The 50,322-nt window shown below is 70.4% G+C and carries 44 protein-coding genes; 25 read left to right on the forward strand and 19 right to left on the reverse strand.

What is annotated here, in order from left to right; translation table 11 throughout:
* The first annotated feature begins 257 nt into the window (after positions 1-257).
* The 3 genes from eccB (at position 258) to AB0I53_RS12760 (ending at position 2,526) form a co-directional block, all read left to right on the forward strand.
* Positions 258-1,688 carry a type VII secretion protein EccB gene (gene eccB / locus AB0I53_RS12750; protein WP_358600850.1) on the forward strand — a complete coding sequence of 477 codons (1,431 nt, stop codon included), beginning with the start codon at positions 258-260 and terminating at the stop codon, positions 1,686-1,688.
* A gap of 141 nt (positions 1,689-1,829) precedes the next feature.
* The gene (locus AB0I53_RS12755; protein ID WP_358600853.1) at positions 1,830-2,168 is read left to right on the forward strand and encodes a WXG100 family type VII secretion target; all 339 of its coding nucleotides are present in this window, start codon (positions 1,830-1,832) and stop codon (positions 2,166-2,168) included.
* Positions 2,169-2,235: 67 nt separating this feature from the next.
* Positions 2,236-2,526, forward strand: coding sequence for a WXG100 family type VII secretion target (locus tag AB0I53_RS12760; RefSeq protein ID WP_358600855.1), 291 nt, complete (start codon positions 2,236-2,238; stop codon positions 2,524-2,526).
* 231 nt (positions 2,527-2,757) lie between these two features.
* On the opposite strand, the gene AB0I53_RS12765 is transcribed toward AB0I53_RS12760, so the two are convergent.
* Positions 2,758-4,035 carry a S8 family serine peptidase gene (locus AB0I53_RS12765; RefSeq protein ID WP_358600857.1) on the reverse strand — a complete coding sequence of 426 codons (1,278 nt, stop codon included), beginning with the start codon at positions 4,033-4,035 and terminating at the stop codon, positions 2,758-2,760.
* Between the two features lie 70 nt (positions 4,036-4,105).
* Here AB0I53_RS12765 and AB0I53_RS12770 point away from each other — a divergent pair, with 70 nt between their 5' ends.
* Genes AB0I53_RS12770 through AB0I53_RS12785 form a run of 4 tightly spaced genes read left to right on the forward strand, consistent with a single transcriptional unit; the run spans position 4,106 to position 15,928 of the window.
* A complete protein-coding gene (locus AB0I53_RS12770; protein ID WP_358600860.1) occupies positions 4,106-4,534 on the forward strand; it encodes a YbaB/EbfC family nucleoid-associated protein in 429 nt (142 codons plus the stop codon).
* Positions 4,531-4,863 carry a hypothetical protein gene (locus AB0I53_RS12775; protein WP_358600863.1) on the forward strand — a complete coding sequence of 111 codons (333 nt, stop codon included), beginning with the start codon at positions 4,531-4,533 and terminating at the stop codon, positions 4,861-4,863. Before AB0I53_RS12770 ends, AB0I53_RS12775 begins: the two co-directional genes overlap by 4 nt.
* 36 nt (positions 4,864-4,899) lie before the next feature.
* Entirely contained in the window at positions 4,900-15,228 is a 10,329-nt protein-coding gene (locus tag AB0I53_RS12780; RefSeq protein WP_358600866.1) for a hypothetical protein, read from the forward strand.
* Complete coding sequence (locus AB0I53_RS12785; protein ID WP_358600869.1) at positions 15,218-15,928, forward strand: hypothetical protein; 711 nt, start codon at positions 15,218-15,220, stop codon at positions 15,926-15,928. Before AB0I53_RS12780 ends, AB0I53_RS12785 begins: the two co-directional genes overlap by 11 nt.
* A gap of 17 nt (positions 15,929-15,945) precedes the next feature.
* On the opposite strand, the gene AB0I53_RS12790 is transcribed toward AB0I53_RS12785, so the two are convergent.
* Entirely contained in the window at positions 15,946-17,622 is a 1,677-nt protein-coding gene (locus AB0I53_RS12790) for a right-handed parallel beta-helix repeat-containing protein (protein WP_358600872.1), read from the reverse strand.
* Positions 17,623-17,735: 113 nt separating this feature from the next.
* Between AB0I53_RS12790 and AB0I53_RS12795 the strand changes: the two genes are divergently transcribed.
* Entirely contained in the window at positions 17,736-18,608 is an 873-nt protein-coding gene (locus AB0I53_RS12795) for an SseB family protein (protein WP_358600874.1), read from the forward strand.
* Between the two features lie 206 nt (positions 18,609-18,814).
* Positions 18,815-22,039, forward strand: a complete 3,225-nt coding sequence (locus AB0I53_RS12800; RefSeq protein WP_358600877.1) for a BTAD domain-containing putative transcriptional regulator — start codon at positions 18,815-18,817, stop codon at positions 22,037-22,039.
* A gap of 25 nt (positions 22,040-22,064) precedes the next feature.
* Here AB0I53_RS12800 and AB0I53_RS12805 read toward each other — a convergent pair whose 3' ends face one another.
* Positions 22,065-22,712, reverse strand: a complete 648-nt coding sequence (locus AB0I53_RS12805; RefSeq protein WP_358600880.1) for a TetR/AcrR family transcriptional regulator — start codon at positions 22,710-22,712, stop codon at positions 22,065-22,067.
* Between the two features lie 99 nt (positions 22,713-22,811).
* Here AB0I53_RS12805 and AB0I53_RS12810 point away from each other — a divergent pair, with 99 nt between their 5' ends.
* The 3 genes from AB0I53_RS12810 (at position 22,812) to AB0I53_RS12820 (ending at position 25,201) form a co-directional block, all read left to right on the forward strand.
* On the forward strand, positions 22,812-22,964 hold the full coding sequence (locus tag AB0I53_RS12810) for a hypothetical protein (RefSeq protein ID WP_358600883.1): 153 nt from the start codon (positions 22,812-22,814) through the stop codon (positions 22,962-22,964).
* Between the two features lie 61 nt (positions 22,965-23,025).
* Positions 23,026-23,799 (forward strand): DUF5701 family protein, encoded by a 774-nt coding sequence (locus AB0I53_RS12815; RefSeq protein ID WP_358600886.1) that lies wholly within the window; start codon positions 23,026-23,028, stop codon positions 23,797-23,799.
* 130 nt (positions 23,800-23,929) lie between these two features.
* Complete coding sequence (locus AB0I53_RS12820; RefSeq protein ID WP_358600889.1) at positions 23,930-25,201, forward strand: erythromycin esterase family protein; 1,272 nt, start codon at positions 23,930-23,932, stop codon at positions 25,199-25,201.
* Between the two features lie 404 nt (positions 25,202-25,605).
* On the opposite strand, the gene AB0I53_RS12825 is transcribed toward AB0I53_RS12820, so the two are convergent.
* The gene (locus AB0I53_RS12825; protein ID WP_358600892.1) at positions 25,606-26,520 is read right to left on the reverse strand and encodes an LLM class flavin-dependent oxidoreductase; all 915 of its coding nucleotides are present in this window, start codon (positions 26,518-26,520) and stop codon (positions 25,606-25,608) included.
* Positions 26,521-26,667: 147 nt separating this feature from the next.
* On the opposite strand from AB0I53_RS12825, the gene AB0I53_RS12830 reads away from it, so the two are divergent.
* Positions 26,668-27,498, forward strand: coding sequence for an NAD(P)H-binding protein (locus AB0I53_RS12830; protein WP_358600895.1), 831 nt, complete (start codon positions 26,668-26,670; stop codon positions 27,496-27,498).
* A 159-nt stretch (positions 27,499-27,657) separates the two neighbouring features.
* On the opposite strand, the gene AB0I53_RS12835 is transcribed toward AB0I53_RS12830, so the two are convergent.
* Positions 27,658-28,209: a chorismate mutase gene (locus AB0I53_RS12835; protein WP_358600898.1), complete on the reverse strand. Its 552-nt coding sequence runs from the start codon at positions 28,207-28,209 to the stop codon at positions 27,658-27,660.
* A gap of 249 nt (positions 28,210-28,458) precedes the next feature.
* On the opposite strand from AB0I53_RS12835, the gene AB0I53_RS12840 reads away from it, so the two are divergent.
* The 4 genes from AB0I53_RS12840 (at position 28,459) to AB0I53_RS12855 (ending at position 32,471) form a co-directional block, all read left to right on the forward strand.
* Positions 28,459-29,064 carry a phosphatase PAP2 family protein gene (locus AB0I53_RS12840; RefSeq protein WP_358600901.1) on the forward strand — a complete coding sequence of 202 codons (606 nt, stop codon included), beginning with the start codon at positions 28,459-28,461 and terminating at the stop codon, positions 29,062-29,064.
* A 210-nt stretch (positions 29,065-29,274) separates the two neighbouring features.
* Positions 29,275-30,588, forward strand: coding sequence for a glycosyltransferase 87 family protein (locus AB0I53_RS12845; protein WP_358600904.1), 1,314 nt, complete (start codon positions 29,275-29,277; stop codon positions 30,586-30,588).
* A 42-nt stretch (positions 30,589-30,630) separates the two neighbouring features.
* The gene (locus tag AB0I53_RS12850) at positions 30,631-31,824 is read left to right on the forward strand and encodes a histidine kinase (RefSeq protein WP_358600907.1); all 1,194 of its coding nucleotides are present in this window, start codon (positions 30,631-30,633) and stop codon (positions 31,822-31,824) included.
* Between the two features lie 2 nt (positions 31,825-31,826).
* Complete coding sequence (locus AB0I53_RS12855; RefSeq protein WP_358601168.1) at positions 31,827-32,471, forward strand: response regulator transcription factor; 645 nt, start codon at positions 31,827-31,829, stop codon at positions 32,469-32,471.
* 7 nt (positions 32,472-32,478) lie between these two features.
* Here the strand turns inward: AB0I53_RS12855 and AB0I53_RS12860 are convergent, their stop codons facing one another.
* The 4 genes from AB0I53_RS12860 to AB0I53_RS12875 form a co-directional block, all read right to left on the reverse strand.
* A complete protein-coding gene (locus tag AB0I53_RS12860; RefSeq protein ID WP_358600910.1) occupies positions 32,479-33,300 on the reverse strand; it encodes a glycosyltransferase in 822 nt (273 codons plus the stop codon).
* Positions 33,297-33,455: a hypothetical protein gene (locus tag AB0I53_RS12865; protein ID WP_165968279.1), complete on the reverse strand. Its 159-nt coding sequence runs from the start codon at positions 33,453-33,455 to the stop codon at positions 33,297-33,299. Before AB0I53_RS12865 ends, AB0I53_RS12860 begins: the two co-directional genes overlap by 4 nt.
* Before the next feature lie 236 nt (positions 33,456-33,691).
* Entirely contained in the window at positions 33,692-34,345 is a 654-nt protein-coding gene (locus tag AB0I53_RS12870) for a response regulator transcription factor (protein WP_358600913.1), read from the reverse strand.
* A gap of 8 nt (positions 34,346-34,353) precedes the next feature.
* A complete protein-coding gene (locus tag AB0I53_RS12875; protein WP_358600916.1) occupies positions 34,354-35,865 on the reverse strand; it encodes a histidine kinase in 1,512 nt (503 codons plus the stop codon).
* Positions 35,866-35,903: 38 nt separating this feature from the next.
* Between AB0I53_RS12875 and AB0I53_RS12880 the strand changes: the two genes are divergently transcribed.
* A complete protein-coding gene (locus AB0I53_RS12880) occupies positions 35,904-36,503 on the forward strand; it encodes a phosphatase PAP2 family protein (RefSeq protein WP_358600919.1) in 600 nt (199 codons plus the stop codon).
* On the opposite strand, the gene AB0I53_RS12885 is transcribed toward AB0I53_RS12880, so the two are convergent.
* Together AB0I53_RS12885 and AB0I53_RS12890 are read right to left on the reverse strand one after the other, a co-directional pair.
* Complete coding sequence (locus AB0I53_RS12885; protein ID WP_358600922.1) at positions 36,448-37,254, reverse strand: NAD-dependent epimerase/dehydratase family protein; 807 nt, start codon at positions 37,252-37,254, stop codon at positions 36,448-36,450. The genes AB0I53_RS12880 and AB0I53_RS12885 overlap by 56 nt on opposite strands.
* The gene (locus AB0I53_RS12890) at positions 37,251-37,685 is read right to left on the reverse strand and encodes a nuclear transport factor 2 family protein (protein WP_358600925.1); all 435 of its coding nucleotides are present in this window, start codon (positions 37,683-37,685) and stop codon (positions 37,251-37,253) included. The genes AB0I53_RS12885 and AB0I53_RS12890 overlap by 4 nt, the downstream gene beginning before the upstream one ends.
* Positions 37,686-37,787: 102 nt before the next feature.
* On the opposite strand from AB0I53_RS12890, the gene AB0I53_RS12895 reads away from it, so the two are divergent.
* Positions 37,788-38,600, forward strand: coding sequence for a helix-turn-helix transcriptional regulator (locus AB0I53_RS12895; RefSeq protein WP_358600928.1), 813 nt, complete (start codon positions 37,788-37,790; stop codon positions 38,598-38,600).
* Here AB0I53_RS12895 and AB0I53_RS12900 read toward each other — a convergent pair.
* Together AB0I53_RS12900 and AB0I53_RS12905 are read right to left on the reverse strand one after the other, a co-directional pair.
* Positions 38,580-38,789, reverse strand: coding sequence for a hypothetical protein (locus AB0I53_RS12900; protein WP_358600931.1), 210 nt, complete (start codon positions 38,787-38,789; stop codon positions 38,580-38,582). The two genes, AB0I53_RS12895 and AB0I53_RS12900, sit on opposite strands and share 21 nt — an antisense overlap.
* Before the next feature lie 245 nt (positions 38,790-39,034).
* Positions 39,035-39,331: a hypothetical protein gene (locus AB0I53_RS12905; RefSeq protein WP_358600934.1), complete on the reverse strand. Its 297-nt coding sequence runs from the start codon at positions 39,329-39,331 to the stop codon at positions 39,035-39,037.
* Positions 39,332-39,467: 136 nt separating this feature from the next.
* Between AB0I53_RS12905 and AB0I53_RS12910 the strand changes: the two genes are divergently transcribed.
* The 3 genes from AB0I53_RS12910 to AB0I53_RS12920 are packed head-to-tail and all read left to right on the forward strand — an operon-like array spanning position 39,468 to position 40,699.
* Positions 39,468-40,313, forward strand: a complete 846-nt coding sequence (locus AB0I53_RS12910; protein WP_358600936.1) for a helix-turn-helix transcriptional regulator — start codon at positions 39,468-39,470, stop codon at positions 40,311-40,313.
* Positions 40,306-40,506, forward strand: coding sequence for a DUF397 domain-containing protein (locus tag AB0I53_RS12915; RefSeq protein ID WP_358600939.1), 201 nt, complete (start codon positions 40,306-40,308; stop codon positions 40,504-40,506). The genes AB0I53_RS12910 and AB0I53_RS12915 overlap by 8 nt, the downstream gene beginning before the upstream one ends.
* A 7-nt stretch (positions 40,507-40,513) precedes the next feature.
* The gene (locus AB0I53_RS12920) at positions 40,514-40,699 is read left to right on the forward strand and encodes a DUF397 domain-containing protein (protein ID WP_358600941.1); all 186 of its coding nucleotides are present in this window, start codon (positions 40,514-40,516) and stop codon (positions 40,697-40,699) included.
* 75 nt (positions 40,700-40,774) lie between these two features.
* Here AB0I53_RS12920 and AB0I53_RS12925 read toward each other — a convergent pair whose 3' ends face one another.
* On the reverse strand, positions 40,775-41,923 hold the full coding sequence (locus AB0I53_RS12925; protein WP_358600944.1) for a DUF418 domain-containing protein: 1,149 nt from the start codon (positions 41,921-41,923) through the stop codon (positions 40,775-40,777).
* Positions 41,924-42,040: 117 nt separating this feature from the next.
* Between AB0I53_RS12925 and AB0I53_RS12930 the strand changes: the two genes are divergently transcribed.
* Positions 42,041-42,652 carry a TetR family transcriptional regulator C-terminal domain-containing protein gene (locus AB0I53_RS12930; protein WP_358600947.1) on the forward strand — a complete coding sequence of 204 codons (612 nt, stop codon included), beginning with the start codon at positions 42,041-42,043 and terminating at the stop codon, positions 42,650-42,652.
* Between the two features lie 4 nt (positions 42,653-42,656).
* On the opposite strand, the gene AB0I53_RS12935 is transcribed toward AB0I53_RS12930, so the two are convergent.
* Together AB0I53_RS12935 and AB0I53_RS12940 are read right to left on the reverse strand one after the other, a co-directional pair.
* Complete coding sequence (locus tag AB0I53_RS12935) at positions 42,657-43,892, reverse strand: hypothetical protein (protein WP_358600950.1); 1,236 nt, start codon at positions 43,890-43,892, stop codon at positions 42,657-42,659.
* 121 nt (positions 43,893-44,013) lie between these two features.
* The gene (locus AB0I53_RS12940) at positions 44,014-44,634 is read right to left on the reverse strand and encodes a YigZ family protein (protein WP_358600953.1); all 621 of its coding nucleotides are present in this window, start codon (positions 44,632-44,634) and stop codon (positions 44,014-44,016) included.
* A gap of 204 nt (positions 44,635-44,838) precedes the next feature.
* On the opposite strand from AB0I53_RS12940, the gene AB0I53_RS12945 reads away from it, so the two are divergent.
* Both AB0I53_RS12945 and AB0I53_RS12950 read left to right on the forward strand, forming a co-directional pair.
* Positions 44,839-45,000 carry a hypothetical protein gene (locus AB0I53_RS12945; protein ID WP_358600956.1) on the forward strand — a complete coding sequence of 54 codons (162 nt, stop codon included), beginning with the start codon at positions 44,839-44,841 and terminating at the stop codon, positions 44,998-45,000.
* 223 nt (positions 45,001-45,223) lie between these two features.
* The gene (locus tag AB0I53_RS12950; RefSeq protein ID WP_358600959.1) at positions 45,224-46,369 is read left to right on the forward strand and encodes an FAD-dependent monooxygenase; all 1,146 of its coding nucleotides are present in this window, start codon (positions 45,224-45,226) and stop codon (positions 46,367-46,369) included.
* Positions 46,370-46,544: 175 nt separating this feature from the next.
* Here the strand turns inward: AB0I53_RS12950 and AB0I53_RS12955 are convergent, their stop codons facing one another.
* The 3 genes from AB0I53_RS12955 to AB0I53_RS12965 all read right to left on the reverse strand — a co-directional run bounded on the left by AB0I53_RS12955 (position 46,545) and on the right by AB0I53_RS12965 (position 49,766).
* Positions 46,545-47,426: a hypothetical protein gene (locus tag AB0I53_RS12955; protein WP_358600962.1), complete on the reverse strand. Its 882-nt coding sequence runs from the start codon at positions 47,424-47,426 to the stop codon at positions 46,545-46,547.
* A gap of 170 nt (positions 47,427-47,596) precedes the next feature.
* On the reverse strand, positions 47,597-48,427 hold the full coding sequence (locus tag AB0I53_RS12960) for an aldo/keto reductase (RefSeq protein ID WP_358600965.1): 831 nt from the start codon (positions 48,425-48,427) through the stop codon (positions 47,597-47,599).
* Positions 48,428-48,557: 130 nt separating this feature from the next.
* A complete protein-coding gene (locus tag AB0I53_RS12965; protein WP_358600968.1) occupies positions 48,558-49,766 on the reverse strand; it encodes an MFS transporter in 1,209 nt (402 codons plus the stop codon).
* Between the last annotated feature and the right edge of the window lie 556 nt (positions 49,767-50,322).

The raw sequence follows: 50,322 nt of genomic DNA on the forward strand, positions 1-50,322 counted from the left end.
CCGCAGCGGACAGGGCGGATCGTCCTCGCAGCCCACCACATCGCCCACGCCTTCGAGATCGCGGACGAGCCCAAAAGACTCACGGCCCCGTGACCAGCGGAGGAATCGAACCGCGAAACTCCAGCTCGCGAGAAGACCTCTGAGAACCCGCGGCGGTGCCGGTTCCAAGGCTGGTGGGAAGGACTGGGGCTTCGACGTTTCGATGGCGTCGGGGTGCTGGTTGAGGCGTGCTCGAACTCGGGAGACAGGGCTGAACCGTGGCTAATCGTCGAGACCAGCTGCAGGCGTACCAGTTCATGATGCAGCGGGTCGTGTCCGCGCTGGTGGTGCGCGAGACCGATCCCGAGCTGACGCCGCTGCGCCGCGGCGTCGGCGCCGCGTTCGCGGGCGTGATGATCGCGGTGCTGGTCGCGGCCGGTTTCGGTGTCTACGGCGTGTTCAGCGGCGTCGGCGGCAACGCCTGGCAGGCCGAGGGATCGGTGGTCGTCGAACGCGAGACCGGCGCGAGCTACGTCTACCGGCAGGGCGCTTTGCAGCCCACGCTCAACTTCACCTCCGCCAAGCTGCTCGCCGGGAAGAAGGACGTCAAGGTGCACCGGGTGTCGGGCAAGAGCCTGACCGGCGTGCCGCGCCGCGCGGTGGTCGGCATCCCGGGCGCGCCGGATTCCTTGCCGGAAGCCCAGTTCGCGCTCAAGGACGAGTGGACGATGTGCTCGGTGCCGGGGCGCAACGCCGCTGGTGGGGCGATCACCACCAGCACCCTGTTCGTCGGCGGCTCGCTCGCGGGCGGGCTGCCGCTGGAGCAGCGGGCGGTGCTGGCCCGGGACGCCAAGGACCACATGAACTACCTGATCTGGCGCAACCACCGGTACCGGATCGTCGGCAACCCTGACGACACGGTCAAGCCGGAGCAGGTCATCCGGGCCATCTTCGGGCCGCAGGCCGTGGTGCTCGACGCCGGAACGGCGTGGCTGAACGGGCTTCCGGCCGGGCAGGACATCGCCCCGATCACCGTCGACGACTTCGGCGCACCGTCCACAGTGCTCAGCGGGCACCGGATCGGCGACCTGGTCCACCACCCGATCGGGGAGCGGGAGCAGTACTACCTGGTGCGTTCGGACGGGCTGGCCCCGCTGACCGAGCTCCAGGTGCGCATCGTGCGCGGGCAGTACCCGGTGGAGCCGGCGGCGATCGCGCCTTCGGTGGCGAACTCGGCGCCGGTCACCAACGCGCTGTCCGCGCCGAGTGGCGAGTCGGCCAAGCCCGCCGACGTGCCGGAACTCGCTCCGGTGCCGGCCGAACGCCGGGCCACGTTGTGCGCGCGAACGCTGGATGCCGCGACCGCTCCGGAGATCTCGCTGGGCGGCGACGCGGCAGTGCTCGAGGCGGGCATCGCGACCAGCGCCGAGACCGCGGAAGGAACCAAGCTGGCCGACCGGGTGCTGGTTCCCGCCGGTGGCGTGGTCGTCGTCCGGGCCAAGGCATCGGCGACGGATCCGGCCGGGGCGTACCACATCGTCACCGACCTGGGCCTGCGCTTCCCGGTCCCGTCCGAGGCGGTGCTGGAGGTGCTCGGCTTCAGCCCGGCCAACGCCGTGTCGATGCCCGCCGAGCTGGTGCAGCGGATTCCGGCCGGCCCGACGCTGGATCCGGCGGCCGCGCTGCAAACCGCGTCGGCGCTCCCGTAGTTCTCCCGCACGCAGCCCCGCAATCGCGGGTGTGACCAGCGAAATCGCTCTCGCGGCCGCGATTTCCGGCTATCCGGGATCTGGCAGCGCACCGGAATAGCCTGTGGGCAAACCACTGCCCACCTGGAGAGGTGACCGGAGTTGCCCGATCTCAAGCTAACACCGGAACAGACGACGCAGCTGCAGACCGCGATCGGCGACACGTACGACAACGCGAGCAGCCTGATCAGGCAGATCAGCGGGGACTACATGTCCATCGCCGGCGCCGCGTGGATGGGTGGCGCATCGACGGCCGCCGTCTCCAAGCAGCAGGAATTCGAGCAGATCTGGCAGAACCTGTCGCAGATCCTCGTCGACCTGGCCCAGGGCGTGTCCGGAACCACGCAGATGATCGGCCAGCAGGACGACGACTACCAGCAGCTGCTCAACGCCGTGGACGGCAGCGGTGACACCGGGATGGGCAACTTTTCCCGGCTGTGAACCGAAATCGGTCGGTAGCGCAATGCCAGTGCGGTTCAGGACCTCTGCCTGAGGGAAGGGCGAAACTATGACGATCAAGTACGGCTTCGGCTCGATCAGCGACACCGGCGGGAACACGGTGACCGCCGCGGGCCAGATGAAGACCCTGTTCGACGACCTGAAGACCAAGGCGAAGGCGATCCTCGCCGACGACTGGAACGGTGCGGCGGCGAACGCGTTCGACGAGGCGGAAGCCAAGTGGGACGTCCAGGCCAACGCGCTCGGCGACGCGCAGGTGCGAACCGGTCAGCTGACGACGCAGGCCAGCGACGACATGATGGCAACGGACATCCGCGCGTCCAACCTCTTCAACGCCTGACCCGGAGGTTCGCGGGCGGGGCCTGCGCAATTTCGCGAGAATTCGACGTTCACCCGGGTGAATGCCAATTTCTCGCGAAATTGGCACGTCCTGCGAAAACGGGGCCGCGTGGTCACGGAGCGTCGTGGGTTGAGGTCACCCTAGGGTGGTGCAATTTCTCGTGAAATTGCGCTCCCGCGCGGGGCCGCGATCCGCGCCGCGCGCCAGATGTCAAAGGAAGAGAACTTGGTGTCAGACGGTGGTTTTCGGCCGGTCGTCGAAGAGGTCGGCCGGGGGCTCCGGGAGTTCGTCCTCAGGGCGGTCGACCGGGGCTTCGGCGATCCCGGCGCGCCAGCGGCGGCGTCGGCCGCGCGGCCCGAAGACCACCACGGCGGTCATCACCACGGCCGCCGAGACGCCCGCCGCGGCCAGGCCGTAGGCGAGGGAATTGCTCTGCTGCCACGACGCTTCCCGGGCCAGCTCCTCGGCTGCGGCCAGGCCGGGATCGGCCGGTGCCAGCTTGGTCGGGTGCCCGTCGACCAGGTTCGCCACCGCCGCCTGGTACGGGTTGATGAGCCCGTGACCGTAGTTCCTGCTGCCGACGCCTTCCGGCGCCGGCGAAGCGGTCGCCACCAGGCGCTGCACGACCTCCTCATTGGACAGTTGCGGCCGGTAGTCCCGCAGCAGCGCGACAGTTCCGGCGACGTAGCCGGCGGCGAGTTCGGTGCCGGAGGCCGGGCCGACCCCGCCGTCCGGGTAGGCGGCGGTGACCTCGGCGCCCGGTGCGACGAGGTCGACGCGCGGCGCGTGCGTGTCGGCCGCCACCATCCCGTCCTCCCCGATCATCCCGACCGAGAGAACTCCGGCGTAGGAAGCGGGAAACGGGGTGATGCCGGGCGGGTCGTTCTGCTCGGCGCGACCGGCCGCCGCGATCACCACGACGTCGGCGTCCAGAGCGCGGTTCGTCGCCTGCCGGAGCGCCAGACTGTCCTGATAGGACACCGCAGCCACGGTGATGATGGTGGCGCCCTGGTCAACGGCCCAGTTGATCCCGGCCGCGAGCGTGTCCGGTGCCACGGAGTCGTGCGGCTGCGAGCCCTGCGGGAACGAGTCGCCGACCACCTTCGCCGACAGCAGCTGCGTTTTCGGCGCCACGCCGTGGAATCCGTGCTCGCTGGTCTCCTTCGCGCCGATGACCCCGGCGACGGCGGTGCCCAGGCCGAGGCAGTCCGGCTTGCCGGTCGCCGCGGTCCGCGACGGCGGGCTGAGGTCGACGCTCGCCGCGATCCCGCCGTCCAGCAGCGGACTCGACACGCCGGTGCCGACGACGGCGACCCGCTGCTTCGATCCGGATGTCAGCGGCCAGAGCCGTTCCGGGGTCAGAACCTGCTGGGCCCACGGCACCGGGCTCGTCGCCTGGCCGGTGCCGACGCACTGCTGCGCGTGGGCGGCGGACGGGTCGACCAGCAGGATGCCGAGACTGCCAACGGCAGCGGCGAGCAGCGTTCGCAAGCTGCGTTTCGCGTACACGCCGGGGATGTTAGCCGGTCGACTGCGCGAGTTGTCCACGTTTTCGACGCGATGAATTCGGGGTGCCGCGGTGGAATTCGAGCCCATGTCGGTGAATCCGGTCTACCGGGACCTGCTGGAACAGCTGCAGCAGGCGACCGATCGGATTCCGGAAACCCAGCGGAGGATGATGAGCCAGCTCGGCGTGGCGTGGTCGCCGGACCGCATGGTGAAGGTCGTGGTCGGGCCGCGCGGCCAACTCGTCGACCTGGTGATCGATCCGCGAGTCTTCCGGCAGCCCAACGCCGCCGCGCTGACCGCGATGATCCTGCAGGCGAGCCGGGACGCGGTTTCCCAGGTCACCGAGCGGGTGCAGCGGATCATCTCCGAGCAGATGCCGCCTGAACTGGCCGAAATCCGCGCCGAGCAGCCGCGCGAGGACCTCGGTCTAGACGACCACTTCGAAGATCTGATGCGCAGCGACGCGGAGCGCTACGCGGAGCGGAAGGAGCAGTCATGAGCGGAGATGCGCTGAACGTCAACGGCGGCCCGGAAGCGGTCGCGGCGATGCTGAGACGGCTCGGCGCGCTCGGCGAGGCCTATCAGAGCGGGTCGGACGCGAGCAAAACGGCCATCAGGAAGCTGATGGACAACCCGCAGACCTTCGGCGGTGACCGCATCGGCCGGCAGGGGAAGGCGAACTTCCCGGATTCCGACGCGGTGTTCGACAACCGGGCGCACCTGGCAGGCCAGCTGAAGATCATCGCGGAGAACGGCATGGAGGCGCTGGGCAACTACGGCACGGTGGACGACTACTTCGCCGATCAGCACCGGAACATCCAGACGTGATGACGGCCCGATCCGGTTCGGTCGCGGAGGTCCGCATTGGGTGACGGGGTCGAGGGCGGCATCAACAAGGGCGCCGAGGCGGCCTCGGGAGCGCTCGATGCGTTCGCGCAGGGCGTGGTGGACTTTGGCGAGTGGGCGGACAAGTACATCGACGAGCTCAACGAGTGGCTGCGGTCCTGGTTCCACTCGCCCATCGTGCTCCCGCGGCTGAGCTCCGTCTTCCGCCTGTTGATCGGTGATTACCCGGAGGCCGACGAGAACCTGTCGGCGGATCTGGGCAAGGCGTGGGTTGAGGAGGCGGAGCGCGCCGTCGACTTCCTCCGGCAGGCGCAGCAAGCCGCGGAGGACGTCACCGCCGGCTGGAACGGCGGCGTGGCGGCGCCCGCGATGAACATGGCCGTCATGCAGCTCGCCCAGGCTGCCAACGACTACGTCACCACGGCCGGCTCGTACGCCCAAGGCGCCTTCAAGTTCAACAACAGCGTGGTGCTGGCCAAAAGTGCCTTCCAGGCCAGCCTGTTGCTCCTGTGCTATGAGTTGGTCCGGGCGATGATCGCGGCGGTGCCCACCTGGGGTGCGTCCATGGTCACCGTGCCACCGGCGATCATCGTGGCGCGGAACGCGACCCGAGTGGCCGTCGAGAAGGCGTTGCAGCGCGTCGGCGCGATCTTCATCCAGCAGACCCTGCGGAGGCTGGGGATGCGCGCCGGAACCGCGGCGGCGCAGCTCGGCGGCCGGACGTTCGCCAGGCTGGGCACGACGGCGGCCGGACGCGCGGCGACCAGGGTCGGGCAGACCGCCGGCGGCAAAGCGCTCGGCAGGCAGCTCGCGCGAACGGCCGCGCGCCAGCAGTCCGGGCGGATCATGCGCGACATGGCGATGGACGCTGCCCGCGCCGGGACCACGCCAGCCCTGCGCAGGGCCGCGGCGAAGAGCGTTCGGAAGAACGCCGCCATGCGGCAGGCGGTCGAGAAGCAGCTCGCGGCAAGGCTCGCAGGGCGGCCGGCGCCGTTCGCGTCGGCGTTGAGCCGGGAGCAGGCGCGGCTGGTCGACGACGCCGTGCGCCGAACCTTCGAACGCGGGTTGGCCACCAGAACGGGCACCAAAGCGTTCACGACCGGCAACATCCTGCGGCAGCGGATGGTGGGCTACGGCCTGCAGAGCGCGCTCAAGTTCGGCATCGGCGCGGACGCGTTCGCCCAGGTCAAGACCATGCTGGAGACCGACGGCCGGTACTCCTACGACCCGCGCTCCACCGCGGCGGCCTTCGTCGGCGCCAGCCTCGGCGGTGCTCCGCTGGGGCTGGCCAGCAAGACGTCGGGATTCGTGGCGCTCGGCGCGGCCGGTGGCGTGGCCGGGCTCGTCGGTGCCACGGCCGTGACAACGGACCTGAGCGCCCTCGCGAACAAGCCCAGCCGGCTCTTCGGGGCCGAGGGACTCACCGCGGAGGGCATCGGGCAGGCCGCGCTGGGCGGCGCGGTCGGCGGGCTGTGGGAGCAGCACATCGGCGAGCGCGGCTTCCACGAGGTCGGCGAAGCGTTCGACCTGATGTCCGTGATCAGCACCGGGCAATCTCCGCACTTGACGACGAACTTCATCGCCGACCCGGCCACATCGCCCGCGGGCGGCCAGGCCGCGGGCGGTGCCCCGGCGGTCACGCCCGCCGGTGACGGCCCCGCCGCCGGTGCTCCGACCGGGAGCGGTTCGATGGGCGGCACTCATGCCGCTGGCCCGGCGGCAGGTGCTGGAGGTGGCGGTTCCGGCGGTGCGTCGGGTGGTGCGTCGGGTTCCGGTGGGTCCAATGCGGGGCAGGGCGCTGGCGGGGCACGCCCGGGTGGCGGCGCTGTGGGCGGCGGCTCGGCCGGTTCGGGCGGCTCGGGCGGCTCGGGTAACGGAGGTTCGGGCACATCCACGCCCGGGGCCGATGGCGGAGCCGATGGCGAGAACGGCGGCGGCCGGGAGGGCAACGAGAATTCCGCGGAAACCGCACCGGAATCGGGAAATCAGGCACCGGAAGCCGGAACCCCGCAGTCGGGCACCCCGGAAGCAGGAGCTTCCGAAGCAGGAACTCCCGAGGCCGGGCGGCCGGACACCGGCAGCACCGAAGCAGGAGCGCCGGAAGCCGGGCGGCCGGATTCAGGTGGGACCGAGTCCGGCCGCCAGGGCTCCGAGAACACGGCGGAAAGCCCAGAAGCGAGCCGTCCCGAAGCCGGATCGCCGGACGCCGAAACGCGGCCCACCGGTCCACGAGAGACCGGCACGCCGGAGACCGGCACGCCGGAAGCAGGCGGCAACACCACAACAACACCGGAGACCGAAAACCCGGCCGGTGCGCCGGATGCCGGAAATCCTGCTGGAACAACGGAGAACGATGGTCCGGCTGGAACAACGGAGACCGGGAACCAGCCTGGCACGTCAGAAACCGGAAGCACGGCCAACGAAACCGAGGCAGGAAGCCCGGCTCCCGAAGCCGAGACGGGTAACTCCGCCGGAGCACCGGACACAGCTGATCCGGCCGCCGAAACGGAGGCGGGAAACCCGGCTGGCGCGTCGGAAACCACGAGCACCGGAACGCCCGAGGCAGGCACCTCCGGCACCGAGACGTCGGGGGCCGGAACCGCCGAAACGGGCTCACCCGACACCTCGGCACCGGGAAGTCGGGAGACGACGACGTCCGAGGTCGCGCAGCCGGACAACGGCGCCCCAGCGGAGCCCGGCCAATCGTCCACACCGGACAGTCCCAGGGCCGAGACCGGCGAACAAAGCGGGAGCACCGAATCCAGCGAGACCGAAGCACCGGACACTTCTAGCCAGGAAACCGGCACCGACCCGGAAGGATCGCCCGACACAGCCGCGCAGACCACAGCCGCGCAGACCACACCTGCGCAGGCCGAACCCGCTGCGACGCAGCCGTCCGGGACGAACCAGGCGGGGCCCGCGCTGCGCGAACTCGGCCCGGTCGCGCAGGCGCAGCAGGTCCGCCTGGAACCGACGGAGGCTCCGACCGACCCGGTCCGCTCGCCGCAGCTCGCCCGCCAGGGCGCGAACGCTCAGCTCGCGAGCCTGGTCGAGCGCGGCCTCGGGGCCTTCGACGAGAACACCGGGATCTTCACCGTGCACGCTCCGGGCGGCGCGGTGGTCCAGGTCAAGCTGAGCCTGGACGACGACGTCCCCGCCGCCACGTTCGACGTCCTACCGGGCCGGTTCGAGCTGACCCCGGCCGGCTACGTCCAGACCGCACCGGCCGAGATCCGGATCTCCACCACCACGACGGCGAACGTGGCCGAGGCCCTGGAACTCGGCGCGAAGCGCCTCCTGGAGTCGATGGCGCACCTACTAGCCACCAGCCCGGTTCTCGCGCCCGGCGAGTTCGACGCCACGCACGGCCGCGCCACGGTCCGCGACGAGGCGACGGCAGCGGGCGATGTCTGGCAGGCGGCTCCCCACACGGTGCAGACCGAGCCCGGAAGCACGGGTTCGCGCCAGGAATCGGAGCAGCTGCTCCAAGAGGAGATCGCCCGCCGCCAGTCCAGCACGACCACCACGCCCGCGGAATCCGACGCCGTCGCGATCGCGGGCAAGCCCGACGGCACTTTGCTGGTGCACTACGGCGAATCCGGCACGGACGTGGCGGCCAACCTCGTGGTCGACCCGGACCTGGCGCCGGGCGAGGTCCAGGTACGCGCCCCGGCCTGGCTCAACGACGGCACCGGCACCCTGCGCCAGGTGAGCCTGGGTGAGGTGCGCGTTTCCGCTGCGGGGACACCGGATCAGATGCGCTCGCAGGTCGAGGCGGGACTGCGCGCGATGCACGAGGGCGTGCCGGGCCGTGGCGCCAACGCGGCGGGCCCCGGTGCACCGGCCACCGCGCCCGGCGGCAAGCCGTCGGAGGTCGCGCTGGCGCACGCCGCGCCGGTGAACCGGGAGCTGCCGGGCATGTCGGAGGTCGTGGCGTGGCTGGCCGAGCAGGGCGTCGACGGGCTGACTCCGGCCGAGCTCAACCACCTGCTGCTGGCCGCGTTCCCGGACCTGTTCAACGAGAACGGGCGGACGCTCGCACTGGACGGGCAGCTGTTCTCCGTCGGCATCACCTTCGGCGAGGCCACCCAGGTGGACACCGATGCCAAGCTGGGCAGGCGGCAGACCACGCTGCTGAGCCTGCCGGAGGTGGGCAACGCCGCTTCGGGCGGCCGGCAGATCGTGCTGTCCGGGAAGGTGCCGGTGAGCCTGGTGTCGGGCGAGACGCTCGACGCCGACCCGCAGGGCAAGTGGAGCACCAACAACTCGCACGGCGCCTCGGTGGCGCAGTTGGGCCACGTCGCGTCCGCCGACCAGCACCGCGGGGACGCCCTCCAGCACGACCTGACGGACGTCAAGCTCTGGATCCGGGCCGAGTCCGGCGCGAGCACCGAGGTGGCCGCGGATCGCCCGCTGCCGGTGTGGCTGAACGCGGCCCACCAGGAGTCGCTCGGCGAAACGGTCGTCTTCGAGGGCGCGACGCGGGACGAGGCGGAGCTGCTGCGCGCCGGCCGGCTGATGGGCTTGGACGACACCAACCGCGTGGTCGACGCCGTCCTGGCGCGGCTCCCCGCCGACCTGCGCGACGACGGCTCGATCCGCACGCAGGTGCTGTACCACGTGCAGCGGCAGGAGCGCACAGGAATCGCCTTGCAGCCGGGCGGTTTCAGCTTCGAGGTCCACCAGCCCGGGGGAGCATCGCACCAGGTGACGCTGCGGTCCCAGGTGCATTGGGACGCGGCCGCGCCGACGCACGCGGCAGCGGAGGAGCTGGGCCACGGCCAGATCGGGGCCGCCTACCGCACCGCGGCCGACTCGACCGCGCTGACCAGGGGCTTCCAGGTCGGGTCGTCGCTCGGCCCGAAGATGGTCGCCGCCGTCCGCTACATGTTCGGGCGCAGCGCCTCTGCCAGCACGAACACCAGCACCGGGCACTTCATGACGATGGAGGACTTCGACTTCCGGCCCAAGCACACCTACCGGGTGCGGGTGACCACGGAGGTCGAGGTCGAGCAGCCCACTAGCCCGCTGCGGCGCTCCCAGGCGGAGATCACGCAGGTCACCGGCCAGGGATACGTGCAGCTGGCGGTGCAGGACGCGGCGCGCAACGGGCTGCCGGTCGGCCGCGAAGACCTGCGCTACGACGAGGACGGCGCGATCGCGACCACGACGGTGCAGGAACTCGTGCTCGACGCGCAAGGCAACGCGCAGACCACGGCCGACGGCTCACCGCTCACGACGACGCGCGAAGTACCGCAGGTCCACAAAGGACTCTCGCCGCCGGATCGGCCGCACCGCCCGAATCCCGGCCAGCTGCAGGACAGCGGCCCCACCTTGCTCGACCGGGTGGTCCAGCTGACCGGCGTGCCGGAGGCGCGCGAGTTCCTGCGCTCCGCGCTCGCCGCGGGCCAGTACGGCGACGTGGACGCGATCCTCGCCGAGTTCACCGCCGAGAAGGCGCAGACCTGGCTCGCCGAGGCGATGCAGGACGGCTTCCGGATTCCGGTCGAGACCCGCGGCAGATCCGGGCAGGTGGAGCTGCGCTGGGTGAAGGTCGAGGCGCGGTGGGCGGCCGAGCGCGCCGAGGAGATCGGCCGCGTCGGCCGAAGCCAGCGGGTCAGCGCGCTGCTGACCAGCTCCGCGATCGGCACCAGCCTGGAGGTCGCGCGCAGCCGCCTCCGCGAGGCCAGCGCCCTGCTGGGCCGGATGATCTGGGGGCGCAGCCCCAGCAGCAGCGCGGCCGATTCGTTCAGCTACTCGCAGAACGCGGGCTCCCGGCTGGAGTACCGCGGCGGCAGCTCGCTGTGGCGGGTGCCGCTGACCCTCACCGTGAGCGTGGTGGACGCCAGCGATGCCCCGGTGCGCGACGCGGCGGGTGATCAGGTGCGCAAGGAGATCGCCGATCAGGTCCTGGACATCTACACGCCGACCGATGTGCGCCAGGACGGTGCGCGCGAGGCCGGGCCCACGGTGCGGATAACGGACGAGGCGCAGTTCCAGGAGCTGCTCACCGGCATGCAGTCCCTGCTGCACCTCGACGCCCGCGGCCTGGATGCCGCGGTGCGCGCCCGGATGCCGACCACCGCGGCCTGGGTGGACACCAGCAACGCGACGGCGCTCGCCCACGCGGGCGAATGGCTCTCCGACGGGCAGCTGATCCGAACCCGGGATCCGCACGGGCAGGTGCGGGGCCGGGCGCTGATCACGGCCCGGCCCACCGGCCTGCGCGTCCTGAACCGGCTGGAAAGCGTCGGCACGGGCCCGCTGGCGCTCTCCCAGCCTGGACACGACTTCCGCGCGGGCCGGGCGGACGGGAGCACGGCCTCGGTCGCCGACCCGGGTGCGCTGGCGGGCCTGGACTCGAACGCCGGCGGCTCCGGCGGCCGCACCAGCGGGACGGCCTCCCAACGCGGCCGCTCCGGCGGCGACGACGAGAACGCCATCACGCCCTACCTCGACGCGCTCACCTTCGAAGCCGATCTGGACATCGCGGTCTCGGCGGGCGAGGCAGCGGCGGCCCGGGTGCTGCCCGCCGCCATCGGCACCGAGACCGTGCCGGGCAAGTTCCAGTTCGTGCTCACCGCGCAGCAGGTCGTCGAGTTCTACGCCAACGGGATGGAACTCGTCGTGGACGCCGTCCCGGCCGAGATGGTGGGCGAGATGCTGACCGCCTGGGCGGACGGCGACCTGCCGCTGGACCGCCGGGTCGCCGCCCGTGCCGTGCAGCGGCGGGCCGCCGAGCTGGGGCGGGAAGGCGCGGAGATCGACCGGCGGCTGGTGGATCGCGCGCTGGAGGAGTACCCGAACGCGAGGACCTCTGCCGACGCGAGCGACGCGGACGCGCTCGCCGAACTGGCGCGCCTGCTGCGCGACACCGACGAGGAAGTGGTGCTGGGCAACCGCTTCCGGCCGCCGGACTACCACCGCGATCCGGAACGGCCGGTGACCGGCAGCGGCATCGGCCCCGGCCTGGTGAGCGGCTGGCGGTCGAGCGGCGGCCGGCCGCTGCAGCACGCGCTGGACCTGCTGTCCCAGCTCGGCCAGGACGTGGCCGAAACGACCGGCCTGGAGGAGCGGCTGCGCGGCGCGCTGGCGCCCGGAGCGGCGCTGAACAACACGCAGCGGCAGGCGCTCGCTGACGGCGGCACCGACCTGTTCACCGGACTGGTCCGCAAGAACGGCCGGTGGATGCGGCTTTCGCTGACCTACGAGGTGGTTCCGACCGGCCCGGCCACCACCGTCGGCACCGAACCGGGCGCGGTCTCGGCGGTCGGCTACCGGCACCGGGCGAACGCCAGGATCACGCACAGCGCAAACGGAACCGTCGGCGTGTCCGGGGATCTCAGCGAAACCCAGGGCTCGCCGATCGGCGATGTCGGCGAGTCCGGGAGCGCCGGCGGCAGCGGCAGCCAGCGCACGAGCCTGACCACCTCGCACGCCGAGGTCAACGAGCCCGGCGTGCTCGACGCGAGCGGACTGGCCCGCTTCGAGCGGCCCGCCGAAGGCCGGTTCACCGCGCGGCTCCAGGAGGTGCCGGTCGGCCTGCTCGGCACCGTGAAGAGCGCGGTGACCGGCGAACCGCAGGTGCACACGAAGACCTCGGACGGGACGCTGATCCTCAAGTACGCGATGCACCGGGCCCGGACGACGGCCTTCGGCCCGCACGAGCGGGCAGGCTACCGCAGGCTGGCGGGGCTGCCCGCCGAGGCGGAGAGCCGCATCATCGAGTGGAGCCTCACCGATCTGCTCTCCTCCGCAGAAACCGCCGTCCGCCAGGTGCTGCGCGCCGACTGGGCGCGGCCGCTGGGCCTGCGCAAGGCGCATAACGTCGTCCGCGGCGTGCAGCAGATGTTCACGCCCGGACACGGCAAATCGCTCTGGGCGGACCTGTCCGACGGCCGCCCGAGGGTGGTGGACGAGTTCGCGGTGTCGCCGCAGCACAGCGTGGCGGTCGGGGTGCAGCTGCGGAACTTCGACGTCGAGGTGCTGCACCGCTACGACTCCGAAAACCAAGGGCCGTACAGCCTGAAGCGGGCGCAGCGAAACATCACGACCGGGCACGGGCAGAGCAGAACGGGATCGGCGGGCCTCTCCGGCACGCTTCCGAGCAGCGAGAGCGACGTCGGACCCGGCGACCTGACCGTCGGCTGGGGCGTGCCGGGCGTGAACGCGAGCAGCACCGTCGACAGTTCCGCGACCGCGCAGGTCGGCTCCTGGACGCAGCTGGAAACCGAGGGCTCCGAACCGCACGTGCTGGTGCGGCTGCGGGCCCGCTTCTCGGTCACCGCCGCCGTGCAGGAGCTGACCGACCACGGGCTGCCGGGCGATCAGCTGCGCCGGGTCGAGGTCAACGCCGAGCCGGTCGACGTGCTGGTCGACCTCCCGGCGGATCTGCTGCCCGAGCTGCAACGCAGCATGATGGAGCAGCGGGCGTGGGAACTCACCCAGGAGTCGCAGCTGCCGGAAGGCAAGCTCAAGGGCGTGCTGCGCGCACTGGCCGGGCGGCAGCGGGCGGCGGAGGCGAACGCGTTCGACCTGGATGCCGCCGTGCGGTCGGCGGCGGAACGCCCGGGCCACGATCCGCAGCAGCCGCACCGATCCCTCGCCGCGCACGTGCGCGAACAGCATCCCGAGCTGACCGAGCCGGGCGCGAAGCTCCGGGTGATCAGCGACGAGACGGCCGCCCTGGTGGCGCACCACCAGCGGATGGCCGAGCAGCTGCGCGAATTCCTCGACGAGATCGCCCGCGCCGCACCGCATCCGGTGGTCGACGACGGCGTGCGGCAGTTGCGGGACGCGGCCGCCGAGCTGGACCGCGCGGCGGCCGCGGTGCCGCAGGCGCGGGAAGCGTTGAACCAGGAACTTCCCGCAGCGGAACGGGATGCGGCGCGGAATCGCTTCGACAACGCGGTGCAGAACTGGCATGACGCGTTCCACGAGCTGCGCGCCATGCTCGTCCAGGACCCCGAGAGCGGTGTCGACGAGATCGCGCGGCAACGGGCTTGGATGGCGCGTTTCGACGCCGACGCGTCCTCCAGGTACCGGTTGGTGGACGAGATCCTGGCGACCGCTTCGGAGCTCACCGGCCAGCGGTGGGAGCTGCCGGCCGGATTGGACCTGATGCCCCACGGAATGGGGCTGGACCCGGTGGAACTCGCCAGAGGGCTGGCGGCGGAGCTGTCCTTCGACGAGCGGGCCGCCGTCGAGGTCGATCTGTCGGTCGTCGCGCCCGACGGCGCGACCAGCCGGTTCCGCGTCACCGGCGACGGCCAGGTGGTGCAGCAAGGCACCCCGCCCGCTCCGCCCCAAGCCCCGCCCCCGGCTCCGCCGGGTCCCCCGGCTCCGCCGGGTCCCCCGGCTCCGCCGGGTCCCCCGGCACCGCCGCCTTCGGCACCGCCGCCGCCTTCGGCACCGCCGCCGCCTTCGGCGCCACCGCCGCCTTCGGCGCCACCGCCGCCTTCGGCACCGCCGCCGCCTTCGGCACCGCCGCCGCCTTCGGCACCGCCGCCGCCTTCGGCACCGCCGCCGCGACCTTCGGCGCCGCCGCGCCCCACCGTCCCTCCGCCGCGGCCTACCGTCCCTCCGCGGCCTTCCGCACCGCCACGTCCTGCGGTTCCTCCGCCGCGTCCTACCGTCCCTCCGCGGCCTTCCGCACCGCCGCGTTCTGGTGCACCGCAACGTTTTGCGGCTACGCCGCGGTCTTTGGCGCCACTGCGGCCTGCCACGCCGCCGAGCGGGGAAACCCGACCGGGACCGCAAGGCGACTTCACAGTGGACGCGGACGGGGTCATGTCGTGGACCTCGCCGGCTCCGCGAACACCCGGCGATCAACCCGGCCGCCCGCACGGCGCCTTCGCCTACCGCACCGATCCCGACGATCCGGGCGCCGACGCGCATCCGCCGGCGGCGCCGAAGGAGGCGGCCGACCGATCGACGGCCGCCGAGCCGAACTTCGCGGAAGCGGTGGCGGAGCTGCTGGGAAGACTGGGCGTCGAGCGCCACCCGGACGCGCCGAACGCGTGGGCCGCGCAGCTGCCCGACGGGCGGGTGGCCGTGCTCCGGGTCGAGGACGGGAAGCTGGTAGCGGCGAGATCACCCGAATCCGCGAACGTGGTTCCGCTGCGACGCATGCCGGACAGCCGTGCGCAGCTCGACCTGATGGCAGGCATGGCGTTGCGGCAGCTCGACGCCGCCGCGCCCACCGCCGAGCAACCGACCGCCGAGCTACCGACCGCCGAGCTACCGACCGCCGAGCAACCGGCCCGTTCGAGTTCGAGCGGAGTGTCCCGCAGAACCTCGGGCGCGGGTGTCCCGGAGAACACCGAGGAGGACCGACGTGACCGGTGAGTGGGCCGAGCTGGACGACGAGGCGTGGCGGATCTTCGCCGGCCTGCACCGGGTGCTGCTCCGGCTGGCCGGGCGGTTCCCCGACGAGCTGACGACGCACGCCCGCCGGATGCTGGGCGGTGGTGACCTGGCCTACCTGCCGGATACGGTCCTCGGCTCGGCCGCGGAACTCGGGCTCTCGATGCCCGAAGCCGACGTCGAATTGCTCCGGAACACGTTGGCAGTAATGAGAATTCCGGGTGCTCCTGCCGGAGCGGATCAGGTGCGGATCGCTACCGATACTCCCGCGACGGAGCACCGCTTCGCGCCGGTGCGCCCGGAATTGCAGGCGGCCGCGGGCGATCGCATTCCGCCCGGCCTGGGCCTGACCGGCGGCGCACCCGCCGAGCTGGCCGACCTGGCGGCCGACCTGACCGATCTCGCCGACGACCTCGTGGTCGACGGCCTGTCCGAACAGGACGGCGTCGTGGCGATCCGCCGCGCCTGGCGGCTCGCCCCGGGCCTGGCCGCCCAGGTCTACCTCGTCGAGGTGGCCCCGCACGTCCGAGCCTGGGACCTCGTGCTCGTGGCCCACCGGGAGCTGGCCGAGCTGGGCGAAGAGCATTCCCAGGTGGAGGTGTTCTGGACCGGCGACGACCTGCCCCCGTACCACCGGGCAGCGCAGGCCGGCTCCGCGCTGCTGCACCAAGAAGGCGGGTAGCCGTGGGATCGGCCGGGTTACTCGCGGATGGCGTCCAGGAGGTCGTCGAGGCTCAGCGTGCGGAGTTCGTCCCGGGTGGGGCGGCGGCCGATGTTGCGCAGCCGCGTCGACTGCGACTTGCGCATGCGTTCCAGCAGCTTCCGCGCCTCGCGCGCGTTGCCGAAGTTCGCGTCCCGGTCGACCTGGGTGAACCACTCCAGCAACGCCAGGTCCAGGTCGTCGCCGAGCAGGTAGTCGTCGCCGCGCGCGAGGTGGCCGCTGATCGAGACCAGCTGCTCCGGCGTGTAGTTCTCGAACTCCAGGGTCTTGGCGAACCGGGAGGCCAGGCCGGGGTTGGCGGCCAGGAACTTGCCCATCTCCGCGGTGTAGCCGGCGACGATCACGGCGACCTCGTCGCGGTGGTCTTCCATCAGCTTGACCAGCGTGTCGATCGCTTCCTGCCCGAAGTCGGCGCCACCGCCGCTGGACCGGGACAGGGTGTACGCCTCGTCGATGAACAGCACGCCGCCGCGCGCCTCGTCGAACGCCGACGCGGCCTTCTCCGCGGTGTGCCCGATGTACTGCCCCACGAGATCGCGGCGGGAGACTTCCTTGAACCGCCCGTTGGGCAGGATTCCCAGCGCCTTCAACAGGTTCCCGTAGACGCGGGCCACAGTGGTCTTGCCGGTGCCGGGCGCGCCGGTGAACACGAGGTGGTTGCTGACCGCGTTGACCGACAGGCCATCGCTGCGCCGCCACTCGTTGACCTGGATCTCGTCGATCAGCGCCCGCACCTCGGCCTTCACGCCGGTGAGGCCGATCATGCCGTCGAGTTCGGCGAGCAGTTCGTCGATCTGCTCCTGGTCCTGCTGGTTTCCGCTGGTCGCCGTCGCGCCCACCGGCGGTTTCCCGGCCGCCTGGGCGTCGCGCCGCACCTCGGTGCGCGCGCCTTCGTCGATCAGCACGCCGGGCGGCGCGGTGTTCTCCACCCGGCAGTCCTCGATCACGCCGCCGCATCCGCGCCCGACCGAGATGCCCACGCCCTGGGTGTCGTGCACCCAGCATTCGACGATGTTCGGCGAGGTCTGGTCGGCCACCGAGATTCCGGCCTCGCCGGTCTGCGAGATGTCGCAGCGCTCGATGCTGGAGCCGCCCGCCTGGTACATGTAGACACCGCGGAAACCGGCGCCGCGCACGGTGCAGTGCCGCAGCGCGGCGCGCGCCCCGAGACGCACGATCACGGCATCGTCGACGATGTCCTGAACCTCGCAGCTTTCCACCACGCCGTCGGCGTTTTCGATGATCAGGCCGCACTGCGAGTCGTTGATCTTGTTGCCGCGCAACGTCACATCGGCGCCGTCGGCGATGCTGATCGCGGCGGCGTAGCCGGCGGACGCGGTGCAGTCGACGATTTGCGCGCTACCACCGGAGATCCGGATCGCGGGTTGCGCGTCGCCGAGCACGGTGAGCCCGCTGAACTCCACGGCACCGTCGACGACCGAAACGGTCGGCTGGTCGGTGAACGGCGAGCGGATGGTGACCGTGCCGGGCTCGCGGGCGGCGATGGTCACGCGTTTCCGCCGGATGTGCACCGGTTCGTCGTACTCGCCGGGCGCGATGGAGATGACCGCGCCGTCGTCGGCGGCCTCCAGGGCATCGCGAATCGTCGGGAGCGCACCGCGCTGTTCGGGGGAGACCAAGAGGGTGCGTGCCATAACTCCGAGCAAATCTCGCTGGGAACCGTTGCCGTTGGGGGACAAACTACCTCAGAACGGGCCTTCGTAAGTACTACTGTTCGCGGAACGACCTACCGGAAGGGCGGTTTCGGTTGGACGAGCAATGGCAACCGGCCAACGACGTGGAGCACGAGTTGGTCGCGGCGCTCGAAGCGGGAGACAGCAAGCGGTTCGCGGAAATCGTGTTGTCCGCGCCGCTCTACCTGCCGGTGCTGCCCGAGCCGGGCACCGAATTGCGGCAGGAGCTGGACGACCTGATCTCACTGGATCGGGCGCACGTCCTCGTCTTCACCTCGCCGGCAGCGCTGTCCCACGTGCTCGGGCCGTTTTCGCTGGGGTGCCGGGAAGTCGATGCGGCGGCACTGGCGCGGAATTGGCCGCATCCGGATTACTGCTTCGCGCTGAATTTCGATCTGCCGATCGGCGCAATGATGTCGCCGGATTCGTTGGCCCGAATGGCGGTGGGCGAGGAATTCCTCGTGCTCGCCGAAGACGCCGAAGAGGTGGTGCAGGCGCAGATCCGGCGGGACTGCCTGGCCGAACTCGGCGACGGCGCGGAACCCGGCGCGGTCCCGCCCACGAACGAGCTGGAAGAAGCGCTGGCCGCGGCGGTCGAGCGGCAGGACCTCGACGCTTACCTGGCGGCGTTGGTCGACGCCGACGTGGTGCTGCCGCTGTCGCGTCCGCTGACCGACGATGTCGACGGCGAGAACTTCCCGTGGCTGCTGGTGGGTTCGGCGATCCCGGTGTTCACCTCGACGGCGATGATTTCCCGCGCCGCGCCGAAGGTCGAGCATTTCACACAATTGCCATTTCTCGTCCTGGCCGCCAACTGGCCGGGAGAACAGCATGTCCTGTGCCTGAATCCGGGCAGCGGCACCGAGCTGATCATCGGCGGCGACGCGGTCGGGGAAATCGTCGCGGCGGCCGGTGCGGCACTGTCCGAAGAAGACTTCACGTCGTGAGTGGCAGTGGTCGCTAGAACGACCATTGCCACTCACGAGAACGTTGCGCTGCGACGAGGACGGAAACGGTCTGGTGGAACCAAAAGTGGTTCCGCTGCGTCGGGACTGCTGTGAGGACAAGCGGAAACCGGCCGTCGCCGGCTTCCGCGGTCCGCTGCGGCGCTTAATCACCAATGGCTCGAACGATCTTCGATTGAGGTGGTCTTGTGGGCGCGACCGGGAGCAAGTTGGGGGGTTTGGTCCGCGGTTTCCGCAAGCGAGCTGGTCTCACGCAGCTTCAAGTCGCCGAGCAGGCCGGGCTGAGCGCGGCGGGGCTGCGCGATGTGGAGCAGGGCCGAGTCGTGCGACCGCGGGTATCGACATTGCGCCGATTGGCGGAAGTCCTCGCGCTGTCCCGGATCGAGCTCGAAGAGCTGATCCGGGAAGCAGGCGGCGAGGGCGGCAGCGGCCTGCGGGTGGAGGTGCTGGGGCCGTTGAAGGTCGCGGTCAACGGCGAGTCGGTGGATCCCGGTTCGGAGACCCAGCGGGTGCTGCTCGGCCTGCTCGCGCTGTCGCCGAACGCGCCGGTGGCGCGGGATTCGCTGATCGAGGCGGTGTGGGGCGAGCGATCGGTGGCCGGATCGGCGGATCTGCTGCAGTCCAGGGTTTCCCGGCTGCGGCGCCGGCTGCAGGCCGAGTCGGAGGAAACTCCGGTGCTGGTGGCCGATCGCGGCGGGTACCAGCTCTCGGTCTCAGAGGGGCAGCACGACCTGATGGTGTTCCGGCGCCTGGTCGCCGCGGCGCGCCAGGCCCGCGAGGCCACCGAGGCCCGCGGACTGTTCGCCGACGCCGTGGCGTTGTGGCGCGGTGAACCGCTGGAGGGCCTCGGGAGCCTGCAGGCACATCCGCTGATCACCGCCTTGACCAGGGAATACCACGCCGTGCTGGTGGAGTACGCCGCCGTCGCCGCGGAGCTGGGGCACCACCAGGAAGTCCTGCCGCACCTGCAACGGGTGGCCGATGCCGATCCGCTGCACGAGGCGGTGCACGCCGCGCTGATGATCGCCCTCGCCGGCAGCGGCCAGCAGGCGGCCGCGCTCAACGTCTTCGACGCGCTGCGCCGCAGGCTGGCGGGCGAGCTGGGCGCCGATCCCGGCCCGGAGCTGAGCGCGGCGTACCAGCGGGTGCTGCGGCAGGAGGTGTCGCGCCCGGAGTTCACGCCGGTCAGCGCGCACCGCCAACTCCCGCCGGACATCGGGGAATTCACCGGCAGGGACGCCGAACTGCGCGCGTTGCACGAAGATCTGCCGCAGGCCGGCGGCTCGGCGGTGAAGATCGTGCTGATCGAGGGCATGGGCGGCGTCGGCAAGACGCGGCTCGCGGTGCACGCCGCGCACCAGCTGCTGGCGACCGGCAGGTTCAGCGACTGCCAGCTGTACGTGGACCTGCGCGGCCACGCCGACCAGCCGCCCGCCGACCCGGCCGCGGTGCTGGCGTCCTTCCTGCGGCTGCTCGGCGTGCCCGACGACCACATCCCGTCCCGGGTGGACGAGCGGATGATGCTGTTCCGCGACCGGCTCTACGACAAGAAGGCGTTGGTGCTGCTGGACAACGCCTCCAGCGAGGACCAGGTGACGCCGCTGCTGCCGTCCGGCCCGGAGAACGTGGTGCTGGTGACCAGCCGTTGCACGCTGGCGCTGGACGGAGCGCAGACGATGCCGCTCGACGTCTTCACGCCCGAGGAAGCCGAAGGCATGCTGGCCAAGGCGGTCGGCCGCGGCCGGGTCGAGGTGGATCCCGCGGCGGCCCGGAGCCTGGTGGAGCTGTGCGGGCGGCTGCCGCTCGCGGTGGCGCTGGCCGCACGGCGGTTGCAGTCGCGTCGCATGTGGACGGTGTCGGATCTGGCCGCGCGCCTGGAGGAGAGCGACGACCGGCTGCACGAGCTGGTCGCGGGCAACCGCCGGCTCCGGACGGTGTTCGACCTCTCCTACCAGGCGTTGGAGCAGGACGAGCGCCGGATGTTCCGGCTGCTCGGCCTGCACCCGGGCGACGAGTTCACCGCCGACGCGGCGGCCGCGCTGGCCGGGATCACCGCGACCGAGGCCCGATTCCTCCTGGACAGGCTGGTGGACGAACACCTGGCGAACGTGATCACCAGGCACCGCTACCGGCTGCACGACCTGCTCGCCGAATACGGCCGGGGCCTCGTGCGGGAGGAGGAACCCGAGGATCAGTGCTTCGCGGCGATCACCCGGGTGCTGGACTTCTACCTGCACAGCACGGCCAGCGCCACGCGCCTGCTGCAACCGCACCAGCCACCGGTGTCGCTGGTGGGCAGCGAACCCGAGCACCGCCCGGCCCTGGAAACGCGGGAAGAGGCCAGGAGCTGGCTCGACGCCGAGCGCGCCTGCCTTATCGCGGCGGTGCGGCTCGCCGCGGCGCGGGGCTGGCCGACGCACGCCTGGCAGCTCACCCGATCACTGCGCGAGTACCTGTACCTCTACGGCTACGGGCACGACCACGACTGGGTGCGCACCCACGAGGCCGCGCTGGCCGCGGCGATCACCGCGCAGGACGCGGCCGGAGAGGCGATGACCAGGGCGGATTTGGCGGCGACGTACCTGGAGCTGGGCCGGGGCGCGGAAGCCCGCGAACACCTGTACCGGGCGTTGGAGTTCCACCGGCAGGCCGGCGATCGCACGCTGGAGACGAGCACCCTGGAGTCGTTAGGTGTCGTCTGCTACCGATTAGGCGAGTTCGACGAGGCGCTGCAGCACCTCCGGGAAGGCGCGTCGCTGTGCGCCGGGCGCGACCCGTACCGCGAGGGAGTGCTGCGCAGCAATCTCGGAAATGCTTTAGCTGCAACGGGTTTCCTCCACGATGCGTTGACGAGCCTGCAAACCGGGCTCGAATTGTCCAAGCAGGCCGGAAACATCGACGGGGAGTCCAGCGCGCTCGCGGACATCGGGGACGTGCACCGGCGGCTGGAAGACCACGAAACGGCGCTGAAGTTCCTGCACCGAGCGCTGGAACTGGCGGTGGACTACGGCCTGACCCCGAAGGTCGCCTACGCGAGGCACCGCCTGGGCAAGGCCTACCGAGAACTGGGCCAGTACTCGGAAGCGACGGCGAACCTCCAGGCGGCACGCCAAATAGTGGCGAAGGTAGGGGGCCCGGCGGCGGAGAGCGAGGTGCTGGTCGACCTGGGAGCGGCGCACCGGGACGTCGGCGACTTCGCGAGGGCGGGAGTGCTGATCGACCAGGGCCTGAGTCTGGCCACCGACCGAGGAGAGCGCTACCAGCAAGCCCTGGCCCTGCGAGAGCTGGGAGAGCTGCACCACCGCGCGGGCCGCGAAGACCTGGCGAAGGCCGCCTGGCGTCGAGCCGACGAGGAGGCGGACGCGACCAACGGCCGCGATCGCGTGCCCGAGTCGCCCCTCGCAAGCACCTGAACCGGGCCTTCCGAACCGGCTCGCCTCAGGCCACCGCGTAGTCGCCGAGGGCGGGTTCGAGCAGGTCGAAGGCGCGGGCCGCTTCTCCTGCGAGTGTCCCGGCGATCTCGTCGTTGGTGCTCCCGGCCAGGGTGAGCTCCTGGATGCGCTGGAACAGGATGCGGTGCACGGCGCCCAGCAGACCGGCGGCCGTGCGGACGGTGATGTCGGACCGCTGCCCGCCGACGGTGTCGGCGAGGGTCTCGGCCAGCGCCTGTTCGCGCTGGTCGTGCAGGCCGCGCAGGCATGCCGTCAGGGTGGGGCTGCCGGCGATCATGCGGGTGAAGTCCGGGCCGGCGAACCCCGCGACCGGATCCTGCGCCGTGATGGTGGCTTCGAAGGCGCGTCGGAGCGATGCCAGCGCGGACTCGCCGGGGCGGCGGTCGGCCACGGTGCGAGCCAGGGTGGCGATGAACTCGTCCTGGTGGTCGAGGACCAGGTCTTCCTTGCGTGCGAAGTAGTTGGTCACGGTCTTCTTCGCGACGCGGGCGGCCGCGGCGACCTCCGCGATGGTCGTCTCCTCGAAGCCCTTCTCGATGAAGAGTCGCGTCGCGTGGTCGGAGATCAGCCGTCGCGTCTCCTGCTTCTTGGTCTCCCGAAGGCCCAGCTGAGCGGTGTCCGATCCGGCTTCCACGAGAAAACTTACCTCCGTCGCAAATTTATGTTGACTGCCTCAATGGGGCTCGTTATAGTTTTACTACCGACGCAAGATTACTTCGAGAGGAAGTATCGCATGCGAGTGACCGACCGCGTCAAGTCCCAGACCTCCGGCTCGTTCTCGCGTGCCGACCGCGGCACGTGGCGTCAGCGGCAGGTCCGCAACGCGCGCTTCCAGCAGCAGGCAATCAGCGCGCGGCGGGGAGTTCAGGGGCGCGGCGTCCGCTGACGATCCCCGCCGCGCGCAGTCGAGCACCGGCTTCGAGCCACCACAGCCTTGAAGGAAGGTCTTGCAGATCAACGCCGGTACCGCCCCGCTCGCCGTCGACGACAGTCCGCGTCCCGCGCCGATGAGGGGCACCGCTTTGCCGGTCACCACGCTCAGCTTCATCGCCCCGAACCCCGAACCGAGGAGTGCCTTGACCATCAGCTCGCCCGCCGCTCTGCCTCCTCTCGCCGCACAGGCGGAGTGCCTGATCGAGCTGGGGGTGCACGAGCTCGCGGGGATCTCCGCAGACGATGTGCGCGCCTTCGTCGAGAACGCCGGTGACGAAAGCAGCGGCGCCCTGCTCGCCATCCACCCGGACCGCGCTCCCGCCTCCGCTATCGCACCCCTGCTCCGCCACGGCGGCAAGCCCGGCTTCGTCGTCACCGACATGTCCGACGTCGACCGCTTCACACCCTGCGGCGTCGACCTGCCCGACGCTCCCCTGTACCTCGTCACCGGCCTCGACCGCGGTGACGGCATGGCCAACTGGAGCCCGGAGGAGGCCCTGCCCGCCCTCGGCGAGGAGGGACGTACCCCGTTGCTGCTCACCGAGGGCATCCACTGGGTGCTCCAGCAGCCGGCGGCTCTCGAACGCAACCGCTGCTTCATGACCATCGGTTCCCGGCTGCGCAAGGAGAACGGCGCCTTCGACTCCCGCACTCCGGCCCTGTGGATCAGCAACGGCACGGGGCGGGACGGTCGAGAGCGGCGCAACGCCCCGAAGGTCGGCTGGTGCTGGTGGGCCAACCGCCACACCTGGCTGGGCTTCGCCTCCGCTGCGGGCCGCGAGATCTAGCCCCCGACGCCTGCGCGGATCCTGCGACGTGCTCCCACGTCGCCGAACTGGCGGAACAGCCGCCATCGGGCCGGTGAACCATTCCCTGCCGACGCCCTTCACCACCCTGCACCGAGAATCGAGCCGTCCCATGCCTTCTTCCCCCTTCGCCGCCTGGCTTCGCGACCACGCCACCCCGCTCACCCACCTCGACCCCGAGGCGCCGCTGGACGACCTGGAGCCGCTGCGCGATCTGATCGGCACGGCCCGGGTCGTCGCGGTCGGCGAGAACTCCCACTTCATCGACGAGTTCTCCGCCATGCGCCAGCGCATCCTGCGCTTCCTCGTCGAACGCTGCGGATTCACCGTCCTGGCCTTCGAATTCGGCTTCAGCGAAGGCCATGCGCTGGACGCCTGGGCGCAGGGGGAGGGCGCGGACGAGGACCTGTCGGCCCACCTCGCCTCGACCATCCCCGTGGGAGTCGGCGAACCCCTGCGCTGGATGCGCCGGTACAACCGCACCGCCGCCCGGCCGGTGCGGTTCGCCGGGGTCGACATCCCCGCGGCGGGCGGCTCCCTGCTGCCCGTCCTGGCTCCGGTCGCCGACTACCTGCGCGAGATCGACCCCGAAGTCCTCCCCGCGGTCAAGGAGGCCATGCGGATCGCCGAATCGTTCGCCGGCCCCTCCGCGTCCGCAGCCGCACCGAGGTGGGCACGCCTGGACGCCGCCGAACAGGACGCCCTCAGCGCGCTCCTGTCGCGCCTGCTGATCCGCTTCCGCTCCGTCGAACCGCTCTACGTCTCCCGCGGCGACCAGCGGCAATACGACATCGCGATGCGACGCCTCGAAGTCGCATGCCACGCGGACTACTCGTTCCGCGCGATGGCCGACCTCTTCGCCGGACGCGGCCTGACCGCCGACCCCTCAGCCCGGGACCAGTCCATGGCCGCGTCGCTCCGGTGGCACCTGGAGCAGCTCGGACCTGAAACCCGCGTCGTGCTGGCGGCCCACAACGCCCACATCCTGAAGTCCCCGATCTCCTTCGGCGGTCACCTCACGGCGCTGCCGATGGGGCAGTACCTGCACAACTCCCTGGGCGAGGAGTACTTCGCCCTCGGCCTGACCAGCACCGCCGGGCACACCGCGGACATGCAACCCGACGAGGCGGCGCCGTTCGGGTTCACCGTCGAGAACACGACGCTCGAGCAGCCCGAGCCGGGCAGCATCGAAGCCGCCTTCGCCGACGCCGGCCTCGGCTTCAGCCTCGCCGACCTCCGCCAGGCCGGCCCGCAGACTCCTGGCGCCACGCACCCCGACCGCACCCGGCTGCAAAGCGCCTACCTGCACATCCCGGTCCTCGACGCCTTCGACGCCGTCCTCAACACCGGAACCTCCACCGTCGCCACCAATGCCCTCGGGTGAGGGCCGGACCCGGTGGCTGCGCATGAGCCCCGACCCGACAAGTGGATCTGGCGGAGCGTGATCAGGCAGTAGGCGAGTCCGAGATGTGCTCCGCGCGTCGTCAGGATCCGCGCCCGTAGCGCGGGATCTCGCCAACGAGCCCACGCGCTTCCTCCGGAGGTCGCCCGGATTTCGAGCCTTCGGAGCCGTGATCTCCGTAGGCGCGAGCCGGGTCGAGATAGCGAGCCTTTGCGGGCATTCGGTTGCGGGTTCTCGGTCGTCGTCTGGATGTGCACGAATCGGGCCCGGGCGGCGGCCGCAACTCCCGCAGGGGCGCTTCCCGCACCGCCGCGCAAGCCGATTCCGCAATCGGCTCGTGAGGGGCCGGTTTCAGGCGGATGACATCGGGAGCCTCGGCGGAGGCGTCACTTCGACGATCGGGAGCACTTCGGGCGCCCGCCCGGGGTGAGGATCTGCCGGACTTGGCCCAGCAGATCGCAGGAGTCGTGCCAGTCGCCGTCGACGGCGAACGCGATCTTCTCCACGCCCGCCTCCGCGTACGCCGCGAGTTGCTCGGCGACCTGCTCCGGAGTCCCGGCGACGACTCGGTCGCGGGCCTCATCGACCGGAATGCCGAAGGATTCCGCCAGATTCTCGGCGCAGCGGTCGTGCGCGCGGTCATCGGGGCGCTCGACCAGGCTGCCTTGGATCGCGATCGCCAGGTGCGGCGCCTGGCGACCGTGTTGCTCGGCGAGCTCGCGCAGCCGCTCGGCGTTCGTCCGGATCTCCTCGGGCGTGTGCAGCTCGGCGAACCAGCCGTCGCCGAAGCGAGCCGCGCGGCGCAGCGCGGCGGGCGCGGAGCCGCCGATCCACAGCGGCGGCACGGCGGCAGCCGGGGCGAGCTGGGCGGTCGCGCCGTGCGGCAGCGCCGTCGGCTCGCCGGCGAGCAGCGACGGAAGGAGCTGCAGGAACTCGTCGGTGCGTCGGCCGCGCGTAGCGGCGTCGAGGCCCACGGCGGCGTAGCCGCTGTCGTGGTCGCCGACGCCGATGCCGAGGTGCAGGCGGTCGCCGCCGGTGAGGTGTTGCAGCGTCGCGATCTGCTTGGCGGCGCATACGTGCGGGCGCAGCGCGGGCAGGTAGACGGCGAAACCGATGTCGATGCACTCGGTCACGGCAGCCGCCGTGGCCAGCGCGAGCATTCCGTCGAGCGACGGAACTCCGTTGGCGAGGTGATCGCCGCTCCAGATGGCGTCCAGCTCGGCGTCCACGGCGTGGTAGGCCGCCTCCCGGATCTCTGCCTCCACCGCGCTGGGCAAGAAGATTCCGACTTCCACCGGCATTGTTCGCCCCCGAGGGTCACGGGATCAGTGCTGGTCCCAAGCATCGAACCTCCAGCACGCTAGAGGTCAAGCCGTCGGATGCGGTGTTGACTTCTAGTTATGTCGAACTCTTAGCGTTCGTGCCAGTCGAGCGAAGGGGTTCTGAGGATGAGCGGCGGCAAGGTTCTCGTGGTGGGTGCGACCGGCAAGGTGGGCAGGCATGTCGTCGCGGGGCTGCTGGAGGAGGGCGTCGAGGTCCGCGCGATGACGACGCGCGACCCGGCCGAGGTGGCGGCACCGGACGGGGTGGAGGTGGTCCGAGGCGACGTGACGGCCCCGGACTCGCTGCCGCTCGATGGAGTCGGGTCGGTGTTCCTGGTCTGGCCGTTGCTGTCGGCGGAGCTCGCGCCGCCGGTCGTGGACGCGATCGCGAAGCGGGCCGGGCGCATCGTCTACTTGTCGGCCACCAGCGCGGGTGACGACGAGGTGTTCCACACGCAGCTGGAGCGGCTCATCGAGGCTTCCGATGCGGACTGGACCTTCCTGCGCGCCGGTGGATTCGCCAGCAACGTGCTGGGCTGGGCCGACGCGATCCGGTCCGAGGGCGTGATCCGCGATGCGTACGGCGCGGCAGCCCGACCGCTGATCCACGAGAAGGACATCGCGGACGTCGCGGTGCGGGTACTCGTCGACGAAGGCCACAGCGGGGCGACGTACGCCCTGACCGGGCCGGAGGTGTCGACCCAGAGCCAGCAGTTGCGGACGATCGGCGAAGCCATCGGCCGCCGGCTGCGCTGGGAGGAGATCTCCCGGGGTGCCGCTCGGCGCCAACTGCTGGACAACGGCTGGCCGGCCTCGTTCGCCGACGGGGCCCTCGACTACTGGGAGCAGATCTCCCACGACCCGGAGCCGGTGTCCCCGCACGTGGAGCAGGTGACCGGCCGCCCGGCGCGGACCTTCCGGGAATGGGTCGACGACCACATCGCCGACTTCCACTGAGGTCCCGCGAATTCCCGCAGTTTCAATGGAACCCGGACCTCTGATTTCCATTGGAATTGTGGTCGGAGCGCCGGTCTGAGCCGACCCAGGGGGAGAGCGCCGACCCGGGAGACGCCGGGACCGGGGACCTCGGGACCGGGGACGTGGGAGGGCGCCGGGTCAGGAGCCGGTGCAGATCGACGGGACCGCTCGGACGAGGCCGAGGCGGTGCAGGCCGTTCAGCCGCAGGTCGGCGCTGGTGTGGTGGAAGGCGCTGGTCAGGTGGCCGTCGCAGGACGGCCGGTCGCGCAGTTGCCGGGTGTCGCGCAGTTCCAGCAGGATCTCGTCGTTCAACCGGTCGATGATCGGCCTGATCTCGCCCAGATCCGGACGTTCCACCGGCCGCTCGCCGGGGTTCGCGGCCCACCGCTCGTGCAGGGCGCGCTGGACGAGCTTGCTGGCCTCGATCTGATCCCGGAAGACCCGCTTCGACTCCTCCGGGTCGATGCCCAGCTCCAGCGACTTGCGGGCGACGACGTCGAGCACCTGCTGCTCCCGCACCGGGTCGTCGATCGCCTGGCCGGTGCCCCACTTGGCCGCGGCGACCTGATCCGATGTGGTGACGCGCTCGGCGGCCGACCGCAGCAGCGGATCGAGCGACTCCCGTTCGCCGGCGTAGGCCGGGGATGCGAGCGCGACGATGATGGTGCCGGCGAGAAGCAGTGAACGCACCAGAACCTCCTGATCGACGATCCAGCCGCGCCAGGGTACTGCGCACCGACCGCCGAAACGCCAACGAAGACAGCAACTTTCAACCATCTCACCGAACACGACCACACCGACGCGCAACCCGGATCACGATCCGTAGCGGCAGTGTCGGGATTCTGCCGAAAGTAAGGGCGGCCGCTGCCGAAAGACCACTGCCCGGGCATCTCTGCGATCCATACCGTCGACCGCGTTGCGAGCAGATGCGGAGGATCGATGAGTTTGCCGTTGGCCACCAACGAGATCGAGGACGTGCCGGATATCAGCATCGACTGGTACCGGGCCGTCACGGGCCTCGCCCACGACGCGCCGGGCTGGGTGCAGGCGCTGGCGGACGTGGCGACGGAGGCGGTGATCCTGGTGTTCGGCGCGCTGGTGTTGGCGAATCCCTGGCGCACCCGCCGAGCCGACCGCCGACTGCGCGTCCTCGCGTTCGCAGCCCCGGCGGTCACGGTGCTCGCCTACGCGATCAGCGAGGTGACGAAGACGTTCGTCGAGCAGGAAAGGCCGTGCCGCGAGGTCCGCAACATCGTCGCGACGATCGCGGAGTGCCCGGAACCGGGCGACTGGTCGTTCCCGAGCAACCACAGCACCATCGCCGCAGCGGCCGCAGTCGGCCTGGCTGTCGCATGGCGCCGACTCGCCGCCATCGTCGCCCTGCTCGCGGTGCTGGAGGCATTCCTGCGGGTCTTCGTCGGCGTCCACTACCCGCACGATGTGATCGCGGGCCTCCTGCTCGGCGCGATCGTCGCCGCGGCGGGCATGGCCCTGACGACCGCGCTGACCACGACGATCCGCCGGCCAGCCGCACAACGCCGCTGAACAGGAGCCGGTGGATCACGGACCCCATCGAAATCCTGTGAAGCGCCCCGCCGCGCGCGGCCAGAACGTCCGATGTGGATCGTCCGGCCCGGCGCGTCCGGTCGGTTGGTACCAAAGAACGAATTCCCCCGATGACGTCCATCCGTTCGGCCGGACGTGGTGGCCGAAAGGCTGACCACGGAGCGGATGCCGCGCTGCGATAACCGTGGGATGGAACGCCACGACCCCGCGGGCGCTCGGCAGCAGGTGCTGGAATGTCCCGTCGCCTCCCGCAGCGCGCACGACGAACCCCGCTCACTGCTGCGCTGGGCGTTGCAACGGCCGTACCTGGCTTGGGGTTTCGTGCTGCTGGTGTGCGGCTGCGGACTGGCGGTCGCGGTGCGGGCCTGGTGGGCGGACCCGGTAGGCCTGGAGGTCTACCACGCGGCCGGACGGGCGGTGTTCGACGGAATCCCGCTGTACGACCGGCAACTGGTCGACGGCCTGCACTTCGTCTACACGCCGCTGGCGGCCCTGCTGTTCACGCCGCTGGCGCCGCTGTCGATGGGCGCCGCGAAAGTTGTGTTCATCCTGGTCAACTGCCTGTTGCTCGGCTGCTGCGCGTGGTGGTCGTGGCGATCGGTCGGCCTGCGGGACCGGCGTACCGCGCTGGTGCTGACCCTCCTGGTGGCCTGCGGGTCGCTCGGGTTCGAACCCGCCCACCACACCCTCTACGTCGGCCAGGTCAACGTGATGGTGCTGGCCATCGTCTTGTGGGACGCGCTGCGCGACGACCGGTGCCGGACCAAGGGACTCGGGATTGGCCTGGCCGCGGGCATCAAGCTGACCCCGTTGCTGTTCTTGCCGTACCTGGTCGTGACCCGCCGGTTCCGGGCGGCGAGCGTGGCTGCGGTGTCTTTCCTCGGCACCGTCGCGCTCGGCTTCGCCGCACTGCCCGCCGATTCGGCGAAGTTCTGGCCGACCGGTCTGTTCGCCGATTCGAGCAGGATCTGGCCGGACCCCGGAGCCGCCCAGAACGTTTCCCTGAACGGCCTGCTGATCCGGCTCTTCGGCCACACCGGCGACACCAAGGTGCTGTGGGTCGGTGTGGCCGGATTGCTCGTGGCCCGCGCGATCGCCCTCGCGGCGCGAGCCGACCGCCAGGGCGAGCGGCTGCTCGCGGTCACCCTCTTCGGGCTGTGCGCGGCGGCGGTTTCGCCCTGGTCCTGGGGCCACCACTGGGTTTGGGTCGTGCCGCTGGTGGTGTTCGCGGGCGACCAGGTGCTGCGCTCGACCGATCGAGCCTGGCTGCTGATCTGGGCCCCGCCCGCGCTGCTCGTGGCTCTGACGTTCGTGCCCGCGTTCCGCGTTCCACCTCCCGGCCAGACCGGCCACGACGTGTCCGGACCCGCGGGCTGGGTGATGGGCAACATTTACGTGCTGCTCTTCGCCGCCACGCTGATCTCCACATCGCTGCATCTGCGGCGGTCCCGCATCGTCGCCGAACGGCCGAAAGGACCAATCGGCCATCCCGAACTGTCCTAGAGGACGAAGTCCGCAATGGAAGCGGGGACTACCGTGCGGGCAGTGAGACCCAGCTTTCCCGCCCGGGCCGAGCGCCTGCGCGTCACCAAGTGGACTGTCGCGACGTTCTGCGTTGCGGGCGTTCTGCTGCTCGCGGACGCTTACCTCGGTCAAGGCGGATCGCTGCACAGCCTCCGGCTCGCCACCGACCTCGCCGCGCTCGGCCTCACCTGGAACGTCGCGATCGAGTGCCGACGGGGGCGGGTGCTGCGCCCCTTCGGACTCGCTTGCCTGGTAGCTGCCGGTTCCTTCGCGCTCATTGCGTTCCCGACCTCGGAGTCGGATCCGCCGTACTCCGACGTTCCAGGCGTGCTCGAAGGCACTTCCCTGTTGGTCCTATGGGCTTTGGCCTGCCGCCACCTGCCCTACTGGCAGTTGCCGCTGTTCGGGGTTCTCGACCTGGCTGCGCTGATGGCACTGTTCACCCGGGATTCTGTGCTCTCGAAGCAGACTGGGCCCGGCGGCGGCGTTGTCTTGTTGCTGCCCTGGTTGCTCTTGCTCATCGGGGTGTTCGCGGTGTACCAGCGGTTCCAGGCGGGCCGTCGCGTCCTCGCCGCCGAGCAGGCGCGCCAGTCGGAAAGGCTTGAGCTGGCGCGTGATCTGCACGACCACGTCACGCATTACGTGACCGCCATCGTCGTGCAGGCCCAGGCCGGGCAGGAGACGGGCGATTCGGACACCGGGCGCAAGCTCTTCGCCAACATCGAGCGGACCGGCCAGGACGGCCTGGTCGCGATGAACCGTATGGTCAGGTTGCTGCGCGACCGGGAAGCAGCGCCTGAAATGCACGCGACGCGCGGGATCGGGGTGGTGCGGCAGCGGGTGGACGAGTTCGTCCTGACCGGCTGCTTGGTCCACGTCGAGTTGCCCGACGAGCTCGAAGCCGCTTCCTGGCCGCAGGAACTGATCAAGTCGGTCGAGCGGCTGGTGCAGGAGGGGCTGACGAACGTGCGCAAGCACGCCCGCGCGGCGACGCGGGTGGAAGTGCTCGTCGCAGCGGTCGGTGACCGCGTCACGGTGCGGGTGCGGGACAACGGCGCGCGCGGCGGCCTGGGGCGCTTCCGCCCGAGCGGGTTCGGCATGATCGGGTTGTCCGAACGGGTCACCGAGCTCGGCGGAGAGTTGACCAGCGGGGCGAGCCCGGAAGGCGGCTGGGAGCTGGCCGCCTCGATACCAAGACGGCAGGGGTTGGCTTGAGCATTTCGGTAGTGATCGCTGACGACCAGGAGATGGTGCGCACCGGGTTCCAGCTCATCCTCGAAGGGCAGGGCGACATCTCGGTGCTCGGGCAGGCGGCCGACGGGGTGGAAGCCGTCGAGCTGGTGCAGCGGCTGAAGCCCGACGTGTGCCTGATGGACATCCGGATGCCGAACATCGACGGTCTGCAGGCCACCAGGCAGATCCGGTCCCGACCGGAGCTCTCCGGCACCCGGATCGTCGTCGTCACCACTTACGACCTCGACGAGTACGTCTATGGCGCGTTGCGCGCCGGGGCCAACGGGTTCGTGCTCAAGAACTCCGGGGCGAGGCTGCTCGCGGAGGCGATCCGCACCGCCGTCGACGGCGAGTCGCTGGTCTCCCCGTCGATCACGGTGCGCCTGCTGGAGCAGCTCAACCACTGGAACGTGCCCGGCGGCGGTGTCGCGGCGGACGAGCTGAGCATGCAGGAGCGCAAGATCGTCGTCCGGGTGGCGCGCGGCTGGACCAACAGCGAGATCGCGGCCGACATGTTCCTGTCCGTGAGCACCATCAAGAGCCATCTCGCCCGCATCCAGGACAAGCTCATGATGCGCAACCGCGTCGAGATAGCGGCGTGGGCCTGGGAACACGGCATCGTGCGGTGATGCGGGATCAGGCGATGATCCGGCGGTAGGAGGCTCGGCGCGCCCGCTCCGGAACCAGGCGGTACCCGCAGCGCACGAGCACGTTCCGCAGGAACTGGGCGCGATTCGTGAACCGGTGACGCCGGAACTCGCGTTGCAGCTGAAGTTCGCGGCGCAGCAGGGCGAAACCACCTCGTCTCGCATAGGCGCCTGTGTCCACCCGGTAGTAGACGAGCGGCTCGGCAAGGTTCGTGCTGCGCGCGCCGTTGGCGATCATCCGCGCGAACAGCCGGTAGTCCTCCATGAGCGGGAAATCGCCGTAGCCGCCGGCGTCGAGGACCGCACTGCGGCGGTAGACGACGGTCGGGTGGTTGAACGGGTCGTGGAACCGGGCGCGCCGGGCGATCCGGTCCTCGTCGACCAGCGCCGTGCGCAGGCCGACGACCCTGGTGGGGTCGCCCTCGAACTCCAGCATGGCCGATCCGACGAGATCGGCACCCGCCTCGACGAGAGGAACTTGCCGCGCGAACCGGTGCGGCACGGCCACGTCGTCGGCGTCCATGCGCGCGACGATGTCGTGGTCGCTGGCCGCCAGGCCCGCGTCGAGCGCGACGCCGAGCCCGCGATGGCGGGTCAGGTCGACGCGGGTGACGGGAACCGCGCTGGTAGCGGCGAGTTCGTCGACGCACCGGCGCAGCGCCTCGGGAATCGGACCGTCCCGGACCAGGACGACCTGGGCCGGCGGTCTCGTCTGCGCGGACACCGTGCTGTGGAACGACTCCCGCAGGAGCGCGGCGTCGTCGCGGCCGTAAACCGGCAGCAGCAGCGAGAACTGCTCGCGCGGGCTCACGGTCGGTCCTCGGAGCCGGATCGGTGCGGCGGTGCCCATCGGCCGCGCGTCGGGTCCTGGTACGCGATCTCCACTGCCAGACCGCGCAGCAGGAGAGCCGTCCCGAGGACCACGACTCCCGCGGCCACGGACAGGGCCGTTCCTCCGCGTCGCATGACTTTCCTCCCTCTGGCGGTGCCTGCCGGGCGCCGACTTCGTCGGTGCCCTCGGAGGAAAAGCTATGCGGCGGTCGGCCCGGATCCTGCGGTCTTTGGGCCCGGTTCGGGGAACTTCTGGCTACCCGCGTTGGTCCTTTCGGCCACCCACTCCCGACCCCCTGGCCGAGCCCCGGCGATTTCGCGCGAAAACGCCAGCGTCCTCGACTACCCGTTCAACGTTGCTCGACACGGCGCTAGGACCGCTCCACCAGGCCCGCTTCGTAGGCCAGGATCGCGGCCTGCACCCGGTTCTTCACGCCCAACCGGCCCAGCACGGCGCTCACGTACGCCTTCACCGTGCCCTCCACGACGTGCAGCCGGCGGGCGATCTCGGCGTTCGACAGCCCGGCTCCGACCAGCGCGAGTACTTCGCGCTCCCGGTCGCTGAGCGCGTCCACGTGCTCTCGCGCGGCGATCTCCTGCTGCAGCCGCGGCCCGCCCAGCTGCCGGATCACCCGGTGCGCCACCGGCGGCGAGAGGTACGCGCCGCCTTCGGCCGCCGCCCGCACGCCCAGCAGCAGTTCCCGCGGATCACCGGTCTTGAGCAGGAATCCGCTGGCGCCGCCGTGCAACGCCCGGGTGACGTAGGCGTCCTCGTCGAACGTGGTCATGATGAGCACCGCGGTTTCCGGCGCCACGCGGCGGATTTCGTCCGCCGCACCGAGGCCGTCGAGCCCCGGCATCCGGATGTCCAGCAGCGCCACCGCCGGCCGGTGCCGCCGCACCAGCTCCACCGCGTCCCGCCCGTTGGCCGCCTCCCCGACGACCTCGATGTCCGGGTCGGCGGCCAGGATCGCTCGCACCCCGGCGCGAACCATGGCCTCGTCGTCGGCCAGCACCAGCCGCACGTCTCCTCCTACCGCTGCAGAAATTCCTTGCCCACCAACACGTCCTGCCGGAAGCACAGCCGGTACAGGTCGCTGCGCCGCTCGTCGAACGGATTGTGGTGCGTGCTGTAGTAAGCGCAGCTCGCACCGGGCGGCCGAGGCGGGTCGCCGTCGGGCGGGTCGTCGATCCGCGTGCGCCCTGGCAACAGGTGCTCGATCGACGACCGCGACTGCCCGACCTGAATCCGGTCGTAGGCCGCCGAGGGCAGCACGGAGGTAATGGTGTCGAACGCCGTGATGCCCGCCGTCAGCAACCCCAGCCCAACAGCGCTCGCCGTCGCCGCCGCGACCGCCACGTTGCGGCTGCTGCGCACCTGACCTTCTGCCCGAGCTAGGTGCGCGGCGGATTCCGAAGCCGCGATGGCCTGCGCGACCTGCGGAATCCGCGCGGAAAGCAGGAACCGCCCGTGCTCTGAGCTGGCGTGGAAGGTTCCGCCCGTCACCCGCACCCGCTCGGCGAGGGCGACGAGGCCGTACCCGCCGCTCGAAACCGGCCCGCGACCACCGGCCAGCGGGTTCGCCACCGACACTTCGCTCTCGTCGGCGGTGTGCCGCACCTCGACGGTCACGGCCGCTCCCGGCGCGTGCTTCGCCGCGTTGGTCAGCGCCTCCTGCACGATCCGGCACACCGCCCGGGCGCGCATCGACTGCGCCACCTCGCCGGTTTCGGTCAACGTCACCGGCATCCCGGCGGCTCGCGCCTGCTCGACCAGCTCCGCGACGCTTTCGCCGGTGACCGGGGCGTCGTCGTCGCGCAGGACCTCGACGACGTCCCGCAGCCGCTCGGCCGCGCCGGTCACCGCGACCCGCGCTTGGTTCGCCGCGTCCCGGTGCCCGGCGTCCAGCGTGGGCGCCACCTCCAGCGCGCCGATCCGCAGCGCGACCAGGCTGAGCTGGTGGCCGAGCAGGTCGTGCATGTCCCTGGCGATCCGGGTGCGTTCCTGCAGCCGCGCCTGCTCGCCCACGATCTGCTGCTGCCGCTCCAGCTGCTCCGCCCGCTCCCAGCCGGCCCGCACCAGCGCCCGGTACTTCTGGTGGTGTCGCCCCAGCAGCCACGGGATCAGCGAGAAAAGCAGCGCACCGATCAGCGTCACCAGCCAGGCCCCGACGTCGTGCGCCAGCACGAGCACGAGCAGCGACAGCACGCCGGTGGCCAGCGCGAGCCGGATCAGCGCGTCGCGGTGCCTGCGCACCCGGAATCCGGCGGAGTAGCTGGTCGCGATCAGCACCGCGGTGAAGGCGAACGCCGCGACGATGCCGGCGTCGGGCCGGGGGATCATCGCGCCGGCCCAGGCGGCCAGTGCGATGACGGTGGCCACGAGCGGCCGGGTTCGGCGCAGCGCCACGGTGATGCCGACCACTCCGACGCCGAGTGCGATCTCCCAGCCGCTCAACGGATCGGTCGCGGCCACCAGGTTGACCAGCAGCACGGGAGTGGACAGGGCGAGCCACCACAGCACGTCCCGCATCGGCACCTTCACCGCATCGACGCTACCGGCAGGTCGGTAATGTCGGATTGATGCTGGAACCGAGCGTGGAGTGGTACCGGACGATCGCGGAGTGGGGGACGGCGACGCCGGGCTGGGTGCACGTCCTCGCGTTGTTCGGCACCCAGGCGCTGCTGGCGGCGTTCGCGGTGCTGACGCTGCTCGCGTGGTGGCGGGTGGACCGGCGGCTGCCGGTGCTGTTCGCGCCGCTGCTGGCGGCCGGGGCGGCATGGCTGTTCAGCGAACTGATCAAGAACATCGTGCAGCAGGACCGGCCGTGCCGGGCGATGGCGATCCCGGGAGGCACGATCAAGAACTGCGCGGAGGTGAGCGCCTGGTCACTGCCCAGCAGCCACTCCGCGGCGGCCGCGGCGTTCGCGGTAGCGCTGTCGATGCTGTGGCGGCGCATCACGGCGATCGTGGTGCTCCTCGCACTGATCGAAGGCTTCTCCCGGGTCTTCATCGGAGTCCACTACCCGCACGACGTCCTCGCGGGCTTCCTCCTCGGCGCGGCCCTGGGAGTCGTGAGTGGTTATGCCGGTAAGAACCGGAACGACCACTCACGACCCGAAGCGCCTAGCCGAGCTCCGCGCGGACGAAGTCGCGGAAGTAACGCGGCGGACGCCCCGTGACGTCCTGGACCGTCGAGGTCGTGCCGGCCTCGCCGCCTGCCCGGATGTGCGCGTCCATGGCCGCCAATCCCGCCGCGAAGTCCGCGGGCAGCTCGGCGGAAAGTCGCAGGGCCAGCTCGTCCGTGGTGATGTCCCGGTGCCGGACCGGCCGCCCGGTGACCTCCGAGATGATCGCCGCGGCTTCGCCGTAGCTCAACGCCTCCGGGCCGGTCAGCAGGTACTCGTCGGCCACATCGGCCGAGGTCAGCGCGTGTGCGGCGACGGCGGCGATGTCGGCGGCGTCGATCCAGCCGAGCCGCCCCGAACCGGTGGCGGTCACGATCTCGCCGCGTTCCCGGATGCCGTCGGCCACCGGATGCCGGGCGGTGAAGTTCTGCATGAACCAGGTGGGCCGCAGCACGGCGCAGCCCGGCGTCGACGCGATCCGCGAGCGGTACTCCTCCAGCCCCGGCGCGTTCGACATCATCGCGGACGACCCGAGCGCGACGATCCGCCGCCCGGCAGCGGCCGCCAAGAACGGCCCGACCTGCGGCATCGGGTCGAGAATCCCGACCGGCGGCACCAGGTAGACGCGGTCGACGCCGTCCAGCGCGCGCCGCTGCGAATCCGGATCGGACCAGTCGAAGCGCACGTGGTCCGGGTCGTCGGCCGGGTGCCTGCTCGCGATCCGCACCGCGATCCCGCGCTCCCGCAGCAATGTCGCAAGTGGACGGCCGGTCTTGCCGGTACCGCCGGTGATCAGCACGGTCACGCGCGCACCTCGCTGCCCAGCGCCGTCACGAAGTCGGCGAGCGCCCCGAGCGCCTTGGCGCCCATGACCGGGCTCCAGTAGTCGCGGTAGCCGGCGATCGCGCCGTCGCGCACGACGATCACCGCGACGTAGCGCATCTCGTAGTCCGCGCCGGTCGCCACGGTCCGGCCGCGCGCGGTGAACTCGGCGATGATCGTGGCCGGGTCGGTGGTCTGGTGGACGATCACGGACGGGAAGCCCGCGATGTCCAGCTTCTGCGGGTAGTCCGCCAGGTATTCGCGCAGCGCTTCCCGCCCGCTGAGGCGCTCGGGCGTGCCCGCCGCGAACGGGAACTCGAAGGTGCAGTCGGGCGCGAACAGGTCGACGAACCCGTCCATGTCCTTGGCCAGCAGCAGGTCGAGGGCCTGCTCGAAGAGTTGGTTCGCTTCCACGACGTCCAGGCTCGTCGCCCGGGAGCGGGCGGAGCAGGTCCGCGCTTGCCCCGGATCCGCGGTCCGTGGCTGGCCGGTCCGCCCCGGTGGCAAGCTGGTGAGGTGAACAAGCGCGAGCTGGCCGATTTCCTGCGCCGCCGCCGGGAAGCGCGAAGCCCCGGCGACGTCGGGCTGCCCGACGGCTCCGGCCGCCGCCGCACGCCCGGCCTGCGCCGCGAGGAGGTCGCCTGGCTGGCGGGAGTGTCGACGAACTACTACGAGCGCCTCGAACAGGCACGCGCGCCGCGCCCGTCGACGCAGGTGCTCGCGGCTCTGGGCACGGCCCTGAAGTTGTCGGAGGCGGAAAGCGAGCACCTGGCGCGCCTCGCAGGGCAGGCTCCACCGGCCACGGAAACCGCGGAACCGGTGCCGCGAGGTGTGCTCCAACTGCTCGACCGCCTCGGCCCGGTCCCGGCCTACGTGGTGAACGAGCGGCTCGACATCGTGGCGTGGAACGACCTCGCCGCAAGCCTGATCACCGACTTCTCGAAGCTGCCGCGCGAAGAACGCAACACCCTGCGCCTGTCCATGCGTGGCGTGTGCTCCGCGCAGAACGGCGAGAACCACTTCGCCAGGCAGGCGGCGGCGGAGCTGCGCCTGGCCGCCGCCCGTCACCCGGACGACCCGGCCCTAGCGGCCCTGACCAGGGAATACGCCAACTTCAGCGCGGAGTTCGCGGAAACCTGGCGAGACCACGAGGTCCAGCCCCGCCCAACGCTGCGCAAGCGAATCGACCACCCGGACTTCGGTCCGCTGGACCTGGACTGCCAAACCCTGCACGTCCCAGGCCAGAAGCACCGCCTGATCCTCCTGTCGGCGGAACCGGGCACAACAGCCCACAAAGCCCTCGAAGGCCTAGGTGCCGCGGCCGAGTAGCGCGTGCCGGCCGTAGGACTCGGTCTCCATCTCGCGTTGTCGCTCTATCGCGACGCGTGCGCAGAGCTGCCAAACGCCCAGCGCGCCTTCGCCGGAGCCCGCGTGCTGCCCGGTCGACCGACCGATCCAGCAGAGGCCAACGACGACGAACGCCGAAGCAAGAACCAGAAAACCAAGCACAGCAGCCACTTTCTCGTCCTTTCCAAGAAAGCCCGGCAGGAACGGGACTTCGGGGGAGGGGGCGTCCCGCCCCTGCCGGGGAGGCCTCGCCGCACCGGGCCGGGGGAATGCTGGGCGGCGAGGCGGTCATCGGTGGTGCTGACGTTCCGAGGCCAGGTTTCCGCTGGCCACGCTGGTCGTGAGTGGTTTGTGTCGCTATAGCAACCCAAAACACTCACGGCCCCGTACCTGCGGAAACAGGTGTCGTGTAGGACTCAGAAGTCCCAGACGGTCGAAGGCGACCCGCGTCGCCGGTACTCCGCGACGCATCCGGGGCACTGCGCGGTGATGCTCGCCGTGCGCGGAGTGGCGGGCCACGGCGTCGGCCAAGGGATCTTCACGGTCTCGCGGCACAGCGCGACGACTTCGGTTCCGGCTGGCCATCTACCGGGCTTGTCGGTGATGCCGTGCCGAACCTTCGCGCCGGGCGGGACGATCCAGTAGACGACATCTTCCAGCCGAGCGGCCACCGAAGCCGCATCGAACTCCACCCACCAAGCCCTCGTGCTCATGAGCGCCTCCGCGCAGCTGGTTTACACGCTGAGTGAACAGTTACTGATGATTTGTAATGTTGCTAGAAGCGTGCAAATTTGCAAGATCTCGTTCGTGTGATCGCTCGAAGTGGTCACTGCGCTTTAGGCTGACGGCATGGCGGATTCCCCACGAGCGCGTGCTTTGGCCGCGGAACTGCGCGCCGCTCGCAAGGCCCGGAAACTTTCGCAGGGCCAGATCGCCGACCAGATCGGCTGGAGCGTCGCCAAGGTCAGCAGGGTGGAGACCGCGAAGACGGGCATAACCGAGGCGGACGTCTCGGCGCTCCTAGCCGTGCTCAGGGTGAAGGGCAAGGACCGGGAGCACCTGCTCAAGATGGCGCGCGAGCTGGATCAACCAGCGTGGTGGGAGCTGCACAGCGGCTTGCCGTCCCAGCTACGCGCCCTAATCGACGCCGAACAACGGGCTGCGCGGATCACGAACGTCGCGCCGACGTTGATTCCTGGGCTGTTGCAAACCAGGGGCTACACCCGAGCCGTCTACGAAGCGGCTCAGCTGGAGACCGCGGATGTTGATGCGGGAATCGGGATCAGGCAGACGAGGCAGGGCGTTCTGGAGAAGTCGGATCCTGTCGACTTGATCGCGTTCGTGGACGAGTCCGTTCTGTCGAGACCGGTTGGCGGGCATGCCGTTGCGGGAGAACAGCTTCGCTACCTGATCAAACTGTCAGATCGACCGCACATCACGATACGAGTGCTGCCGCTGGGGCTAGGTGTGCACACCGGGCTCGACGGCAACTTCTCCGTCTTCGAACTACCTCGTGCTCAAGTGACGGTGCACATCGAGGCCAGGCATGCGGGCGTGTTCTTGAGCGAGCCAGGCGACGTTGCTCCGTTCAAGAAAACACTCGACAGGCTGGCGCAGGTGGCCCTGAACGCGAAAGACTCGACGCAACTCGTAGCGCGGTACGCGGCAGAGCATGAGGAAGCAAGCTATGGCTGAGAAGTTCGTGGACTGGCGGAAGCCCTTACGCAGCAGCGACAGCGGCAACTGCGTTGAAGTCGGCTCGGCGCCTGGTCTGGTCGGCATCCGGGACACAAAAGATCGAGATGGTGGGACCTTAGCGGTGTCGCGGGCTGCATGGGGTCGGTTCATCGCGGCAACGAAAGCCGGACAGTGCGACGCTGCTCTGTGAGGTAACGGTGCTGACGACCTGGCGAAAGAGCAGCTACAGCGGCCACAACACGGGTTGCGTCGAGGTCGGTTCGGCCCCGGGCCTGGTGGGGGTTCGCGACACGAAGGACCGTGACAGCGGGACTCTGGCCGTTCCTCGCGAGGCTTGGACCCGGTTCGTCACTGCCGTGAAGGCAGATCACTTCCGCGGCTGAGTGCCGTTTTGGCTGGTCAGGGCCCGTGAGTACTTTGAGCTGCTATAGCGACCCAAAGTACTCACGGGCCTGTGGTCACCGCTGGGGTAGGCGGTAGGCCCAGTTCCAGGCCGCTTCCAGCGGGCCGCGTTCGAAGTGGCGCAGCCACCACGTCGACAGCGTCATGAAGGTCGCGCAGATCGCCGCCCAGATCAGCAGGACCCACCACGGGCGGGCCCAGTCGAAGCGCGCGGCCAGGCCGAATCCCCAGCCGTAGCACAGGATCGCCGCCACGAGGTTCTGGAAGACGTAGCAGGACAGCGCCATTCGGCCGACCGCGGTCAGCCCGCGCCGCATGACTCCTGGCGTGCCGCGCAGCGCGCCCACCAGCGACGGGATCAGCCCGAGCAGGCCCAGCGCGATGATCGGCGGCAGGATGTAGCGGTCGACCATGAGCCAGCCCTCACCCGAGAACGCGGTGAGCAGGTTCAGCGGCACTCCGATGCCGAAGCCGAACAGCATCAGGCGGTTCCGCAGCCGTTGCCCCTCAGCGGCGAACACTCCCGCCCGGTACAGCCGGGCGCCGATCAGGAACAGCGCCACGGACATCGGGATGATGAAGATCGCTTCGATCCGGTAGACGCCCCAGTGCGCGATCCGGGTGGAGACCTGTTCCAGCCAGCTGCCGCTGGTGAACAGCTGCGACGGCGCGCCGCTGCCGCCCATCGACGCGTGCCCGGTCAGCAGGCCGAGCGTGACCACGCTGATGAACGCGACGTGCAGCGAGACCATCGCGATGATCCAGCCCTTCACCGCCCGGTCGCTGCGGCCGATCAGGTACGCGACCAGCATCGATGTCACCGCGTAGCTCATCAGCACGTCGAATTCGAAGATCAGGATGTAGTGCAGCAGGCCCTCGGTGAACAGCAGCGCCGCCCGCCACAGGTACCAGCCCGGCCAGCGCCCGCCCCGGCGCCGCGCCGACCGGTACTGCAGCTCCAGGCCGATGCCGAACAGCAGCGTGAGCAGGGACAGGAACTTGCCGTTGGCGAGGAGCCGGATGGTCGCCTCGATGTTCGCGGTGAGCGTGCCGGTCTCCACCATGGTCAGCATCCCGGCCGGCCCTTCCGGGTCGGTGAAGATCCAGATGTTGGTGCCCAGCGTGCCTAGGATGGCGACGCCGCGGACCACGTCTATCGCGGTGATCCTGCTGGAGGTGGGTGTTTGCCGTAGTACCTCGGTCATGAATTCCCCAGTTGTTCGAAACTCGCCTCCGCCACCACGGAGGGTTACGATGCAAGTGCATGGTAAACGGATGCTCGGCCCGTTTGCAATGCGATCGCATTGGAAAGGTGCAAGACGGTGCCCAAGCAGGTGGACCACGAGGCCCGGCGGATCCAGATCGCCGAGGCGCTGATGCGGCTGGCCAGCCGTGGCGGCCTGGAGGCGGTGAGCCTCCGCGACGTCGCCGCCGAAGCGGGCGTCTCGATGGGCGCGGTGCAGCACTACTTCAAGTCGAAGGACGAGATGCTGGGCTTCGCCATGGGGCACGTGAACAACCGCGCCTCGCAGCGGATCGTGCAGCGGCTGGGCCAGGAGGGGCAACGGCCGAGGGTGCGCGTGGTGCTGCGGACGCTGATGCTCGAAATGCTGGCGCTGTCCGACGACAGTCGAATGGAGTTCCTGACGCACATAGCGTTCTTCCTGCGCGCGCTCGGCGCGCCGGACCTGGCCGAGACCTACCGCGAGTGGTGGCCGAAGCTGGAGGAGTGGGTGGTCTCCGAGCTCCGCGCCGCGCAGGAGTCCGGCGAGCTACCCGCCGACCGCGACCCGGAACGCGAGGCCGAAGCCCTGCTGCTCATCCCGGACGGCCTGTCGATCGGCCTGCTGCTGGGCCACCGGACCGGCGAAGGCGCGATCGCGGCCGTCGACTACCACCTCGACCGCCTGTTCGGAAAATCCACAGAGGACTGATCCACTACGCGTGACGGTCGTGGAAGTCCAGCTGATCGCGCACCGGCACAACGTGGGCGATGTCGGATTTTTCAACGGTGGCAAGCAGATCCACCGATTCGCTCGAGTCGTGGACCGATCCGTGCGGGCCGGGGAAGTGGCCCTCCGGCGCGGACCACACGTCGTAGCGGGCGCCTGCGGCCACGAGCACGAGCCCGTTGGGCTCCAGCTGGTTCAGCCGGATGTCCAGCATCGCGCGGAAGAGGTTCTCGCCCCGCGATCGGAAGGTGCGGGCCGTGGCGGCGATCTCCAGGACGACGCTCTCGCCGTCCACCCACCACCTGGCATCGGCGGGGAACGGCCGGTCTCCGAACAGGATGACCTGGCGGGTGACCGGAACGCCCTGCGGATACGGCATGCCGGGCGCTGGGATCACGGCCCGAAGTGCTTGCGAATCAGGTGCACGCGGAGATCGCTCATCTGATCGCTGAACCGGCACGCGATGGCCCACCGCGCCCTCGCCACCGGCCAGCTGCCCGACGAAACCGGACGGGTCCTCGGCGAAGCTGTCGATTCCGGCGCCGATGAACGCCTTGCCCGCCGAGAGCGTCCCGGACACCAACCCACCGATGGTCTCGCCGTACTGCTGCGAGGGAGCTTTCTCGGCCGTCAGCAACAAGGTCTTCACGAGATCCTTCGCGGCGTCCTCGACCTGGCCCTTCGCGGCGTCGATCGAGGCCTGGCTGCGGGCGGTGCCCGGCTCCCGGCACGGCTCGACGTCCGCGCGAGCCTGCTTGGCCTGCCGCTGCGCCCAGGCCAGCACGTCGCGGTACCGCTGCATCGCCTGGGCGGATTCGGTGAAGCCCTCGGTCGCGCGGATCGACTCGGGCGTGATCCCGTGCAGCGCCACGGCGTGTTCTTGCAGCGGATCCAGCAGCACGTTCGTGCCCTGCGGCATGCCGGGCAGGTATCCGTCCAGCAGCCGGGCGCCGGTGAGCACCAGGTACTCGGCGGCCCGGTCGCCCTCGCCGCGCCGCCGCCGGTAATCGGCGAAGTACCGCAGATCCGAGAACACCGGGAGCCACGGAGCCCCGGCCACGTGCACGACCGGCACGGCCGGCGGGTCGGTAGCGCACTCCAGGTACACCCCGCTGTCGCGGAAGGTGGCCACCAGATCGGCCGGGCGCTGCACGGTCCGCCGGAACCGGAGTGCCTCCCGCACCAGTGGTGGCGCGTCCGGAACGCACGTCGCCGAACCCATGTCTCCTCCGTAGTCGCTTGAGCACAGAGAGTGGCCAGGCTACTGGATCGGCAACGGTAAAAACCGAACAAAAACGGTGGTATGAACCATAGGGGTTGCTAGGCCGAACGGCGGTAAGTCATCAGATGTCCACCTCGGCGTAACCAAGATCGCCGAGCTCTGCTTCGGCGGCGCCGCCGGTGGCCTCAGCCAGCCAGGTGCGGAAGGTGTCCACTTCGGACTCTGGGACGTTGACGCGGAAGCGGACCTCGGCCTGGTAGTCCGTGTCCGCCACCTGGTATCCGGCCGAACGCAGGTCGTTGTCGAGCTTTCCGGCCACCAGGTAGTCCACTGTGGTCGCGACGACTCGAACCGGGCGGCGCTCGACCAGGCCGACGTGGTCCAGCGCGGCCGACACCGCGCCGCCGTAGGCGCGCACCAGGCCGCCCGCGCCGAGCAGCACGCCGCCGAAGTAGCGGGTCACCACGGCGACCGAGTTGGTGATCTCGTTGCGGCGCAGCACCTCCAGCATCGGCACGCCCGCGGTGCCCGCCGGCTCGCCGTCGTCGCTGGACTTCTGGAACTCGCCGGCGTCGCCGAGGACGAACGCGGAGCAGTGGTGCCGCGCGTCGTGGTGCAGCTTGCGGCGCTGCTGGATGAACTCCCGCGCCTCGGCCTCGCTGGTGACCCGCGCCAGCGCGCAGAGGAAGCGGGACTTCTTGACCTCCAGCTCGTGCTCGCCCGGCCGCTTGATCGTCCGCATCGGTTCCCTTCGCCAGGTGACGCCGCTCACTGCCACGCGGTGTCGCGCGGCGGGGTCCTGCCGCCCATCCTCCCACTTCGGCAACTGCGCAGGTCAGCGCGGTGATCGGGGCTTGAGGTGGAGGCGATTTCCGTTGCGGCCCGCGGGCACGTAACGTCCCCCCTCATGGAGCAGTCATCGAGCCCGTTTGAACCAGGCGCGCGGGTGCGTGCCACGTTCGGCCGGTTCCGTGATCAGGTCGGCACGGTGGTGGAGGCCGCCACCGGGCTTCCCGAGGTCTTCGACGGTCCCGTCCTATGGGTGCGGTTCGACGGAGGCAGCGACGAGCCCGGGCTGGTGGCGGGCAGATTCCTGGAAGCCGCCTGATACCGCTGGCGAGCCGCCGGATCTGCCCTGGTCGAAACCCGTGAGTCTTTTGGGGCGCGATAGCACCCCAAAACACTCACGAGGTTCTTGACCAGGCAAAACGTGCCGCAAAATCTTCTTGATCGAAGCCCGCGGGCGCGTGTGTGAGCAAGGACAATTCGGTACATCCGGTCGAGTCGATAAAATCGTCTTGAAACTGACGTCGGGACGACGGATGGAGACGATGCGGGTTCTCGTGATCGGGGCCGGAGTCGGGGGACTCGCCATCGCCAACGGATTGATCGGCAAGGGCCACCACGTGCAGGTCTTCGAGCACGCGAACGCCCTGCGCACCACGGGTGCGGGCATCACGGTGTGGAGCAACGGCACCGCGGCGCTGCGCGGGCTCGGCGTCAACATCGAAGCGGCCGGTCACCGGCTGCACAGCCTCCGCTCGGTCACCGAGTCCGGCCGGCTGCTCTGGGAGGCCGACCTCGGCGAGGTCACCGAGCGCCTGGGCTCGCCGACCGTGCAGATCGCGCGCCGCACGCTGATCGCGGAGATGGCTGCCGCGCTGCCGCCGGGCGTGCTGCACTTCGGCCGCCGTTGCGTCGGCGTCACCGAGCATCCGGACCACGTCGTCGTCGAGTTCGCCGATGGCAGCTCGGCCGTCGGTGACGTGCTGATCGGCGCCGACGGGCAGCGCTCGGTGGTGCGCCGCGAGGTGCTGGGCGGCGACCCGGCGCGGCCCACCGGCTGGGCCAGCTGGCAGGGCCTGACGCGCAGCGACCTGCCGATCGCGCACGGCCACCAGACGCTCAACATCGCCGGCCGCTACGCGCACTGCGGCCTGATCCCGACCGGCGACGGGCTGCTGCACTGGTGGTTCGACATGCCCTGGAAGGACGGCGACCCGGTGCTGTCCGTCGCCGAGCTCCAGCGGACCTTCCGCGGCTGGCCGGATCCCGTCGAGGAGCTGCTGGCCTCGGTCACCGACGACGACCTCGGGTTCTTCCCGCACATCCGGCACAAGGTGCCGCAGGTCTGGGGCGGCCCGCGCAGCACGCTGCTGGGCGACGCGGTGCACGCGATGCCGCCCGCCGTGGCGCAGGCGGCCAACCAGACGCTGGAAGACGCCTGGCTGCTCACCCAGTTCTTGTCCGTTGTGGACAGAGATCCGGCGGAGCTGCTGCGGGCCTACGAGCAGGAGCGGCGGCCGCGTGCGCTGAAGGTGTCGCGCACCGCCGCGCTGACGTCGGCGCAGCGCAGCACGCCGTTGCAGCGCTTGGCGAGGTTCCCGAGGTGGCTCGCGACCCGCAGCCAGGTGGCGTCGCTGCGCTCCGGCAGCGACGTCCTCCGCCTGGCCCGCCCCAGCATCCAGGCCGCCTGACCTCGCTTCGCATCCCCGCTGGCTGATGTGGGGTGAACGGCCCGTTCGTCTCGTTTGGCGAGGTGAACAGGCCGTTCGCTTCGCACGCCCGAGGCCCCTGGGGGTGGAGTGAACGGCCCGTTCGCGCCGATAGGCGAGGTGAACAGGCCGTTGACTCACCCGCCTCCGAATCGCCTCAGTTCCCGGCCACCAGGACCGAACTTCCGGCGTTCTCGTCGTCGCTGCCCAGCAGCAGGCCGCCGGTCTCGTTCAGCGCCTCGATCTTGTGACCTGGGAACTCGCCGAGCCGCTGCGGGTCCTGGTCGATGGTCAGGCGCAGCGCGCCGCCGTCGAAAGCCAGCGTTCCGGCGGCGAACACGGCGGAATCGAACGGCCCGTCGTCGCCGGAGTCGGAGGCCGAGGACACCACGATCCGGCCGTCCTCGCGCAGCTTCAGGTCAGACACGTGCCGCACGTCCTTCGTCGGGTACGGCGCGCGGAACTCCTGCGACTGCGCCTCGCCGAATTCCAGGCGCTCCTTGTCGAACTCGGCCGCGCGCAGCGTGGCCGGCCGCTCGCCCTCGCCGCGATCGGCCCAGACCGCGAACAGCCGCCCTTCCTTCGACAGCAGGCCGAAGCTTTCGTAGTTGTCGTCGTCGGCGCGGTCGGGCAGCGAGAACGTGCCCAGGACGGTGGCGCCGCCGCGGTCGATCCGGACGTGGAAGGCGCTGCCGTCGCTGGCCAGCGCGATGTATTCGCCCGGCGAACCGGGAATCGCGTCGATCGCCTCCAGGTCGACCGGAATCTCGCCCTGCCAGTCCAGCGGTTCGGCGCCGGTTACCTGCCCCTGCCGCAGCGAAAGCCAGGTCGCCCGGTTCTCGCCGTCCTTCTTGTTGTCCCGGACGATGATCGCGTCGGTCGCTTCGGCCGTCGCATCGACGAGCGCGATTCCGCTGATGCCCGAGGTGATTCCGTCGCCGACCAGCTGCCAGTCCGCCTGATCCGGCGCGGCCGCCGCGGCGCTCGGCGACGCGAGCACGAGCGAGAGGGAAACGGCGCCGACGAGAGTTCTGTGCACGGGACAACCTCCACGGTGAGAGCAGTCGACCAGCTGTCAGACATCACGCTCAAGAACCCGGCGTAGATCTATCGGCCGCGACCCGATGCGTCAACGGCCATTCGTCGGAGTTCTCCGCGCAGCAAAAAGCCCTCCCCGCCGCTTGGCGAGGAGGGCCTTGAGGGTTCGGGTCAGCTGCCGAGGACGTCCGGGTCCGGGCCGACGCGCACGCCGGTCTTCAGCGCCGTGATGGCCGCGACGTCGTCGTCGGCGAGCTCGAAGTCGAAGACCTCGATGTTCTCCTTGATCCGCGACGGCGTGACGGACTTCGGGATCGCGATGTTGCCGAGCTGGATCTGCCAGCGCAGCACGATCTGCGCCGGGCTCTTGCCGTACTTCTCGGCCAGCGCGGCCAGCGCCGCGTCGTCCAGCAGGCCCTTGCCCTGGCCCAGCGGGCTCCACGCCTCGGTGGCGATGCCGTGCTCGGCGTGGAACGCGCGCAGCTCGGCCTGCGGCAGGTTCGGGTGCAGCTCGATCTGGTTGACCGCGGGCACCACGTCGGTCTCCTCGAACAGCCGGCGCAGGTGCGGGATCTGGAAGTTCGACACGCCGATCGCCTTGGCCCGGCCGTCGGCGTGCAGCTGCTGGAACGCCTTCCAGGTGTCCACGTACTTGTCCTTGGCCGCCACCGGCCAGTGGATCAGGTACAGGTCGACGTAGTCGAGCCCGAGCTTGGTGAGGCTCTCGTCGAACGCCTTCAGCGTGCTGTCGTAGCCCTGCGAGTCGTTCCAGAGCTTGGTGGTGACGAACAGGTCCTCGCGCTTGAGGCCCGATTCGGCGATCGCCTTGCCCACGCCTTCCTCGTTGCCGTACACCGCGGCCGTGTCGATGCTGCGGTACCCGGCCTGCAGCGCCGCCAGCACCGGCCCGACGACCTCGTCGGCCGGGACCTGGAAGACGCCGTAACCCAGCTGCGGCATTTGTGCGCCGGTGTTCAGCGTGATGTTCGGAACCTGTGTCATGTGGGTGCTTTCCTCCGCCGATGTCGGATTGTTCGCCCCGCGAACACACGTCGCGGGCTGGTGTCCGCTCTGCGGCCACCGTATTAGGTGTGGTCAGCCCCGGCTAGCCGATCTGTTCCGTGGGAAACCCTCAGCCGACCTCGATCGACTCGGTGGGCTGAGCGGCGCGGTGCGAGACGGGCGCCTCGGGCCGCCGCGGCCGCCGGTCTAGCCAGCCGGAGATCAGCGCGAAGCCCAGGCCGACCACCGCGAGCAGGGCGCCGACCCAGCTCGGCGCGGTCAGCCCGAGGCCGGCCGCGATCACCACGCCGCCGAGGTAGGCGCCCAGCGAGTTGGCGATGTTGAAGGTCGACTGGATGCTCGCCGAGCCCAGCGCCGGCGCCTCCTTGGCCTGGTCGAGGATCCGCGCCTGGATGCTGGGGATCGCCGCGAACCCGGTCGCACCGATCAGGAACACCGTGATCGGCGCCAGCACCGTGCTGTGCGCGGTCACCACGAACAGCGCCAGGCAGACCGCCAGCGCGCCGAGGAAGACGTACAGCGTCTTCATCGGGGCCTTGTCGGCGAGCCGCCCGCCGACCGCGGTGCCGACGGTCATGCCGACGCCGAACAGCGCGAGCAGCAGCGTGACCGCGGTCGGTGTGTAGCCGGTGACGTCGGTCAGCACCGGCTTGATGTAGCTGTAGAAGGAGAAGGTCGCGGCGAAGCCGAAGACCACGACCGCGAACGCCAGCCAGACCTGCGGGCGGCGGAACGCGCGCAGCTCGCCGCGCACGCTGACGTCGGTGGGCTTGGGCTGGTCGGGCACCAGCGCCGCGACCGCGGCCAGCGCGACGACGCCGATCACCGCGACCAGGCCGAACGCCCAGCGCCAGCCGAGGGCTTGGCCGAGCAGCGTGCCGACCGGGACGCCGACGATGTTCGCCACGGTGAGGCCGATGAACATCATCGAGATGGCCTGGGCGCGCTTGTCGGTGGCGACCAGGCTCGCGGCGACCACGGCACCGATGCCGAAGAACACGCCGTGCGGCAGGCCGGCGAGGAACCGGGCGCCGAGCAGCAGCTCGTGCGTCGGCGCGAACGCCGAGCACAGGTTCCCGACGGTGAACAGCACCAGCATGCTGAGCAGCATCGTCTTGCGTTTGAACCGCATGCCCAGCATGGTCAGCAGCGGTGCGCCGATGACAACGCCGAGCGCGTACAGCGAGATGTAGCCGCCGGCGTCGGGGATCGACACCTGCAGGTCGGTGGCGACCTCGGGCAGCAGGCCCATCATCACGAACTCGGTCGTTCCAATCCCGAATGCGGCGATGGCCAGGGCCAACAGGGCAATGGGCAAGGAAGTCTCCCCTTGAAACGAACGTCCGGACTGGTTCATGGCGTCCTCGCCGGCCGGGCGCACGGCGGTGCGCCTCGCATTCCGGTGTTCGAGAACGATTCAGGAAGACGGCGGTCGGTGGCGCTTCCCAGACGTGTTCAACAGTAGTCCGGCGCCCCGGTGTTCCCGAAGCGGTTATGAACCGCGCCACGTCGGGAATCGCTCGTTCGGCCGAGCTGGCAGGGAAAACCATCCATCCACAATGGACTTGAATCGGTGCGCGGTGCACATCCGCGGCGCGGTCGCGTTGTGCACTCTGGCAAAAAACAGAACGTGGAAACTTTTCGCAACAGTCTGTCGGCCGCCCGCCGATCGGTGACGCGCAGGAAACCCAACCCGCGAAGGTTGGAATCCCCCGGCTTTAGCCGTGGGGAGGAAGTCAAAATGGACTTCAAGGCGCTGGATGCCCCGCCGTGCGCCGGGGCACACCCCGGCGCCGAGAACGCGCTCGGCACGTTCGTGCAGTTCATCACCGCCGGGCTCAGCGGCGCCATGACCCAAGCCGGGGAGGCCATCG

It is taken from the genome of Saccharopolyspora sp. NPDC050389, from assembly GCF_040655595.1.
Lineage (GTDB): Bacteria > Actinomycetota > Actinomycetes > Mycobacteriales > Pseudonocardiaceae > Saccharopolyspora.

Excerpts from the sequence above, each read along its gene's own strand:
- AB0I53_RS12760 (WP_358600855.1), top strand. The coding sequence starts at position 2,236 with ATGACGATCAAGTACGGCTTCGGCTCGATCAGCGACACCGGCGGGAAC.
- AB0I53_RS12775 (WP_358600863.1), top strand. The coding sequence starts at position 4,531 with ATGAGCGGAGATGCGCTGAACGTCAACGGCGGCCCGGAAGCGGTCGCG.
- AB0I53_RS12790 (WP_358600872.1), bottom strand. The coding sequence starts at position 17,622 with ATGGCACGCACCCTCTTGGTCTCCCCCGAACAGCGCGGTGCGCTCCCG.
- AB0I53_RS12810 (WP_358600883.1), top strand. The coding sequence starts at position 22,812 with ATGCGAGTGACCGACCGCGTCAAGTCCCAGACCTCCGGCTCGTTCTCG.
- AB0I53_RS12820 (WP_358600889.1), top strand. The coding sequence starts at position 23,930 with ATGCCTTCTTCCCCCTTCGCCGCCTGGCTTCGCGACCACGCCACCCCG.
- AB0I53_RS12825 (WP_358600892.1), bottom strand. The coding sequence starts at position 26,520 with ATGCCGGTGGAAGTCGGAATCTTCTTGCCCAGCGCGGTGGAGGCAGAG.
- AB0I53_RS12830 (WP_358600895.1), top strand. The coding sequence starts at position 26,668 with ATGAGCGGCGGCAAGGTTCTCGTGGTGGGTGCGACCGGCAAGGTGGGC.
- AB0I53_RS12840 (WP_358600901.1), top strand. The coding sequence starts at position 28,459 with ATGAGTTTGCCGTTGGCCACCAACGAGATCGAGGACGTGCCGGATATC.
- AB0I53_RS12845 (WP_358600904.1), top strand. The coding sequence starts at position 29,275 with ATGGAACGCCACGACCCCGCGGGCGCTCGGCAGCAGGTGCTGGAATGT.
- AB0I53_RS12865 (WP_165968279.1), bottom strand. The coding sequence starts at position 33,455 with ATGCGACGCGGAGGAACGGCCCTGTCCGTGGCCGCGGGAGTCGTGGTC.
- AB0I53_RS12880 (WP_358600919.1), top strand. The coding sequence starts at position 35,904 with ATGCTGGAACCGAGCGTGGAGTGGTACCGGACGATCGCGGAGTGGGGG.
- AB0I53_RS12905 (WP_358600934.1), bottom strand. The coding sequence starts at position 39,331 with ATGAGCACGAGGGCTTGGTGGGTGGAGTTCGATGCGGCTTCGGTGGCC.
- AB0I53_RS12910 (WP_358600936.1), top strand. The coding sequence starts at position 39,468 with ATGGCGGATTCCCCACGAGCGCGTGCTTTGGCCGCGGAACTGCGCGCC.
- AB0I53_RS12915 (WP_358600939.1), top strand. The coding sequence starts at position 40,306 with ATGGCTGAGAAGTTCGTGGACTGGCGGAAGCCCTTACGCAGCAGCGAC.
- AB0I53_RS12925 (WP_358600944.1), bottom strand. The coding sequence starts at position 41,923 with ATGACCGAGGTACTACGGCAAACACCCACCTCCAGCAGGATCACCGCG.
- AB0I53_RS12935 (WP_358600950.1), bottom strand. The coding sequence starts at position 43,892 with ATGGGTTCGGCGACGTGCGTTCCGGACGCGCCACCACTGGTGCGGGAG.
- AB0I53_RS12940 (WP_358600953.1), bottom strand. The coding sequence starts at position 44,634 with ATGCGGACGATCAAGCGGCCGGGCGAGCACGAGCTGGAGGTCAAGAAG.
- AB0I53_RS12950 (WP_358600959.1), top strand. The coding sequence starts at position 45,224 with ATGCGGGTTCTCGTGATCGGGGCCGGAGTCGGGGGACTCGCCATCGCC.
- AB0I53_RS12960 (WP_358600965.1), bottom strand. The coding sequence starts at position 48,427 with ATGACACAGGTTCCGAACATCACGCTGAACACCGGCGCACAAATGCCG.